Here is a 57671-nt window from a genome sequence, read left to right on the forward strand (position 1 = left end):
TGTCGGTGTTCGACCTCACGCAGAACGCCGAGCAGGACAACAAGAACGAAGAGGCCAAGGAGTACCTGGCGCGCCTGGTGGCGGCCAACCATAACCAGTTGGGCCTGAAGGACCAGTTCGAACTGGCCTTCGAGATCACCAAGATCAACAGTCAGCCGGTGATCCACGCCGACATCGACGGCGCCGCCTCCAACGGCACCACCATGACCATCAAGGCGCTGACCAACATGTACCTGTTGCTGCACCTGATGGATGGCGACACAAGGCCGCTCCTACAGGGGCGCGCTCGACTCCAGCGTCATCGAGCGCAACATCAGCGCAGTTTCACTGTTGCGCCCACGGCCGGATCGGAATTGCCGTCACCGCATTCTGCGGGCTGCCTTCGACGATACGGTCGCTGTACACCAAATACACCAGCGTGTTGCGCTTCTTGTCGAGGAAGCGCACCACCTGCATGGTCTTGAACACCAGCGAGGTGCGCTCCTTGAACACCACCTCACCGTCCTTGAGCTCGGTCTTGAAGCTGATCGGCCCGACCTGACGACAGGCGATGGAAGCCTCGGCGCGGTCTTCGGCCAGGCCCAGCCCACCCTTCACCCCGCCGGTCTTGGCCCGCGACAAGTAGCAGGTCACACCCTCCACCTTGGGATCGTCGAAGGCCTCGACCACGATACGGTCATTCGGCCCAAGGAACTTGAACACCGTCGACACCTGACCGATTTCATCGGCCCCAGCCACCATCGGCAGCGCCAGCGCGGCCACGGCAATCATCCTTTTCAGCATGTGCGAACTCCTCAGACCAGTACCAAATTGTCGCGGTGCACCAGCTCCGGCTCGGCGCTGTAGCCCAGCAGACGCTCGATGGCATCGGACGGCTGACCGATGATCTTCTGCGCCTCCAGGGCGCTGTAGTTGGCCAGGCCGCGTGCCACTTCAAGACCGTCCGGGCCCACGCAGACCACCATTTCGCCGCGCCGGAAACTGCCCTGCACGGTCTTCACGCCGACCGGCAGCAGACTCTTGTGCGACTCGCGCAGGGCCTTGACGGCACCGGCATCGAGCATCAGCGTGCCACGGGTCTGCAGATGGCCGGCCAGCCATTGTTTGCGCGCCGCGAGCATGCCGCGCTCGGGCGACAGCAGCGTGCCCAGGCGCTCGCCGGCCTTGAGCCGATCGAGCACGCGCTCGATGCGCCCGCCGATGATGATGGTATGGGCACCGGAACGGGCTGCCAGGCGCGCGGCGCGCAGCTTGGTCTGCATGCCACCGCGACCGAGCGCGCCACCGGTGCCGCCGGCCACGGCATCGAGCGACGGGTCGTCGGCACGGGCTTCATGGATGAGCTGGGCTTCGGGGTTATTGCGCGGGTCGGCGTCGAACATGCCGTCGCGGTCGGTGAGGATCACCAGCAGGTCGGCCTCGACCAGATTGGCCACCAGCGCCGCCAGGGTGTCGTTGTCGCCAAAACGGATCTCGTCGGTGACCACGGTGTCGTTCTCGTTGATCACCGGCACCACACCCAGGTCGACCAGGGTGCGCAGGGTACTGCGGGCGTTGAGGTAGCGCTTGCGGTCGGACAGGTCGTCGTGGGTCAGGAGGATCTGTGCGGTGTGCTTGCCGTGCTCGCCGAAGCTCGACTCCCAGGCCTGCACCAGACGCATCTGGCCGATGGACGCGGCAGCCTGCAACTCGTTCATCGCGCTGGGTCGGGCAGTCCAGCCCAGTTGGCTCATGCCCGCGGCCACGGCCCCGGAGGACACCAGCACCAGTTCCACGCCCGCTTCGCGCAGCGCCACCATCTGCTCGACCCAGACCGCCATCGCACCACGATCCAGGCCCTTGCCGTCGGCGGTCAGCAGCGCACTGCCGATCTTCACGACCCAGCGCCGGGCGCCCGTCACCTTGCTTCGCATCTTCTCTTCCAACCCATGTCGAATCTGTAGATACCAAAACGCCGCTCATTCGAGCGGCGTACCGTGAGAGGGTGTTGAGGCCATCGCGGGACAAGCCCGCTCCCACAAGGATCGCAGCGGACCTGTGGGAGCGGGCTCGTCCCGCGATGGGCTCAACGCCCAAGCCTGATCACGGCACACTACTCGAAGAGCGGCGTTCAGTGTACTGCAACCGGTCAGTCGCGCACGTAAATGATTTCCGGGCCGTCTTCGTCGTCCTCGAAGTCGTCCCAGTCGTCATCGTCGCCGATGTCATGCACGCTCTTGACCCCGGTGCGGCGCAGGGTGCGGGCGTCATCCAGGGCTTGCAACTGGGCCCGGGCCTCGTCTTCGATGCGCTGGTCGAGCTCGTTGAGCTCGGCGGCATAGGCCGGATCGTTGGCCAGGCGGTCGGCGCGGTCTTCCAGGTAACGCATGAGGTCGTGGCTGAGCTGCTCGGTGCCCTGCTTGGCGATGGCCGAAATCACGTAGACCGGGCCTTCCCAGTTCAGGCGCTCGACCACTTCCTTGACCCGCGCGTCGCGGTCCTCGTCCATGATCATGTCGGCCTTGTTCAGCACCAGCCAGCGCTCGCGGTCGACCAACGCCGGGCTGAACTGCGCCAGTTCGTTGATGATCACTTCGGCGGCATCGGCCGGGCTGCTTTCATCCAGCGGCGCCAGGTCGACCAGGTGCAGCAGCACGCGGGTACGCGCCAGGTGCTTGAGGAAGCGGATACCCAGGCCGGCGCCTTCGGAAGCCCCTTCGATCAGGCCGGGGATGTCGGCGATGACGAAGCTCTTCCAGCGGTCGACGCTGACCACGCCCAGGTTCGGCACCAGGGTGGTGAACGGGTAGTCGGCGACCTTCGGCTTGGCGGCCGAGACCGAGCGGATGAAGGTGCTCTTGCCCGCATTGGGCAGACCCAACAAGCCGACATCGGCCAGCACCTTCATTTCCATCTTCAGGTCACGCTGCTCGCCCGGCTTGCCTGGCGTGGTCTGGCGCGGCGCACGGTTGGTGCTGGACTTGAAGCGGGTGTTGCCCAGGCCGTGCCAGCCGCCCTGGGCGACCATCAGCTTCTGGCCGGGGGTGATCAGGTCACCGATGATCTCCTGGGTGGAGGCGTCGATCACCGTGGTGCCGACCGGCACGCGCAGGTACAGGTCCTCGCCCTTCTTGCCGGTGCAGTCGGTGCTGCCGCCATTCTGCCCGCGCTGGGCTTCGTGGTGGCGGGTGTAGCGGTAGTCGACCAGGGTATTGAGGTTCTCGTCGGCCACCATGAACACCGAGCCGCCGTCGCCACCGTCACCGCCGTTGGGACCACCGTTCTCGATGAATTTTTCGCGGCGGAAGCTCATGCAACCGTTACCGCCGTCACCGGCTTTTACCCGGATCGATACTTCGTCAACAAACTTCATTCAAAACCGCCTCTCGCCGAACGACGAGTTGAAAACCAGAAAACCTTGAGGCTCTTGCAAAAATGAGCGCGGCGGCCCCGTACGAACCAGAAACCAACGCCGGCAGCCCAGACAAACAGCTTTGCAAGAGGCTCACCACAAACGAAAAAGCCCCGTCGCATGACGGGGCTTCTGGAGCGACGTCGCGATCAGGCGGCGACGATGCTCACATAGCGGCGGTTGAACTCGCCTTTCTTCTCGAACTTGATCACGCCGTCGATCTTGGCGAACAAGGTGTGGTCCTTGCCCATGCCAACGCCGTAGCCAGCGTGGAATTCGGTACCGCGCTGACGGACGATGATGTTGCCCGGCTTGATGACCTGGCCGCCATACATCTTCACGCCAAGGCGTTTCGATTCTGAGTCGCGACCGTTACGAGTACTACCACCAGCTTTTTTGTGTGCCATGGTTCAATTCTCCAATAAATTCAGGGGATCGTGGCAATTAAGCCTGGATACCGGTGATTTTGATTTCGGTGAACCACTGGCGGTGGCCCATGCGCTTCATGTGGTGCTTACGACGGCGGAACTTGATGATGCGAACCTTGTCGTGGCGGCCTTGCGAAACGACTTCGGCCACTACTTTAGCGCCAGCAACGACTGGAGCACCGATGGTGACGGCGTCACCGTTGGCAACCAGCAGAACGCGATCGAAGGTCACGGATTCGCCAGTGGCGACTTCCAGTTTCTCGATCTTGAGGAATTCACCTTCAGCGACTTTGTACTGCTTGCCGCCGGTAACGATTACTGCGTAGGACATTTTGAATCTCCGATAATCCTGCTCACCCAGCGCTTTATATGATGAGTATTGGCTGGCATGGCTGCACGAGGCTGGAACGGCCCGGTGCAATTGCGTAAGGCAGGTGCTGCCCAGGAAGTTAGGGTGCGCGATTGTACGCAACCGGTCGAAGCCTTGCAAGTGCCGGCCCTGCGGCGCAGGCGGCGCGCCTTGACACACCGGGACCCGCGACCTAGCATGCCGCGCAACCTCAATGGAGCAGCCGATGCAACCCCAATCCTTCTACCGCGCGGTGGCTGACGATTTCAGTGCCGTCGACGAGATCATCAAGAAGCAGCTGACCTCGCGCGTGCCGCTGGTATCGAAGATCGGCGACTATATCACATCGGCCGGTGGCAAGCGCCTGCGCCCGCTGCTGGTACTGCTGTGCGGCAAGGCCCTGGGCCGCGAAGGCGACGACCTGCGCCTGCTGGCCGCGACCATCGAGTTCCTGCACACCGCCACGCTGCTGCACGACGACGTGGTGGACATGTCCGGCATGCGCCGCGGCCGCTCCACCGCCAATGCCCTGTGGGGCAATGCGCCCAGCGTGCTGGTGGGCGACTTCCTCTATTCGCGTTCGTTCGAGATGATGGTCGAACTGGGCTCGATGTCGGTCATGCAGATCCTCTCCAAGGCCACCCGGGTGATCGCCGAGGGTGAAGTGCTGCAACTGTCGCGGGTACGTGACGCCAGCACCAGTGAAGAGGTGTACATGGACGTCATCCGCGGCAAGACCGCCATGCTCTTCGAGGCCTCCACCCACAGCGCCGCGGCGCTGGCCGGTGCCAGCGAGCAGCAGCGTGAAGCCCTGCGTACCTTCGGCGACCACCTGGGCGTGGCCTTCCAACTGGTCGACGACCTGCTCGACTACAAGGGCGACTCCGAGACCCTGGGCAAGAACGTCGGCGACGACCTGGCCGAAGGCAAGCCCACCTTGCCACTGATCTACACCATGCGCGAAGGCACTGCCGAGCAGGCCGCATTGGTGCGCCAGGCCATCCAGAAAGGCGGCCTGGAAGACCTCGAGCAGATCCGCCTGGCCGTCGAAGCCTCCGGCGCGCTGGACTACACCGCGAACCTGGCCCGAGACTACGTCGCCCGCGCCATCGCCTGCCTGGAAGTGCTGCCGGCGAGTGACTATCGCGATGCGCTGGTGGAGCTCAGCGAGTTTGCGGTCGCGCGTACGCACTGACCGATAGACCCCATCGTGCTTATCGCGGGGCAAGCCCGCTCCCAGGATCGTCGTCATCCTGTGGGAGCGCGCCTGCCCCGCGCTTGCGTTGGCCCAGAGAAAATACCTCTGCGCGGCAAAACCTTATACAATGTGCGCCTTTGATCCCCCTATCTACCAAGGAACCGAAGTGAGCACTTTGCCGCCCTGCCCCGCCTGCAACTCCGAATACACCTACGAGGATGGCACCCAGCTGATCTGCCCCGAATGCGCCCACGAATGGTCGGCCAGCGGCGAAGCCGAGGTGGCCAGCGACGACGTGGTGAAGAAGGACTCGGTCGGCAACGTCCTGCAGGACGGTGACACCGTTACCGTGATCAAGGACCTCAAGGTCAAAGGCTCGTCGCTGGTGGTCAAGGTCGGCACCAAGGTCAAGAACATCCGCCTGTGCGATGGCGATCACGACATCGACTGCAAGATCGACGGTATCGGTGCCATGAAGCTCAAGTCCGAGTTCGTGCGCAAGGTCTGACCTGCCGCCGCCGGACTGCCCACGGGCGGTCCGGCCGGGTCCTGCAACGGGGTCCGCTGCACCATTTGGCAGAATTCGGCTAATAGACACTTGCTATTCTGATAATAAGAATTATTCTCATTGGAAATCGCTCTCCAAGGAGAATTGCCGTGACCTACCTGATCGACGCCTGGCTCGACCGTCCCCATCCCTACCTGCGCATCCTGCACCGCGAGACCGGCGAAGTCTGCGCCGTGCTCGAAGAAGAAGCGCTCGACGAACTGCGCGACCAGGGCGACCTGGATCTCACTGGGCTGAATTCGAGTGAACCGGGGGTGCTGAAAGAGGTGGTGCGCAACCTGTTCCTGTTCTGCTATGCACGGGCGTTGCGCCCTGGCGGAACCGATTGGAATTGAGTGTGGCAGGGCCGACGACATCCCAGGGTGAACCCGCCGCCTGCCGGCACGGGCTTACCCTGGGATGAATACGCCGTGGTCTTACAGAACGTCGAGCAGCTCGACGTCGAACACCAGTGTGCTGTGCGGCGGGATGCTGCCCACGCCTTGGGCGCCATAGGCCAGTTCGCTCGGCACGTACAGGCGCCATTTGCTGCCGGCATTCATCAGTTGCAGCGCCTCGGTCCAACCGGCGATCACGCCACCGACCGGGAATTCGGCTGGCTGGCCGCGCTCGTAGGAGCTGTCGAACACGGTGCCGTCGATCAAGGTGCCGTGGTAGTGAGTGCGCACGTTGTCTTCACGGCTCGGTTTGGCGCCGCTGCCGGCGGTCAGCACTTCGAACTGCAGACCCGAGGCCAGGGTGGTGACTCCGTCGCGCTTGGCGTTGTCGGCCAGGAACTGCTTGCCAACGGCAGCAGCGGCTTCGGCCTTGGCCGCCGCTTCGGCCTGCATCACTTCGCGGATGACCTTGAAGCTGGCAGACAGGTCCGCCTCGCTGACACGGCTGTCGGCGCCATTGAAGGCGTCGGTCAGGCCCGCCAGGATCGCTTCCAGGCTCACGCCCGGCGGCGGGTTGTCACGCAGTTGGCCACCCAGCTGACGGCCGATGCCGTAGCTGACGCGGGTTTCGTCGGTGGACAGATTCAGTTCGGACATTGCTCGCTCCACTTGAGGGCGCCTGACATCCGCGCCCTTCGTCAAAAGGGCGAGCAGCCTAACATTGGGCAGCGGGAGGCTGCCAGCGGCAAGCTACAAGCTGCAAGCTGCAAGCTGCAAGCTGCAAGCGAGAGCCCATCACCTATCCGCTCTTTCTTGCCGCTTGAAGCTCGAAGCTTGCCGCTCAATGCTTGGTGAGCTTGTCCAGGTAGCCCATGACGAACGCAGACACCACGAAGGTCATGTGGATGATCACGTACCACATCAGGTAATCGGTGGAGATGTTCTGCGCGTCCATGAACACCCGCAGCAGGTGGATCGAGGAGATGGCGACGATGGAGGCGGCGACTTTCATCTTCAGCGACGAAGAGTCCATCTTGCCCAGCCAGTTGAGCTTCTCCTTGTTGTCGTCGATATCCAGTTGCGAGACGAAGTTCTCGTAGCCGGAGATCATCACCATCACCAGCAAGCCGCCGACCAGCGACATGTCGATCAACGACAGAATCACCAGGATCAGGTCGGCTTCGCTGAGTGAGAAAACGCTGGGCAGGACGTGGATCACTTCCTGGAAGAACTTCAGCGCCAGGGCCAGCAGGCCCAGGGACAGACCGAAGTAGATCGGCGCGAGCAGCCAGCGTGAGGCATACATCGCATTTTCGAGAATACGTTCCATGGAGGCTAGGGACTCGTGAATGACGCACATAGGGCGCGCGAGTATAGCCAGCCACCTGTGACAGCAAAAGCCCGCAGCGTTGCCTCAGCGACGTTCAGTTGTCCGGACGGAAGCGGTAGTCACCCAGGTTGCGGCAGCGGTCACCATTGATCTGACGCAACTGTGCCTGCAGATGCAGACACCAGATCTGTGGGTCATCGCTGAGCTGGTAGCCGTGCAGGGTGAGGCTGTCGACCACGGCGTTCATCACCGATTCGGCCACCTGCGGACCGTGGAACGGGCCTTGGGCCTTGATGGCCGATGGCTGCTCACCGGCCATGCCGGCGGCGAACAGCAAGGTCCACAGGCCATTGTCGCCGGCCAGCGGACGAATGCTGCACTCGATACGGGTCACCAGGCCGAGGCACTGGCGGGTAAGGCTGAGGTTGCGCATGGCAGCGTCCCCTCCTTCAAAGCCCTGTTCAGCCTGCAACCGGCAGGCTGTTTTCATCCTGAACCCTGAAAGCGTCCTTAGTTCCAGCCTAGACGCCTACAGGTCGAGTTGGAAAACCGGCGCCGAACGGTAGCCACTGGCCGCCAGCGCCGGTTTGTTGACTCAGGCGGGCTTGGCCTGGGCCACCATCTCCTCCAGCCGTTCCTTCTCGGCGTCCTTGATGTCTTCCTCGCTGATCATCTCGGCGATGACCCGCAGGCGCTCCACCACACGCGCATTGACGCTGCCTTCGGGGAACTCGCCGTTTTCGTCCGGCGTGCCGGCTTCTTCGCCCACCAGCAAGCTCAGCGCCTCGTCGGCCTGGCTGACGGCGTACACATGGAAGCGCCCCGCCTCCACCGCCTGCAGCACCCGCTCGTCGAGCATCAGCGTGGCGACGTTGGCGCGCGGAATGATTACCCCCTGCTCGCCGGTCAGGCCGCGTGCCTCGCACAGCCGGAAGAAGCCTTCGATCTTCTCGTTGACCCCACCGACCGCCTGCACTTCGCCGAACTGGTTGATCGAACCGGTAATGGCGAAGCATTGCTTGAGCGGCGTGCGCGACAGCGCCGAGATCAGCGTACAGGCCTCGCCCAGCGAGGCACTGTCGCCATCGACGTAACCGTACGACTGCTCCAGGGCGATGCTCGCCGAAATGGCCAGGGGGAATTCCTGGGCGTAGCGGCTGCCCATGTAACCGGTGAGGATCATCACGCCCTTGGAGTGGATCGGCTGACCGAGGTTGACTTCGCGCTCGATGTCGACGATGCCGCTGCCACCGGGATAGACCGTGGCCGAGATCCGCGCCGGCATGCCGAACGCCGAGTCGCCCACCTCCAAGACGGTCAGGCCGTTGCACTTGCCGATGGCTGCGCCTTCGCTGTCGATCAGGATGATGCCGGCGAGCATGTCGTCGAGGACTCGCTGCGACACCCGACCGGTGCGCGTGGCCTTGGCCTTGAGCGCCCGCTCGATGTGCCCGGCGTCGGTCATCTCGTCACCGGCCAATTGGCGAATGAAGTCGGCCTCGCTGACCAACTGGAACAGGTCGCCGATGCGCGCCGACAGCCGCGCCTGGTTCTCTGCCAGGCGTGCGCTGAAGGTGGCCAGGCGCGCCACCGCATCGCTGGTCAGCGGCGCCATGCCTTCCTCGTTGGTGCGCGTGCGCAGCAACTGGGCGAACTGCTCCAGGTTCTCGTCGACCATCGGCATGTCTTCGTCGAAGTCGACCAGGACGCGGAACATCTCCTGGAAATCTGGATCGTGGTCCTGCAGGGCGTAATAGAGCTGGCGTGAGCCGATGATCACCAGCTTGACGTTGAGCGGGATCATCTGCGGCGTGAGGGTGACGGTGGCGATACGCCCCAATTCGCCGAGCGGCGACTCCATCTTCAGCTTGCGCGATTGCAACGCGCGCTTGAGGGCATCCCAGACGAAGGGCTCGCCGAGCATTTTCTCGGCTTCGAGAATCAGGAAGCCGCCGTTGGCCCGGTGCAGAGCCCCAGAGCGCAGTTGCCGGTAGGAGGTGGAAAGCGCGCCCTGGTCGGTGCTGTATTCGATGCGCCCGAACAGGTTGTCGTAGGTCGGATGCGGCTCGAACACCACCGGCGCGCCGCCGTCCAGCGGATGACCGACCACCAGGCTCGGCGCGTATTGCTCTTCGAGCATCTTGCGCGCCACGGCGTCGGTCTTGGCATCGTCGACCAGTTGCTCGACCACGGTGCGCAGCAGGTTCAACTGCATCGATTGCAGGTAGGCGCACACCGCCGCGTTCTCGGCGTACTTCTCCGACAACGGCGCCAGCAGCGGTTGCAGGGCCAGGGTGATGGTTTCTTCGTTGAGCTCGCGCAGTTGATTGTTCGACTCGCGCTTCCACTGCGGCAGGCTGGACAGCTCCTCGTTGAGGCGCTCCTCCAGCGCGGCGATGTCCTCGTGGAACTGTTCGCGCACCTCTTCGGGCAACTGGGCGAACTCGGCTTCATCCAGCGCCTTGCCGTCGGCCATGGGGGTGAACGCCACGTTGCTGGCGTCGCGGTACAGCGCCACGCCCTTTTCCAACGACGCCCGCTCGATCACATCCAGGGCGCGGTCATAGCGTTGGTTGAAGGCGCGGTCGATGGCGCCTTTCTTCTGCTGGTAGGCCGGGTGTTCGAACACCGCCGGGAAGGTCGCCAGCAGGTTGCCGATCAGGCCATTCATGTCGGCGATGAACTCGCTGGCGCTGGCTGACGGCAACTCCAGGGCACGCGGCTCGCGCAGGTCGTCGAAGTTGTTGACGTAGACCCAGTCCGACGGCGTCTTCTGGCGCTTGCCTTCGGCCTTCAGGTAGCGTTTGACGAACGAGAAGCGGCCGGTGCCGGGCTCACCCATCACGAAGACGTTGTAACCAGGCCGCGGCATGGCCACGCCGAACTGCAGGGCCTCGACGGCACGTTCCTGGCCCAGTACTCCGCGAAACGGCTCCAGATCGTCGGTGTGGGTGAAGGCGAACTGCTCGGGCGTGAAACGCCGGGTCAGGGCTTCGGGCGCCAGACGCAGGCGCGCGGCAACGGGATCGGGCATCGGGTTTCCTTACTTCGGCGGGGCGGATGAAGGCATTCTGGGGCTGTGGGCGCGCGCCTGGCAAGGCTCGCCTAGACTTTATGTCGCAGCGCAAAAAGCGCGTGCAATAGAATTTTTCGCAATCGCTGACGCAACTAATGGTTAGCGCCTAAACTCCAAACTGCGCGGGTGGGTATCATGCTTTCCCGCCTGGCAATGAACTGCCAGACAACCCTGATCATTGATACGTATCGAAAAAGAGAATAACGCTATGAAACGGATTCTTCTGGGTACCTTGTTCGCCGCGGTTTCGATCAACGCCATGGCAGAAGCGCCAGGCGGCCCGAACTGCGGTTGGGGCAACCTGCTGTTCGAAGGCCAGCGCGGCACGCCGGCGCACTTCCTGGCTTCCACCACCAACGGCACCTCCGGTAACGCCACCTTCGGCATGACCTCCGGCACCAACGGCTGCTCCACCAAGGCTGCGCTGACCTACGGCGGCAAATCCTGGCTGGCCATGAACGGCACCATGAACGAGCTGTCCGAAGACATGGCGCAAGGCCAGGGCGAAGCCCTGACCACCTACGCCGTGGTCATGGGCGTGAAACCAGAAGACCGCGCGCGCTTCGCCTCGGTCACTCACGACCACTTCCAGCAGATCTTCAGCAGCGCCAACGTCACTGCCGAAGACGTTCACAGCAACACCATCGCTGTTCTGAAAAACGACCCGCAACTGGCCAAGTACGCCACCGAGGCGTAAGTTCGGCCCATCCCGCCCCACACGGGGCGGGATTCGTTCGCCTTCCTTTGGCACCTTTCAGAAGTAGTTGCCCCACATGCTCAAACGCCTCGCCTACCTGACGCTATGCGCCTGCGCGCCCGCCTATGCGACCCCTTCGCTGGACGAAGCCCGCGTGCAACGCCTGGCCGCCGATCGCTACTGGATCGCCCTGGGCCATTACGAGACCGCCAAGCTCGGCGGTTGGCGCAGTTATGTGGACGATGACAAATTCTTTCTCGCCGCCGATGGCGCCCATCACCCGGACCGCGAGCTGCGGGCCACGGTCGATGCGCTGTACGCGCCGGCGAGCCTGGGCGACAAGCACGCCCAATGCGTTTTCCCGGCGCGCACCCGCTGGCTGCGCGAGCAACTGCAGCTCACCGACCTGCCCACGCCGGACTGCCAGGAATACCAGCGCTGGTACGCCGACGTGGCGCCGCACAGCGCGGTGCTGATCTTCCCGGCGGCGTACTTGAACAGCCCGTCCTCGATGTTCGGCCACACCCTGCTGCGCATCGACAAGGCCGACACCCGCAGCAACGACACCACGCTGCTCAGCTACGCGATCAACTTCGGCGCCTACATCGAAGGCAGCGACAACAGCATCCTCTACGCCTGGAAAGGCCTGATGGGCGGCTACCCCGGACTGTTCGCGATGATGCCGTACCAGGAAAAACTCTCCGAGTACCGCAGCCTGGAGAACCGCGACCTGTGGGAGTACCAGCTGGACCTGACGCCGGAAGAGACCGGGCGCATGGTCGAGCACGTGTGGGAACTCAAGCAGGTGCAGTTCGACTATTTCTTCTTCGACGAGAACTGCTCCTACCGGTTGCTGGAGCTGCTGCAAGTGGCGCGCCCCGGCCTGGACCTGACCTCGCAGTTCCCGCTCACCGCCATCCCCACCGACACGGTCAAGGCGGTCAAGCAGTCCGGCCTGGTCTCGGACGTGCGCTACCGGCCTTCGCGCGAGCGCGAATTGCTGGCCCGCGCCGAGCCGCTCGACCACGACGAGAAACAGCAAGTGCTGGCGGTCAGCGCCGACACCGCGCAGTTGCAAAGCCCGGCCTTCACCGCCCTGCCCCGCGAGCGCCAGGCCTTGGTGCAGGACGCCGCCTATCGCCTGGAGCGTTACCGCGCTACCGGCCAGGAACGCGACCCCGAGCAAGCCAAGCGCAGCTTCGAGCTGCTGCGGGCGATCAACCGCAACCCGCCACCACCGCTGGACATCCAGCGCCCCGGCCTGCCCGAAGACGGTCACCAGTCGCGCACCTGGCAACTGGGCGTCGGCACCCGCGAGGACCGTGCCTTCGCCGAGTACGGCCTGCGCATGGCCTACCACGACCTCAACGACAACGCCTATGGCTTCCCGCTGGGTGCGCAGATCGAGATCCTCCAGCTCAAGCTGCGTCAATACGAACACAATGAATGGCAGGTCCAGCGACTGGACCTGGCCACCATCCGCTCGCTGACGCCACGCAACGAGCTGCTCAAGCCCTGGTCCTGGCAGGTTGCAGGCGGCTTGGAACGGGTACCGGGCAAACACGACGACGAGGTGCTGGTCAGCCACGTCAACGGCGGTGGCGGTGGGACCTGGCAACTGGCCGATGGGCTGCTCGGCTTTGCCCTGGGCACGGTCCGCGTCGAGCACAACAACGACTTCGCCGAATTCGTCTCGCCAGCGGCCGGCTTCAATGGCGGTCTGTTGTGGCGCAACGGCTTGGGCAACATGACCCTGGAAGCCAAAGGTGACTACTTCACCAATGGCGAAGTGCGTCGCAGCCTGAGCCTGAACCAACAGTGGGAAATTTCCCAGAACCTGGGCCTGCGGCTCAGCGCCAAGCGCGAGTTCAGCCACCTGGCCAGCGCACAGAACGAAGTGATGCTGGAGTTGAAGTGGTACCAGTACTGAGCCTGTCCGCAAGACTGCCGGCCTCGCGAATGAACACGCCACCTCGGTAGGCACCGCGTAAAGATCGCAATCCGGTTACGGCATTTTGACATCGCCGCGACAATTCCCGGCCTAGACTCTCCTTATCTCCCGGAGGTCCAGTGTCCATGTCGCGGTATGGCTTCGCTCTGTGCTTCACCCTGCTGCTGGTTGGCTGCCAGTCCACCCACGAACAGATGCTCCATCAAGGCTATCCGCCCGCCTACGCCGACGGTTTTCAAGACGGCTGCGGCAGCGGTCGCCAGGCGGCGGGGTTGATGGTCGGCGATTTTCGCAAGGACGTGCCGCGCTACCTGCACGAACGTCAGTATGAAACCGGCTGGGACGATGGCTTTCGCCAGTGCAACGCAATGCAGAACAGTGAAGACCTTCGCCAGTACCGCGAACGTTACTGGGATGAGCGTGACCGCGATTGGCAAAAGGAAAAAGACCGTGACGCTGCGCGCGCTTATCGCCACAACTGAGTCGGCCACAGGCATCCGCTGAAACCCCGCCTCCCCCACCATGGTCTGCTGATAAAGGAGGCCATTCATGAGTCGAGCATTCGTCAACGAGGACCAGGCCGCCGCCCAGGCGAGCCAGCCGGTGGAACGCCGGGTCAGCGACCAACCCAACTACGTCACCGCCAGCGGACTGGCACAACTGCAGCAACGCGTCGCTGATCTTGAGGCCCTGCGCAGCCGCCTGAAGGCCGAAGGCGAACGCGCCGACAAACAGCAGTTGGCCGACACCGAGCGCGACCTGCGCTACTTCCGTGCGCGGGTACAAAGCGCCCAAGTGGTGCCGCGTGCCCATTCCGAGGAGAAGGTGCAGATCGGCAGCCGCGTGCGGTTCGTCGACGAGCAGGATGAAGAGCATGCCGTGCAGTTGGTCGGCGAAGACCAGGCCGATGCGGCACACGGCCTGGTCAACTGGGGCTCGCCATTGGGTCGTGCGTTGCTGGGGGCCAAGCCGGGGGATGAGGTGCTGTGGCGCCGGCCTAGGGGCGATGTGAACATCGCAATCCTGGCCGTTGAGATCGGTGGCTGACTGACCGACACGTCATCAACGTGTCTCGCTGCCTCGCCATCTCTTAGGCCTGGCTCGGAATGGCCCATGTGCGCAGAAGCTCCAGGCGCCTTGACGCTGCCGACGCTGCGTGCAAAACCGCCTGGAGCGCGATTGCGACCGTTGCCAGAAGGTATTCGCCTTGCCTGAGCTTCGTGTCAAGGCTGTTCAGACAGGCCTAGCATTTCTATCAGTTGTTGGATAGGCGAAGCCGCCTCTAAGTTAAGTGGCCATGTTGGCACAACATGCAGAGGGACTTGACCATGTCAACCACGAAGCCCAATTCAGCACCTGCTACCCCGCTCGAAGAAGTCATCATCGATGACTCCGAAGGCAAGGACTCAGTCAACAGTGACCTGGCGACCTTCGCCCAGCACGTCAAGAAGACCTACCCGGCCGACACCAATGATCCACAGCGACCCTTCATCCAAGGCGCGCTGATTGGCGTCGGTAACGCAGACCTCGGCATCAACGACGAAGTGGTAGAGCAGTACAACGACAGCGTACTGGTCATCGTGCCGCCGTACAAAGGTATGACGGCGGGCGAGCTGGTAGTCGTCTTTTGGAATGATGTCATCGTCAGCCTCAAGCTGATCGACAAAAACGATGTGGGTCACTACCTGACGTTACGCGTTGACGGCGCAGATATTCCAAAAGGGAGTCGCACGCTGTCCTACCATGTTCAAGATGACGGCAAGATTCGCTTGACCTCGCCAAGCAGCAAGACGTTGTTCCGAATTGGACAGCCGGGTGTCGATGGCGCCAAGGGTGTCGACGAAGAACTCAGCGCGCCCATCGTCACCCTGCCTGCATCGAAAGTGATCGGTGCGGCCGACGCGAAAGCCAAAATCAAGGTGACCGTTCCTCCCTACCTGAGTATGAATGTATCGGACGTGATCACGCTGTACTGGGGCGATGAAACGATCGACCATGTCGTCACGGCGGCAGAGGTGGGCAAGCCGGTGGTCATCATGGTCGATGAAGCCGTCATCAAGAAAGCAGGGGACAGCAAGCAACTGCCCGTTTACTACTTCGTCACCGACGTAGTGGGCAATGAATCTGAATGGTCGAAAGATGCCTTCGTGCATGTGCAGCTGCAACCCGCTCCACTGACCGCCCCCGTGGTGGTCGGGGCTGACGGCAAGGTCAATACCACCGGCAAGATCGACCTGACCACGTTGGGCAGCGACCATGTGCTGATCCGGATTACAGGCCAGTTCAAGGCCAAGGACCTGATCACGCTCAACTGGAACGGAACCACCGGTACAGGACAGGTCATTCCCGTAACCTACGGGCCTGAGGAAGTAACCAAAGACAGCACTCAGCTGGAGTTCAAGGCGCCGTTCGAAGCGCTGGCAGCGCTATCCGGCGGTAGCACGCGCCTGACCTATACACTGAAACGAAACGGCACCGAGACCACCTCCGAGGCAGCGTTCATTGATATCGAGGGTGAAGCGGTCGGCCTCCCCCCGCCTGTGCTTAACAAAGACAAGAACGAGGATTACTGGATCGGTGCCGACCACACGGTTTTGCACGTACGCATACCGGTCGAAGCCGGACTCAAGGAAGAGGACGAAGTGACGGTACGCTGGATCGGCGTCACCTCGGACAACAAACCCTTGGTCCTGAGCAGCAAGATGATCAGGGTGAGCAAGAGCCGGGTGGGCAAAGTGCTGTCCGTGCAGTTACGGGGTTCGGTGTTCCTCAAGCCTCTGGACGGCGGTTGGGTGGACGTTTTCTACCAGATCAAACGAGGGGAGAAAATCATCGAGTCCGATTCGGCCAGGTATGACATCGGATACCTGTCAGAAACACTGCCCGCACCGTTCACCGAGCAAGCCCTGCCCAGTAACGTGCTGGATCCCGAATTGCCAGAGTATGAATACGACCTGGAGATCTTCATTCCCAAAACAGCGACTCAACCGACGCCCTGCACGGTAACGCTGTATTGGGAAACGTCCGAGGGCGGTTACTTCGAAGACGAACAGCGCTTGCAAGCCGGCGACGAAGTCAGCCCCTTCCAAGTGCCTGCAGAGTACTTGAACGTGAAGGGCGACATCCCAGTCAAGGTGACGGTCTACTATATCGTCAGTTGGGAGAATGACGATAAACCGGACCAGGCCTCGCAAGACTTCGTCTTCAATATGGCCACCCAAGCCATGCTGCAAAAACTCAGCGGCCCACTGACAGTTCCGGCGTTTCCCAACGGCTCGATTGACCTGAGCAAAATTACGCACACCGGCTTGGTCATCGAAGTGCCGCATTATCACAATATGGCGGTCGGTGACGTCATCAGCATCAAATTCGGCAACACCATCCTCAAAAGCCAACAGGTCACCACACTGGGTAAACAGTCCATCACTCTCACGCTTGCAGACGTGGCGAAACTGAATACACAGGAGGTGGTGCTGAGCTACCATGTCGAGCGTCACCCTTCGGGCGATACGTTTACCTCACAACCCTCCTCGTTCACGATGAAGGGGAGCCTGATCCTGTCGGCGCATTATGAAAATTTCAACTACTACTCTTCTCAGTTCAGCTTCAGACGGAACGCTCCAGTCAACTACTATCTCTGCACCGTAGAACTGCTAAGTGGCAGTGCCTCCCAGCCATTTAATTGGAATCCCAGTTGGTTTCCTACGACGGGCGCCCTCATATATGCACACCAACATAGTCAGGTGTTATTCCGGCTAAAAGTACGGGCACGTTCGATAGCGTTTGATATCGCGGACGCGTCGAGAGTCCCAAGCCGAGTGGAGTTTTTCGATGACAACGGTCGGCTGATTGGCTCGATAACTACCCCAGCGTTCACCAACTATCCATCTGCCGGCTATACGATCTATAGCACGCGAGTGTCTTACATCACGCCTGGCGAGCTGATCAGTTCGTTCAAGTTCATTGATGGCGGTGGAGATACGTTCATCGATAACCTGGTCTTGAACTACGTCTGATCGGCATCTCGCCTGCGAGGTGTACGGCCCGCGAGGCGCCGTACACCTGGGTTCAACAGGGGCTAAGCCTCACACCACCCCTTGCGCCAACATCGCATCGGCCACCTTGACGAAGCCTGCAATGTTGGCCCCCTTCACATAATTGACCGAACCATCCGCCTCTTGCCCGTAATGCACGCACGCATGGTGAATCGACTGCATGATCGCGTGCAGCTTGCTGTCCACCTCGCCCGCGGTCCACAGCAGGCGCATGGCGTTCTGCGACATCTCCAGCCCCGACACCGCCACGCCGCCGGCATTGGACGCCTTGCCCGGTGCGAACAGCGTTCCGGCCTCGATGAACAGGTCCACCGCCGCCAGCGTGGTCGGCATGTTGGCGCCTTCGGCCACGCACAGGCAGCCATTGCTCAGCAGCGCGCGGGCGTCCTCCAGGTCCAATTCGTTCTGCGTGGCGCACGGCAAAGCGATATCGCACGGCAGGCTCCAGGGCGTCTGGCCCTTGCGGAACTCAAGGCCAAAGTGCTCGGCCAGCTCGCTGATGCGACCGCGCTTGACGTTCTTGAGCGCCAGCAGCGCATTCCACTGCTCGTCGTTCAAACCCGCTTCGCAGAACAGCGTGCCTTCGGAGTCGGACAGGGAAATGACTTTGCCGCCCAGGTCCATCACCTTGCGCGCGGCGTACTGGGCGACGTTGCCCGAGCCGGAAATCGCCACCCGGCGACCGTCGATGCGCAGGCCTTGGCGCTTGAGCATCTCTTCGGCGAAGTACACGCAGCCGTAGCCGGTGGCTTCGGGGCGGATCAGGCTGCCGCCGTAGGTCATGCCCTTGCCGGTCAGCACCGAGGTGAACTGGTTGGCCAGGCGCTTGTACTGGCCGAACAGGAAGCCGATTTCGCGGGCGCCGACGCCGATGTCACCGGCCGGTACGTCCAGGTCGGCACCGATGTGCCGGTACAGCTCGCTCATGAAGGCCTGGCAGAAGCGCATCACTTCGGCGTCGCTCTTGCCCTTGGGATCGAAATCAGAGCCGCCCTTGCCGCCGCCCATGGGCAACGAGGTCAGGGAGTTCTTGAACACCTGCTCGAAGGCCAGGAACTTGAGCACGCCCAGGTTCACCGACGGGTGGAAGCGCAGGCCGCCCTTGTACGGGCCGATGGCGCTGCTCATCTGGATGCGATAACCCCGGTTGACCTGCACCTTGCCTTGGTCGTCGACCCACGACACGCGAAACAGCACCGCGCGCTCCGGCTCGACCATGCGCTCGAGAATGCCGGCCTGCAGGTAATGGGGGTTGGCTTCGAGGAACGGCCAGAGGCTGCGTAGCACCTCTTCGACGGCCTGGTGGAACTCTGGCTGGGCAGGGTCACGCTGCTTGAGGCGTGCGAGGAAATGGTCGACGGATTCGATCATGGTAGACATCTCACCAAGAGGATTGGACTTATTGATTTTTCCGGACTCTAGCAAGAAGCCATCGCACTGTAACAGGGCGAAATGTCGTTTTTTTGAATTTTTTTGGTGCGATTATATAAATGTATACAAATGCTACAGCGCTCTTGAGGACACAGCAGGCCAGCTCTGCAACGGCCATTTTCGGCTGTGGCACACCGCTGCAACGCCAACTCGCCTAACAGCCAGGCACAAAAATGGGGCCTCTTAGGGCCCCATCGTTGTGCATCCGACGCTGAGTTACTGCGCCAGCTTCTTGTGCCGTACGCGGTGCGGCTGGGCAGCGGCGTCGCCCAGGCGCTTCTTGCGATCGGCTTCGTACTCGGTGTAGTTGCCCTCGAAGAACACCACGTTCGAGTCGTCCTCGTAGGCCAGGATGTGAGTCGCCACACGGTCCAGGAACCACCGGTCGTGGGAAATCACGATGGCCGCGCCTGGGAAGTCCAGCAGCGCTTCCTCCAGCGAACGCAGGGTTTCGACGTCCAGGTCGTTGGACGGTTCGTCGAGCAGCAGGACGTTGCCGCCCTCCTTCAGGGTCAACGCCAGGTGCAGACGACCACGCTCACCGCCGGACAGGTCCTTGACGAACTTCTGCTGGTCGCCGCCCTTGAAGTTGAAGCGACCGACATAGGTACGCGACGGAATCTCGTAGCTGCCGATACGGATCTGGTCGGAGCCGTCGGAGATCTGCTGGAACACGGTCTTGGCACCGTCCAGGTCCTCGCGGCTCTGGTCGACGCAGGCCAGTTGCACGGTTTCGCCGATCTCGATGCTGCCCGAGTCCGGCTGCTCCTTGCCCATGATCATGCGGAACAGGGTGGATTTACCGGCACCGTTCCCGCCGATCACGCCGACGATGGCGCCCTTGGGCATGGCGAACGACAGGTTGTCGATCAGTACGCGATCGCCGTAGCCCTTGCTGACGTTCTTGAACTCGATGACCTTGTCGCCCAGGCGCGGACCGGCCGGGATGTAGATCTCGTTGGTTTCGCTGCGCTTCTGGAATTCCTGCGACTGCATTTCCTCGAAACGCTGCAGACGGGCCTTGGACTTGGACTGGCGGGCCTTGGCGCCTTTGCGCACCCACTCCAGTTCTTCCTTCATGGCCTTCTCGTGGGCGCTCTGTTGCTTGGATTCCTGCTCCAGGCGCGAAGACTTGGCTTCCAGCCAGCCGGAATAGTTGCCCTCGTACGGAATGCCGGCGCCACGGTCGAGCTCGAGGATCCAGCCCGCGACGTTGTCGAGGAAGTAGCGGTCGTGGGTGATGGCCACCACGGTGCCGGGGAAGTCGTGCAGGAAGCGCTCGAGCCAGGCCACCGAGTCGGCGTCCAGGTGGTTGGTCGGTTCGTCCAGCAGCAGCATGTCAGGGGCCGACAGCAGCAGGCGGCACAGGGCCACACGGCGCTTCTCGCCACCGGACAGGTGCTCGATGCGCGCGTCCCAGGCCGGCAGGCGCAGGGCGTCGGCGGCCACGTCCAACTGGCGCTCCAGGTTATGGCCGTCGGCCGCTTGCAGGATGGCTTCGAGCTTGGCCTGCTCGGCGGCCAGCTTGTCGAAGTCGGCGTCCGGATCGGCGTAGGCCGCGTAGACTTCGTCCAGGCGCGCCTGGGCGTCCTTGATCACGCTGACCGCTTCCTCGACCACTTCACGCACCGTCTTGCTCGGGTCCAACTGCGGCTCCTGGGGCAGGTAGCCGACGTTGATGTCGGGCATCGGACGGGCTTCGCCGTCGAATTCCTTGTCCACGCCCGCCATGATCCGCAGCAGGGTCGACTTACCGGCGCCGTTCAGGCCCAGCACGCCGATCTTGGCCCCGGGGAAGAACGACAGGGAGATGTTCTTGAGGATTTCCCGCTTCGGCGGCACGACCTTGCTCAGCCGATGCATGGTGTAGACGTATTGAGCCATTCCAGGCACCTCGATGATGATGAGTGAATCCCGTTGAGCCGCGCCAGGACGCGTTGACGGCATGGGAGAGAACACGTGCCGCGCGCCTGGGCGCGCCAATGGAGGCCTACTGGCCCCGCTGCGCTCGGATGTCCTGGCGCTCGCAGCCAAGCCGGGCATTATGTCCGCCCCGCTGTGCCAACTCAACCGCGGCACCTGCACTGGGGCAAGGCGGCGCGGTGGCGTGAATCCAGCGCACGGCTGAACAGAGTGCCGCTGGCTACGTCACGTCCATGCCAGGAACCCTCGAACGCCCGACCTCAGACGTGCCGCTGCCTACCCTTGCCACGCGGCAGCCGCGACTGCCCTTGCTGCTCGGCCAAGCGTGCGGCCCATTCGGCCTTGGCGCTGAACCCTCCCGCACGGGCCGGCGTCTGCACGGTCTTGCCAGCCGGTTTGCTGGCGGGCTTGGTCACTGCCTTGGGCGCTGGCGTGCCTTGAGCCGCGACGGCTGCAGCCACCGCCACCGGCTCGACCGCGGCCTTGGCCGACTTGCGCAGCTCGGCCAGCGATGGGCTCTTGCGCACCGCCGTCGCAGCCTCGGGCTTGGCTAACGAGCGCTGACAGGATTTGCACGACACCTGTTCGGCCACGGCCGTGCTGGCCAGCGTCTGGCTGCTGCGCCCGCAGGCGGAATCGAGACCATTGGTGGAATAGTGGATAACCAAACCGAGCTTCTCCGATGCATTGACTATGAAACGGCCGGCATTCTCGCACAGCTTGCCCACCGTGCAGAACGTCACACCGTCCGGCGAATGGCGGTTTAGGGGCTGGCACTTAGCCATAATCCAAGGCATGCTAGCCGCTTTCGTGCGACCGGCCTATAGTGCGCCACGGCGGCCTGCCGCGTGCATGCCTGCCCCTGCCTACGCCAGCCCAATCGCAGGACCAACGCTTGACCCACTTCATTCGACCGCCTATTGAGTCACCGGCGTCGCCCGCCTCGTTGCGTGGCTCGCTCAAGGGTGCGCTCGCCCTGCTGGCCCTGGTGCTGCTCGGCCTGCTGGCCTGGCAACTGTTCTCGCAGTTCCGCCAGACCCAGATCGACGTGCGCGAGCAGAGCGTGGCAGCGGGCGAAGAGTTGGCCAATCACCTGACCTTGAGCATGGCTCTTGAGGCGCAACAGGCGATCAACCTGGTTCAGCCCTACGGCAATCCACCGTCGCCTGAAGCCCTGCCGGCGCTGCTGCAGTCCTTGCGCGAGCAACTGCCCAGCTTGCGCGACCTCGCCTGGCTGGACCGTGACGGGGCGATGCGCAGCGACAGCCTGAGCGCCAGCCCGGACCGCGAGGACATCGAGCGCCTGCTGCGCCAGAGTCAGGGCGCCGGCTTCTTCTATGACAATGCCACCGACCAGAGCCTGATCTACCTGCTGTTGCGCCAGTCCAGCGAGCCGACCTCTGGCTACTGGCTGCTGCGCCTGTCCAACGACTACTACCAGGTGCTGACTCGCCGATTCAATGGCGCACGGCATCCGCTGTGGCTATTGGAGAACAGCCGCGATGGCAGTGTGCTCGACACCAGCGCGAGCGCGCGTGGCGATCTGTCGGCCCTGCACAGCATCCTGCTGACCTTCATCGACAACAGCACCTGGCAACTGCGCGGGCTCTACGACCCCAACGCCGTGCGCAACAAGCTGCTGCCGCCGCTGCTGGGCAAGAGCCTGCTGGTGCTGTTCTGCGCGCTGCTGCCGGGCCTGGCGCTGATCAACATGCGCCGTCGCCACCGCGCCTTGCAGGAAGACCGTCGCCGCTATCAGGACATCTTCGACAGTACCGGCGTGGCCCTGTGCGTGCTCGACCTCTCCAGCCTGCCCGCTCAACTCGACCGTCACCACACGCGCAATCACACCGCGCTCAAGCACAGCCTGGCGCTGGAGCCGACCCTGCGGCGCAACCTGTTGCAGGAACTGAAAATCACCGAGATCAACCAGGTCGCCCGTCAGTTGCTCAACGTGTCCAGCAGCGAAGGGGCCTGGCAACGGCTGATCGAGGGCAGCGGCGAAGGCCGTGACAGCATCGGCATGCAGTTGCTCGACGCCCTGATCGAGCAGCGTGCCCAGTTCGAGATGGAAGTGCGCCTGCCCGCGCCCCAAGGCGGCGACCTGCACCTGTGGCTGATGGCCCGCCTGCCGCAGCAGCGCCGCGACTATCAGGCGGTGATCCTGAGCATCAGCGACATCACCAGCCGCAAGCAGGTGGAGCTGTCGCTGCTGGAGCGCGAAAGCTTCTGGTCGGACGTGGTGCGCACCGTGCCCGACCAGTTGTATGTGCAGGACGTGCACAGCCGGCGCATGATCTTCAGCAACCGTCACCTCGGCCAGACCCTGGGCTACGACCGCGCGGAACTGGCGCAGATGGGCGATCACTTCTGGGAGGTGCTGCTGCACCCCGAGGACGCCGACCAATACCAGCGCCTGCGCCAGTTGCGCCGAGACACCGGCCATAGCCAACTGCTGCACTGTCAGTTGCGTTTCCGTCACCGCGACGGCAACTGGCGCTGCTACGAGATCCGCGAACAGGCGCTGACCCGCGACAATGCAGGCCAAGTCACGCGGATCATCGGCGTGGGCAAGGACGTCACCGTACAGATCGAGGCCAGCCAGTCGCTGCGCGACAGCGAGCAGCGCTACCGCATGCTCGCCGAGAGCATCAGCGACGTGATCTTCTCCACCGACAGCGCGCTGCAACTGAACTACATCAGCCCGTCGGTGCACAGCGTGCTCGGCTACTCGGTGGACTACATCTTCGAGAACGGCTGGCCGACGGTGGTGGCCAACCCAGCCCAGCTCAGCGGTATCCATGCGCTGATGGAGCGGCTCACCCAGGCGCTGGGCAACCGCGAGCAACTGCAGGCCCTGCGCAGCCAATTGCCGACCCAGGTGTTTCTGTTCGACTGCCTGCGCGCCGATGGCCGCAAGATTCCCATCGAGCTGCGCCTGGTGCTGGTGTGGGACGACCAGGAGCATTTCGAAGGCCTGCTCGGCGTGGGCCGCGACATCAGCCAGCAGCGCCGCGCCGAAAAAGACCTGCGCATGGCCGCGACGGTGTTCGAGCACTCCACGTCGGCGATCCTGATCACCGACCCGGCCGGGTTCATCGTCCAGGTCAACGAGGCCTTCAGCCGGGTCAGCGGCTATGCGCCGGACGAGGTGCTCGACCAGCGCCCGAACATGCTCACCGTCGAAGGCCAACAGGACGCCCACCTGGGCTATGTGCTCAAGCAACTCAACCAGCGCGGCACCTGGGAAGGCGAAGTGTGGCTCAAGCGCCGCAGCGGCGAGCATTACCCGGCGTGGGTCGGCATTACCGCAGTGCTGGACGAAGAACGCGACCTGGCCAGCTACGTGTGCTTCTTCACCGACATCAGCGAGCGCAAGGCCAGCGAACAGCGCATCCACCGCCTGGCCTACTACGACGCCCTCACCCACCTGCCCAACCGCACGCTGTTCCAGGACCGTCTGCACACCGCGTTGCAACAGGCCGAACGGCACAAGTCGTGGGTGGTGTTGATGTTCCTCGACCTGGACCGCTTCAAGCCGATCAACGACTCCCTCGGCCACGCCGCCGGCGACCGCATGCTCAAGGACATGGCCGAGCGCCTGCTGGCCTGCGTCGACGAAGACGACACCGTGGCGCGCATGGGCGGCGACGAATTCACCCTGCTGCTGCAACCGCGCAGCAGCCGCGAGATGGCCCTGAACCGGGCGATCCATGTGGCCGAGAACATCCTCGGCAGCCTGGTGCGGCCGTTCGTGCTGGAGAGCCGCGAATTCTTCGTCACCGCCAGCATCGGCATCGCTCTGAGTCCGCAGGACGGCAACGAGCTGAGCCAGTTGATGAAGAACGCCGACACGGCCATGTACCACGCCAAAGAGCGCGGCAAGAACAACTTCCAGTTCTACCAGGCCGACATGAACGCCAGCGCCCTGGAGCGCCTGGAGCTGGAGAGCGACCTGCGCCACGCGCTGGAGCAGAACGAGTTCATCCTCTACTACCAACCGCAGTTCAGCGGCGACGGCAAGCGCCTGACCGGCGCCGAGGCGCTGCTGCGCTGGCGTCATCCGCGTCGCGGCCTGGTGCCGCCGGGCGATTTCATCCCGGTGATCGAGGAGCTGGGGCTGGTGGTGGATGTCGGCGACTGGGTGCTGCGTGAGGCCTGCCGCCAGCTCAAGGCCTGGCACAAGGCCAAAGTGCGGGTACCGAAGGTGTCGGTGAACATCTCCGCACGGCAGTTCTCCGACGGCCAGTTGGGCACGCAGATCGCCAGCATTCTCGAGGCCACCGGCCTGCCGCCGGCCTGCCTGGAGCTGGAACTGACCGAGAGCATCCTGATGCGCGAGGTCAACGAAGCCATGCACATCCTCGACAGCCTGAAGAAGCTGGGCCTGAGCATCGCGGTGGACGACTTCGGTACCGGCTATTCGTCGCTCAACTACCTCAAGCAGTTCCCCATCGATGTGCTGAAGATCGACCGTACCTTCGTCGACGGCCTGCCCGAGGGCGAGCAGGACGCGCAGATCGCCCGGGCGATCATCGCCATGGCCCACAGCCTCAACCTGGCGGTGATCGCCGAGGGCGTGGAGACCCACGAGCAGTTGGAGTTCCTGCGCGAGCACGATTGCGACGAAGTGCAGGGCTACCTGTTCGGTCGGCCAATGCCGGCGAACCAGTTCGAAGCCCAGTTCAGCAACGAAACGCTGTTCATGTTCCAGTAGCTCGAGCTGCCGCCCCGTCACGCCCTGCTTGCTCTGGGTAGGCACGCGCTGGGTTCTGCAAAAGGCTGCCCAGGATCCTGAACGCCTTTGCGCCGCGACATGACGCCACTTCATGTGCCAGCCTCCGGAGCAATGGGTTAGAATGCCACCCCACTTCAGCCCCGATCCTTGAGGACCGCCATGTTCAGCCGTGATTTGACCATTGCCAAGTACGACGCCGAGCTCTTCGAAGCCATGCAGCAAGAAGCCCTGCGCCAGGAAGAGCACATCGAGCTGATCGCTTCGGAAAACTACACCAGCCCAGCGGTCATGGAAGCCCAGGGTTCGGTTCTGACCAACAAGTACGCCGAAGGCTATCCAGGCAAGCGTTACTACGGCGGCTGCGAGTACGTCGACGTGGTCGAACAGCTGGCCATCGACCGCGCCAAGCAACTGTTCGGCGCCGACTACGCCAACGTTCAGCCGCACGCCGGTTCCCAGGCCAACGCGGCGGTCTACCTGGCCCTGCTGTCGGCCGGCGACACCATCCTGGGCATGAGCCTGGCCCACGGCGGCCACCTGACCCACGGCGCCAGCGTGTCGTCCTCGGGCAAGCTGTACAACGCCATCCAGTACGGCATCGACGGTAACGGCCTGATCGACTACGACGAAGTGGAGCGTCTGGCGCTCGAGCACAAGCCGAAGATGATCGTCGCCGGTTTCTCCGCCTACTCCCAGGTGCTGGACTTCCCACGCTTCCGCGCCATCGCCGACAAGGTCGGGGCCTACCTGTTCGTCGACATGGCCCACGTTGCCGGTCTGGTCGCAGCAGGCGTCTACCCCAACCCTGTGCCGTTCGCCGACGTGGTCACCACCACCACCCACAAGACCCTGCGCGGTCCGCGCGGTGGCCTGATCCTGGCGCGCAAGAACGAAGAGATCGAGAAGAAGCTCAACTCCGCCGTGTTCCCAGGCGCCCAGGGTGGCCCGCTGGAGCACGTCATCGCGGCCAAGGCGATCTGCTTCAAGGAAGCGCTGCAGCCTGAATTCAAGGCCTACCAGCAGCAAGTGGTGAAGAACGCCCAGGCCATGGCCAGCGTGTTCATCGAGCGCGGTTTCGACGTGGTGTCCGGCGGTACCGAGAACCACCTGTTCCTGCTGTCGCTGATCAAGCAGGAGATCTCCGGCAAGGACGCGGACGCCGCCCTGGGCAAAGCGTTCATCACCGTGAACAAGAACTCGGTGCCGAACGACCCACGCTCGCCTTTCGTCACCTCCGGCCTGCGCTTCGGTACTCCGGCCGTCACCACCCGTGGCTTCAAGGAATCCGAGTGCCGCGAACTGGCCGGCTGGATCTGCGACATCCTCGCCGACCTGAACAACGAGGCAGTGATCGACGCCGTGCGGGAAAAGGTCAAGGCCATCTGCAAGAAGCTGCCGGTCTACGGCAACTGATCGCAGGCAACATCTGAGGGTCGCGGCTGCGACCCTTAGCTGACACGAAGCCGCTGCCGTCCACGCAGCGGCTTCGTCGCATCCGGGCAATGCCCGCCCCTTCCTCCCTGCATCCGCCTGCCTGAGCATCCCGATCGAATGGCCGCTGCACCAGCGTCCAATGATCGAAGGCAATCCCCATGCTCAGCCACCGCCAACAATCCTTCCTCGCCACCCTGCACCTGCAGGATCGCCCCATTAATACGCTCGATGCACTGCTCGGCAAACCTGCGTGGGTCAATTGGTTCGGCAACGCCTCGACCTTGCCGCAACTGGTCAGCACCGTGCGCAACGACTCCTCGATGCTCAGTTGCCAGCCGGGCGTCGGCCACGACGCGGTGCTGCTGTACTTCCGCCACAGTCCGGGCGGCTACCGCCTCTACTCGCGCACTCCCGGCGAGCACTTCGGCAAGGGCGTGCGCTTGTACGGGCATGGCCATCTGGGCCTGGGGTCGGTGACTCAGCACGAGCCCTGCCTGCTGACGCTGCAAACGCCTCAAGGCGGTGCGGTGATGCTGGACCGATGGGTCGGGCCTCGGCACCCGGTGGTGCTGAGCACTGAGCAAGGCCACGTCCATCCGCGACGACGGCCCAGCTCCGCGTTCGAATACCTCAGCGGCCAAGGCCTCACGCCGCTCACCTGGACCTTGACCCTCATCGAGCGTGAGGTGCCGTGGCTCGATAGCCCGCAAGAGGTATGAGCGAGTGGTCAACGGAACCCCTTCCGACTTCGCCGCGCACGCCCCGCTTCGTACCGTTCAGCTCCCTTCCTAGGAGAGCAAGCGCATGTCCAAGCAGCGTTCATTCATCGCCACCCTGTCATTCAATGGGCAGCCCCTCAACGGCTTTGCCGAATCGACCCGTGGGCCGGTTGTCCTGGAGACACCCGGCACCCTTCCAGCCACGACGGTCGATGGCGGCCAGGCACTGGGCTATCTGGACGGCAGCGAAAGCGACTTCGCCCACGGCCAGGAAATGGGCCTGATCACCTTCGAAAAGGCCCCGCAGCCCGCGCCGCTGCGGCTGTACTTTCGCGACAGCGAACGTGGGTACCGGATTTACGTACGCGGCGGCGCCTTGCATGGCCAGGGTGTGTTCGTCGCCCAGTCCGGGCTGGTGGAGATCAACCCCGTCGAGCGACACGATCCGACCTGCTGGCAGATCGACGAACTGAACGGCGGTGCGCCCCTGGACGTGCTCCAGCAGGCCGGCGATACGCTGCGCGTGACGATGACCAGCGAAGCCGGCCACAGCCTCTATACGCAGTTGCTGTACCCGGTCGGCGGCTTCCTGGCGTGCCTGCCGCAGGCAGAGCCCTCTTGCTTCGGTCTGACGATCCTCGAGCGCGAGGTCGACTGGCTCAGCGCTAGCTGAAAGCACCAGACAACCAAGCTTCGCGGCTCCGGAGCTTTCAGCGGCCGAGCGCTGCGAAGCCTTCGCGGATCTTCTCCTGGGGCAGCTCGTCGCCGATGAACACCATCACGCTTTCCCGCGCCTCGCCGTCCTGCCACGGGGCATCCCAATCGAAACCGTAGAGCTTGAGCACGCCCTGGAACACCAGGCGGCGATCTTCGCCGGCGATGTTCAGCACCCCCTTGTAGCGCAGCAACTGCTTGCCGTGCGCTTCGAGCAACCCATTCATGAAGTCGCTGAGCTGGTCGATGTCCAGCGCCGTGTCGCTGCGCAGCACCAGGGTGGAGATACGGTCCGGGGTGGCGGGCTTCAACACGGGGCGTAGTGTCGGCTTGAGGCTGGCGCCCAGGTCCGGGTTGAGGTTGAAACCGCGCACATCGAGCAACTCGGCCAGGTCGATGCGACCGTGCTCGACCACCCGCAACTGCGCGCGGCCGTTGATGCGCGCCAGCCGCTCACGCAGCGCCTCCACCGCCGCCGGTTCGACCAGGTCGGTCTTGCTCAGCAGCAAGCGGTCGGCAAAGCCCACCTGGGCCTGGGCGATGGCCTGGGTCAGGTGGAACTCGGCGTGCTTGGCATCGACCAGGGTGATGATGCCGTCGAGGATGTAGCGATCGCGCAGTTCTTCATCGATGAAGAAGGTCTGGGCCACCGGCGCCGGATCGGCCAGGCCGGTGCACTCGATCACCAGACGGTCGAAGGCGATTTCGCCCGCGTCCAGGCGCTCGAGCAGCAGGTACAGCGCACGGGTCAGGTCGCCGTGGATGCTGCAGCACACGCAGCCGTTGGCCAGGGTCATCACCTGTACCGGTTCGTCGCCCAGCAGCTGGCTGTCGATGCCCGCGTCGCTGAACTCGTTCTCGATCACGGCGATCTTCAGCCCGTGCTCGGCCTTGAGCATGTGCTTGAGCAGGGTGGTCTTGCCAGCACCGAGAAAGCCGGTGAGCACGGTGACGGGAATGGGGGTATGCACGCGTTTGCCTCCTTGAAGCCGAAAAAGACTGTGGGAGCCTGCTTGCGCGGGCTCCCACAGGGTCAGGCAGGGTAGTGACTCAACAGCACTTGGGCCCGGACTTGCCGCCGTAGCGGGCTTCCTGGCGCTCGCGGAAGAACGCCTCGTAGCTCATCACCGGCTGGTCCGGATGGGTCTTTTGCATGTGCTCGACATAGTTGTCGTAGTCGGGCATGCCGACCATCAGCCGAGCGGCTTGCCCCAGGTACTTACCCAGTCGTCCCAGGTCGTTGAACATCGCAGCGGTCCTCTCAAGCGTCAGGCAGAGCCTGGAACGGGGTTTCCTTGTCGCTGCGCTCCTTGCGACCCAGGGCGGCGATGCCGACCTTGATGGCGAAGAACAGCACGCTGAACACCACCACCAGGAACAGGATGGTGAGGCCGGCGTTGGTGTAGGCGTTGAAGATCACATGCTGCATCTGCCCGATGTCCTTGGCCGGGGCCAGCACCTGGCCGGCGTCCAGCGCGGTGCTGTATTTCTTGGCCAGGGCCAGGAAGCCGACGGCCGGGTTCGGGTCGAACAGCTTGATCAGACCCGCGGTGGTGGTGCAGATCAGCAACCACAGCGCCGGCAGCAGGGTGACCCAGATGTAGCGCTCGCGCTTCATCTTGATCAGCACCACGGTGCCGAGCATCAAGGCGATACCTGCCAGCATCTGGTTGGAGATGCCGAACAGCGGCCACAGCGTGTTGATGCCGCCCAGCGGATCGATGACGCCCTGGTACAGCAGGTAGCCCCACAGCGCCACGCAGCCGGCGGTGCCGATCAGGTTGGCGGTCCACGACTCGGTGCGCTTGAGCGCCGGCACGAAGCTGCCCAGCAGGTCCTGCAGCATGAAGCGTCCGGCGCGGGTGCCGGCGTCCACGGCAGTCAGGATGAACAGCGCTTCGAACAGGATCGCGAAGTGATACCAGAAGGCCATGGTGTTTTCACCCGGCAGTACCTGGTGCAGGATCTGCGCGATCCCCACCGCCAATGTCGGCGCGCCCCCGGCACGGGCCAGTATGGTGTGCTCGCCGATGTCACGGGCGGTCGCCTCGAGCTGTTCGGGGGTGATGGTGAAGCCCCAACTGCTGACCGTCTGCGCCACCGCCACCACGTCGCCACCGACCACGGCCGCCGGGCTGTTCATGGCGAAGTACACGCCCGGTTCGATGACCGACGCCGCGACCATGGCCATGATCGCCACGAACGACTCCATGAGCATGCCGCCGTAGCCGATGTAGCGGGCGTTGGTTTCGTTGTCCAGCAGCTTGGGCGTGGTGCCCGAGCTGATCAGGGCATGGAAGCCGGACACCGCGCCGCAGGCGATGGTGATGAACAGGAACGGGAACAGGGTGCCCTTCCACACCGGGCCGGTGCCGTCGGTGAACTGGGTCAGGGCCGGCATTTTCAGCTCGGGCGCAATGATCAGGATGCCGATGGCCAGGCCGATGATGGTGCCGATCTTGAGGAAGGTCGACAGGTAGTCACGCGGCGCCAGCACCAGCCACACCGGCAGCACGGCAGCGACGAAACCGTAGCCGACCAGCATCCAGGTGATCTGCACGCCGGTGAAGGTGAACGCCGGACCCCAGGTCGGATCCGCCGCGATCACACCGCCCAGCCAGATGGAGGTGAGCAGCAGGACCACGCCGATCAGCGAGATCTCGCCAATGCGCCCCGGGCGGATATAGCGCATGTAGATGCCCATGAACATGGCGATCGGGATGGTCGCCATCACCGTGAACATGCCCCATGGGCTTTCGGCCAGGGCCTTGACCACGATCAGCGCCAACACCGCGAGGATGATGATCATGATCAGGAAGCAGCCGAACAACGCGATGGTGCCGGGGATGCGGCCCATCTCCTCGCGCACCATGTCGCCCAGCGAGCGGCCGTTGCGGCGGGTGGACAGGAACAGCACCATGAAGTCCTGCACCGCACCGGCCAGGACCACGCCGGCGATCAGCCACAGGGTGCCCGGCAGATACCCCATCTGCGCGGCCAGGACCGGGCCGACCAGCGGACCGGCGCCAGCGATGGCGGCGAAGTGGTGACCGAAGAGGATGTGCTTGTTGGTCGGGACGTAGTCCAGGCCGTCGTTGTTGAGGACCGCCGGGGTGGCCCGACGCGGATCGAGTTGCATCACCTTGGTGGCGATGAACAGGCTGTAGTAACGGTAGGCGACCAGGTAGATGGCCACTGCCGCGACCACGATCCACAAGGCATTGATCGCTTCACCGCGACGCAGGGCGACCACACCCAGCGCGCAGGCTCCTATGATTGCCAGCGCCAGCCACGGAATGTGGCGGAGCAGGCTATTATTGTTGTTCATGGTTGGCTTCCAGCTGGTGAATTGGAATGAGACCGCCTTTCGAGTCTAGAGCCAGTCATTGCGCATTGCCATACTTGCTTTGGTCTAGAGCCTCTGCGAGCCGATTACGCCCTTCTACTCTCCCCCAGGCCGAACGCCGAGGACTGTCCCATGAGCGACCATGATGAGCGTCGACGTTTCCAGCGCATTGCCTTCGATGCCCCCACCGAGTTGCGCCAGGGCAAGCGCCGTTGGCCGGTGACCCTGCTCGACCTCTCCCTCAAAGGCCTGCTGGTGGAGCGACCCGAAGCCTGGGAAGCGGACTTGAGCCAGGATTTCGAAGCCATCATCCACCTGGACAAGGCCACCGAGGTGAGGATGCAGGTCGAACTTCGCCACGAAGAGCCTGAGCGACTCGGTTTCATCTGCCTGTACATCGACCTGGAATCCATGTCCCACCTGCACCGACTTGTGGAATTGAACCTGGCCGACAGCACCGAAATGATGCGCGAGCTGCGTGAACTGATCGAATATTGAAATCTGTTAGCTCGCTAAGCATCTAGCCGCGCCGCAAATCCTGCCCAACCAGACAGCTTTCAATGGGGTGTCTGGTTTTTTGTACACACCCCTCTGGCACCGTCTCCCTCACCTGGAACGCATTCTGCATTGGCGTTAGGCACCCCTTCCTGGCGCTCCTGGGGGCGGCTTGATCAAAATATTGTATACAATTCATGTGGCAATGATTTGTAAGAGCTGTCTACAGTAGCGGCACAACAATAAACAGAGAGCCTGCTCCCATGACCACGTCTCCCAGCACGTCTCCCGCCCGGCGCCCCGAGGACGAAAACCTCGGCGTCGGGGCCAACCTGGCCTACGGCCTGCAGCACGTCCTGACCATGTACGGCGGCATCGTCGCCGTACCGCTGATCCTTGGCCAGGCGGCGGGACTGGCGCCGGCGGAGATCGGCCTGCTGATCGCCGCCTCGCTGTTCGCCGGTGGCCTGGCGACCTTGCTGCAAACCCTCGGCCTGCCATTCTTCGGCTGCCAGTTGCCGCTGGTGCAAGGGGTGTCGTTCGCCGGCGTGGCGACCATGGGCGCGATCCTCGGCAGCCAGAATGGCGGCGGCATGCCGGCCGTGCTCGGCGCGGTGATGGCCGCCTCGCTGATCGGCCTGCTGATCACCCCCGTGTTCTCGCGCATCACCCGCTTCTTTCCGCCGCTGGTGACCGGCATCGTCATCACCACCATCGGCCTGACCCTGATGCCGGTGGCCGCGCGCTGGGTGATGGGCGGCAACAGCGCCGCCGCCGACTTCGGCAGCATGGCCAACGTCGGGCTGGCGGCTCTGACCTTCGCCATCGTGCTGCTGTTGAGCAAGCTGGGCAGCGCCAGCATTTCACGCCTGTCGATCCTCCTGGCAATGGTCGCCGGCACCTTGATCGCCTGGGCGCTGGGCATGGCCGACTTCAGCAAAGTGGGCGACGGCCCGCTGCTGGCCTTCCCCACGCCCTTCCACTTCGGCCTGCCGACCTTCCATATCGCCGCGATCCTGTCGATGTGCATCGTGATCATGGTGACCTTGGTGGAAACCTCGGCGGACATCCTCGCCGTGGGCGAGATCATCGACACCAAGGTCGACTCCCGGCGCCTGGGCGACGGCCTGCGCGCGGACATGGCCTCGAGCATCCTGGCGCCGATCTTCGGCTCCTTCACCCAGAGCGCGTTCGCCCAGAACGTCGGCCTGGTGGCGGTGACCGGGGTGAAGAGCCGCTACGTGGTGGCCACCGGCGGGCTGATCCTGGTGGTGCTCGGCCTGCTGCCGATCATGGGCCGGGTGATCGCCGCCGTGCCCACGCCCGTGCTGGGCGGCGCCGGCATCGTGCTGTTCGGCACGGTGGCGGCCAGCGGCATCCGCACCCTGTCCAAGGTGAGCTACACCAACAACGTCAACCTGATCATCGTCGCCGCCTCGCTGGGCTTCGGCATGATCCCCCTCGCCGCGCCGACCTTCTACCACCAGTTCCCCGGCTGGTTCGAGACCATCTTCCACTCTGGCATCAGTTCGGCGGCGATCATGGCCATCGTGCTCAACCTGATCTTCAACCACCTCAAGACCGGCAACTCGGACCAGCAGTCGGTGTTCGCCGCCGGCTACGAGCGCACCATCCAGTACTCGGACATCTCGCAGTTGCGTGACGGCGACTACTTCAAGGACGGCAAGCTGTTCGATGCCGAGGGCCACGAAGTGCCGGTGAAGAACGAGGCCGAGCCGGGCGCCCGAGGCCGACGGCGCAAGGTGGTGGCGGAGCATTGAAGCCGCCCGTTGGTCGACGGGCAGTTGCCCTCGCCCGCAGGATCACTCGAACAACGCATCCAGCGCCTGCTCCAGTCGCGTCACTGCGATAACCTGCAGTCCAGCCGGCGCTTCCTTGGGCGCATTGCCCTTGGGCACGATGGCGCGCTTGAAGCCGTGTTTGGCCGCTTCCTTGAGACGCTCCTGGCCGCTGGGCACCGGGCGCACCTCGCCGGACAGACCGATTTCACCGAACACCAGCAGGCCGTGGGCCAGCGGGCGGTTGCGCAGGCTGGACATCACCGCTGCCAGCAGCGCCAGGTCAGAGGCGGTCTCCAGCACCTTGACCCCGCCGACCACGTTGAGGAACACGTCCTGGTCGTGGGTGGGAATGCCGCCGTGGCGGTGCAGCACCGCCAGCAACATGGCCAGGCGGTTCTGGTCCAGGCCCAGGGTGACCCGGCGCGGGTTGGCCAAGTGGCTGTCGTCGACCAGCGCCTGCACCTCCACCAGCATCGGTCGGGTGCCCTCCCAAGTCGCCATCACCACGCTGCCGGGCACTTCCTCCTGGGTCCGGTTGAGGAAGATCGCCGAGGGGTTGGAGACTTCCTTGAGGCCACGATCGGTCATGCCGAACACACCCAGTTCGTTGACCGCGCCGAAGCGGTTCTTCACCGCCCGCAGCAAACGCAGGCGGCCGTCCGATTCGCCTTCGAAATACAGCACGGTATCGACCATGTGCTCGAGCACGCGCGGCCCGGCCAGCGAGCCTTCCTTGGTGACGTGGCCGACCAGGAAGATCGCCGTGCCGCTCTGTTTGGCGTAGCGCACCAGCAGCGCCGTGCTCTCGCGCACCTGGGCCACGCCGCCGGGCGCCGATTGCAGTTGCTCGGTGAAGATGGTCTGGATCGAGTCGATGACCATCACCCGCGGCTTTTCCTGGCGAGCGGTGGCGATGATGGTTTCGATGCAGGTCTCGGTCATCACCTTGAGCTGGTCCTGGGGCAAACCCAGGCGCCGCGAGCGCATGGCCACCTGTTGCTGCGACTCCTCGCCAGTGACGTACAGCGCCGGCATGTGGGTGGCGATGTTGCACAGGGTTTGCAGCAGGATGGTGGACTTGCCGATGCCCGGATCACCGCCGATCAGCACCACCGAGCCGTCGACCAGGCCGCCGCCGAGCACGCGGTCCAGTTCCGTGCTGCTGGTGGTGAAGCGCGGGATTTCCTCGACGCTGACTTCGGCCAGGGTCTTGATCTGCGCCTGCTGCCCGGTCCAGCCGGCGCGCCCGGCCGGGACCGCTGCAGCGCCGCTCTCGATCATGGTTTCGACCAGGGTATTCCAGGCGCCGCATTCACCGCACTGGCCGGCCCATTTGGGAAAGGTCGCGCCGCACTCGGTGCAGCCATACAAGCGCTTGGCCTTGGCCATCGGGTCAGTCTCCTGGGCAAAGACCGCCATGATAGCCGAACGCGCGCGTGCCTCGGCGGCGAAGGCCAGCGACAAAACTATTCAGGCTGATGGCAGTCTGTACCCCACGCAGTACAAGAATCGATTCCGTGGCTTACACTGCGTTTACTCATCACTTGTTACAAAGGAAGAACACATGGGCGTGCTCAACGAATTCAAGGCCTTCGCGGTCAAGGGAAATGTCGTCGATATGGCGGTGGGTATCATCATCGGCGCGGCCTTCGGCAAGATCGTCTCGTCGTTCGTGGGCGATGTGATCATGCCGCCATTGGGCCTGCTGATCGGCGGCGTAGATTTCAGCGACCTGGCCATCACCCTCAAAGCCGCCCAAGGCGATGTGCCGGCGGTGGTACTGGCCTACGGTAAATTCATCCAGACGGTGATCGACTTCATCATCGTCGCCTTCGCCATCTTCATGGGCGTCAAAGCGATCAACCGCCTCAAGCGCGAAGAGGCCAAGGCCCCCAGCGTGCCCCCGGCCCCGACCCCGCAGGAAACCCTGCTCACCGAAATCCGCGACCTCCTCAAGAACGGCAACGGCAGCGGCAAGCTGTAAGCGGCAAGCGGGAGCGCACCGCACCGCTCCTACTTGCCGCTTGTAGCTTGCAGCTTGCAACTACCTGCCGCTTGCCGCTCCCTCACCAGTACGTCTCGACCGCAACTTGGCCGGGGCGTTTGCTGAGGCTCAGTTGCAGGTCGCGGGCTTTGAGGACTTTGCGAGTCTCGTCGATCATCTCCGGGTTGCCGCAGAGCATGATGCGCGAGTGCTCGGGTGACAGCTCCAGGCCCGCGGCGCGCTCCAGCTCGCCGGTTTCGATCAGCGTGGTGATGCGCGCGTTCAGCGCGCCGGGGTGGGATTCGCGGGTGACCACCGGGATGAACTGCAGCTTGCCGGCGAACTCGGTCAGGTATTCACGCTGCTCGAGGCCCGCGATCAGGTCCAGGTAGGCCAGCTCCTTGGCTTCGCGCACCGAATACACCAGTTTGATGGCGTCGAAGCGCTCCCAGGCCTCGAAGTCCTGGAGGATCGACACGAACGGCGCGATGCCGGTGCCGGTGGCCAGCAGCCACAGGTCGCGGCCGTCGACGAAGCGGTCCAGGGTCAGGTAGCCGTAGGCCTGGCGCTCGATCAGCAGGCTGTCGCCCTTCTGCAAGCGGCTCAGCTCGCTGGTGAATTCGCCATCCGGCACCACGATCGAGAAGAAGTCCAGAAACTCGTCGTGCGGGGCGCTGACCATCGAGTACGCACGCCACACCACGCTGCCATCGGCCTTGGTCACCCCCAGACGCGCGAACTGGCCCGAGCGGAAACGAAAGCCCGGATCGCGTGTGACCCGCAGACTGAACAGGTTCGGCGTCAGTGGCTGCACATCGAGCAAGGTCTGGGAGGTGTATTTGTCGGCGCTGGCGGTCATGGGGGGCTCCTGGAATGATTGCGCCCAGTGTCTCGCAAACCGCCGCGAAGAAACACCGCGCGGCTGTAGGCGTATAGCTTATGAGCAAGAAATTACCCTGCACTTCGTCGCTATAGCCAAAAATTCCCAGCGGTTTTTACAGCTTTTTCTACACTCAAGTGGGTGAGTCCAATCCTGGATCCAACTGGAGCAGCGTCATGCCGCACTGGAAGCAAGAAAAGCTGCAGACCCTGCTCGGGGAGCGGCACCCCGAAAGAATGTTCGACCAGGCCATCTTGCTAGCGCAAGAGATGGGCATGATGTACCTCGGGCTGGTGTTGCACCTGCACATTCCGGCACGTCACCCGCAGACCATCCTGTACAACAATTTTCCCGAAGCGTGGAACGAGCGCTTTCGCGCCGACCGCGATTTCATCCTCCAGGACCCGGCCATCAACCGCAGCCGCATCAGCGCCGTTCCGGTGCTGTGGGAGGATGCGCTGTACGAGGAGGTGCCCGATTTTCGTGAGGCCGCGTGTACCCATGGCCTGCGTCATGGCTGGACGCAGTCGCTCTACGACCGCTACAACCACGAGAGCCAATTGAGCGTGGCACGCAGTCAGCGCCGTATTTCCGCCCACGAACTGCTCAGCAAAAGCGCACAGCTTTTGTGGTTGCACAATGTGCTGCACGAGCTGATCTGCGAGCACCACCGCCGAGCGGAAAGCCCGTCCCATGAGCTGACAGAGCGCGAACTCGAAGTCACCAAATGGACAGCCGACGGCAAGACCGCTTCAGACATCGCCTGCATCCTCTCCCTCTCCCCCAGCACCGTGAACTTCCATATCCGCAGCGTCATCACCAAACTCGGCGTCACCAACAAGACCGCTGCCGTTGCGGTCGCCGCGGCTCGCGGTTTGATCTGGAAGTGACTGCCGCTGCCTGGCAAAGCCTGTAGAATCGAGCGCTTTCCAGCACGCAGAGACCTCTGCGCGCGCAGCCGTTTCGAGCCCGTTTCCCATGCCTCTGCTCACCAGCCCCTTCGCCGAACTCGACCTGATCCGCCAGCCGGAGCAGAACAACGACCCGCTACAGGCCTTCGACGCCGCCGACGAATACCTGCTCTCGCACCTGGCCACCCAGGCGCCCGCCGCCGACGCACGGGTGCTGATTCTCAACGACAGTTTCGGCGCCCTGGCCGCGAGCCTGGCTGGGCAAGTGCAAGTGATCAGCAGCGGCGACTCGCACTTGGCTCACCTGGCGCTGGAGAAGAACCTGGCGCGCAACGGCAAGCCCTTCGACTGCGTGCCATTCGTGCCGGCCAGCGCCGCTTGGCAGGGGCCGTTCGACCGCGTGCTGGTGCGCGTGCCGAAGACCCTGGCCTTGCTCGAAGAACAGTTGATTCGCTTGCAGGGCCATCTGGCGCCGGGCGCCGAAGTGATCGCCGGCGCCATGATCAAGCACCTGCCGCGCGCGGCGGGCGATTTGCTGGAGCGCTACATCGGCCCGGTGCAGGCGTCGCTGGCGCAGAAGAAAGCGCGTCTGCTGACCGCCACGTTCGCCGAACGCCCACAGGCCGCGTCGCCCTATCCCACGCGCTACCGCCTGGACAGCCCGGCGCTGGAACTGCTCAACCACGCCAACGTGTTCTGCCGCGAAGGCCTGGACATCGGCACCCGCGCCTTCCTGCCCCACCTGCCGCGCGACTTGGGCCAGGCACGTATCGCCGACCTGGGGTGCGGCAACGGCGTGCTGGGCATCGCCAGCGCACTGCTCAACCCACAAGCGCAGCACACCTTGGTAGATGAGTCGTACATGGCCGTGCAGTCGGCGCGGGAGAACTGGCAGGCGGCATTGGGCGAACGGCTGGCGGATATCCGTGCGGATGACGGGCTGGCGGGGCAGGACAAGCAATCGCTGGACGTGGTGCTGTGCAATCCACCGTTCCACCAGCAGCAGGTGGTCGGCGATTTCCTCGCCTGGCGCATGTTCCAGCAGGCGCGCGAAGCGCTGGTGGTGGGCGGCGCGCTGTACATCGTCGGCAACCGCCACCTGGGTTATCACAGCAAACTGGCGCGGCTGTTCCGTGGTGTTGAACAAGTGGCCGCGACGCCCAAGTTCGTGGTGCTCAAAGCGCGCAAGTAATGCCTGGACATGTGTGGAGGTGGCCTTGCGTTGCGAAAAGGGCCGCAAAGCGGCCCCGGCGATCTCAAGCGAACACTGGCGCGTCCCCGCTCAATGGGTGGTCAACCCCGCCGCATTCATGAACAGGCGCATGCCATAGGCCACCACGCCCAGCGCCGCGACGCTCAGTGCCCAGATCAGCACCAACCAGCCCAGGCGCTGCCAGAGTGGCTTCTTCTCTTCGACCGTCATCACCCTGCCCTCCTCAGTGATACCCGTCATCGTGGCGCACCTTGCCGCGGAACACGTAGTAGCTCCAGAAGGTGTACCCCAGGATCAGCGGCAGGATGAACAGCGTGCCCACCAGCATGAAGCCTTGGCTCTGCGGCGGCGCAGCGGCCTCCCAGATGGATATCGATGGAGGAATGATGTTCGGCCACAGGCTGATGCCCAGCCCGCTGTAGCCCAGGAAGATCAGCACCAGCGTCAGCAGGAACGGCAGGTAGTTGGCATGCCGCGCCACCGCCTTGAGCAAGCCGTAGAAGGTCACCAGCACCAGCACAGGCACCGGCATGAACCAGATCAGGTTGGGCATGCTGAACCAGCGCTCGGCGATCTGCCCGTAGGCCAGCGGCGTCCACAGGCTGACGATGCCGATCACCACCAGCAGCACCAGCGCCAACGGCCGGGCCAGGTCGTGCATCTGCTTCTGCAGCGGGCCTTCGGTCTTCATGATCAGCCAGGTGCAGCCCAGCAGCGTGTAGGCCACGATCAACCCCACCCCACTGAACAGGCTGAACGGCGTCAGCCAGTCCAGCGTGCCACCGGCGTAGTGCCGATCGACCACCTTGAAGCCTTCGATGAAGGCGCCCAGCGCCACGCCCTGGAAGAACGTCGCCACCAGCGAACCGCCGATGAACGCCTTGTCCCACAGGTGACGCTTGTCGTCGGTGGCCTTGAAGCGGAACTCGAAGGCCACGCCCCGGAAGATCAACCCCACCAGCATCAGCATCAGCGGCAGGTACAGCGCCTCCAGCACCACCGAATAGGCCAGCGGAAACGCCCCGAACAACCCCGCGCCGCCCAGCACCAGCCAAGTCTCGTTGCCGTCCCAGACCGGGGCGACGGTGTTCATCATCACATCGCGGTCACGCTCGCCCTTGACGAAGGGGAAGAGCATGCCGATACCCAGGTCAAAACCATCCATGACCACGTACATCATCACCCCGAAGATGATGATCACGGCCCACATCAGTGGCAGATCGATACCCATGGCTCAGTTCCCCTCGTTCAGGCTGGCGTGCTGCGGCGTACCGCGATCATCGGCGGCGGACAACGGCCGCGCCGGCGTGCGTTGCTGCCCCGGACCACCCGGCGGCTGACTGTCGCCCTCGCCGCTGGCCGGGCCCTTGCGCACCAGGCGCATCATGTAGCCCAGGCCGGTGCCGAACAGCGCGAAGTACACCACCACGAACATCACCAAGGTGAAGCCAAGTTGCAGGGTGCTGTGGTTGGACACCCCATCGGCGGTGCGCATCAGCCCGTACACCACCCACGGCTGACGCCCCACCTCAGTGGTGAACCAGCCGGCCAGAATGGCGATCAGCCCGGACGGCCCCATCCACAGCGTCAGGTACAGGAACGGCCGCGAGCTGTACAAGGTGCCGCGCTTGCGCAGCCACAGGCTCCACAGACCGACCAGGATCATCAGCATGCCCAGCCCGACCATGACCCGGAACGACCAGAACACGATGGTCGAATTGGGCCGGTCCTCAGGCGCGAACTCCTTCATGGCCGGCACTTGCTGGTCCAGACTGTGGGTCAGGATCAAGCTGCCCAGCGCCGGAATCTCGATCTTGAACCGCGTGGTCTCGGCCTGCATGTCCGGCAGTCCGAACAGGATCAGCGGCGTCGGCTCGCCCGGCGTGTTCTCCCAGTGCCCTTCGATGGCCGCGATCTTCACCGGCTGGTGCTTGAGCGTGTTCAGGCCATGGAAGTCGCCGATCACCGCCTGAATGGGCGCGACGATCAACGCCATCCACATGGCCATCGACAGCATCTTGCGCACCGCCGGGTTGTCCCGCCCGCGCAGCAGGTGCCAGGCCCCCGACGCACCGACGAAGAACGCCGTGGCCACGAACGCGGCCGTGGCCATGTGCATCAGGCGGTAGGGGAACGACGGGTTGAAGATGACCAGGAACCAGTCCATCGGCACCACGCGACCGTCGATGATCTCGTGGCCCTGGGGCGTCTGCATCCAGCTGTTGGAGGCGAGGATCCAGAAGGTCGACACCAACGTGCCGATCGCCACCATCACCGTGGCGAAGAAGTGCAGCCCCCGGCCCACGCGGTTCCAGCCGAACAGCATGACGCCCAGGAAACCGGCTTCCAGGAAGAAGGCGGTGAGCACTTCGTAAGTGAGCAGTGGACCCGTGATCGACCCGGCGAAGTCGGAGAACCCACTCCAGTTGGTGCCGAACTGATAGGCCATGACCAGCCCGGAGACCACGCCCATGCCGAAGTTGACGGCGAAGATCTTCGACCAGAACTGGTAGAGGTCACGGTAGACGCGGTTGTCGGTCTTCAGCCAGAGGCCTTCGAGCACCGCAAGATAGCTCGCCAGACCAATGGTGATGGCCGGGAACAGAATGTGGAAGGAGACGGTAAACGCAAACTGGATTCGGGCGAGCTCCAAGGCTTCCAAACCGAACATGATGCTTCCTCTTCAGGTAATCAGGCGTTCGGGCTCGTGACCCGCACGCTCACTGCCCCTACAGATGATCGAGTGCGCTGTTGTCGGATTGTTCTGTTCGATCGCAGGGAACCTGGCCGGTCGGCCGTATCGTTGCATCTGGAACGATTGATCCAGATCAACGACTGAAGCCAAGCATAGACCCGAACGCCAGCACAGGCTGTGTGGTTGTTTGCCGCGTGACCGGTTGCCTCACCCTCTTTACCTTCGCAACATTTCGTGCGCAAACCTCCGGCAACGCCAATGGAACCCTTGGCCAAAGGCCACAGTCCACTTTTCAGGCCCACTTTCCCGCGGCCTTCACGAGGAGACACCCATGAAAGGTACTGCGCTTTCCGCCATATTCGCGGCTGCCACCCTGCTGGCCTCGCCGGTGTTCGCTGCCGATGACCTGTGTGCGATCAACCTGCAGAAGATCAACGACGAAATGGCCACCACCGGCGCCACCTCCGAAGGCCTGGTCGATACCCTCAACAAGCACATCGACGAAGCCAAGGCCGCTCAGGCCAAGGGCGACAACAAGGAATGCATCACCATCACCAACAAGGTGCTGGAGCGTCTGAACAAGACTGAAAAAGGCAGCAGCGGCGCCTGATTCAGGGCCGTGGAAAGGGCGGCGGCACTCGCTGTCGACGCCGCCCCTGTAAAAGCGTATACTGCGCGGCACGTGTCGCGAGATACGTCAGCTAGAGCTGAGTGTGGGGCCGATTAGGATTCGACGCCGGTCGCGAAACTCTAGGTGCATGCCGAGTTGGTAACAGAACTCGTAAATCCACTGTTGCAACTTTCTATAGTTGCCAATGACGAAAACTACGAGGGCTACGCTCTCGCTGCGTAAGCAGCTGAGCCCGCTCTCCTGGTAGCTTCGGCTCCAGCAATCACCAGGGGATGCCTGTAAACCCGAAGTGATTGTCATACAGAACAGGATCGTCGTGTAGCACGTTGGGGGCAAAGCGACTAAAACTTACCCAACTCGTCCAAAGCACCCTGCCACTCGGGCGGCTGCGGATTAACTCAGTTGAGATGGCTAAGCATGTAGTACCGACAGCGGAGTACTGGCGGACGGGGGTTCAAATCCCCCCGGCTCCACCAAATCCGAAACAGAAGAAGACGCCTTTGGGCGTCTTTTTTTTGCGCGGGATTCAGTGCCTCAACGGCAGCACGCCATCACCTTTCCCCCTCCTCCCTCATCGCCTCCAGCTTGGCGAACTGCTCGCTGGCCAGCCGGCTGATGATTCGGACCGCCTGATGAATGCCCGCAGTGTTGCGGACGCTCAGTTGCGGGTTGTGCTCGCACTCCAGCACCTCGTCATGCTGGACCAGCGCCTCGCCTAATAGCTCGAGCGTCCAGACGTAGCTTTGGAGGGTAGACAAATGCTCACGGTCAGTCATGGGACACCTCCTGCTTGGCGCATTCGGCAAGGGCTTGGCTGTCGATCGGGTAGAAAGCTGGGGATGAGGTGGCCGCAGGGGTTGGCCGGCGGAGAGCGGATGCGGGGATCCTGCTCAGAATGCGAATTAGCATGCATGAGACTCCAAGTTTGAGGTTGGAGCTACCACGATCCTTCCTACGGGATTGGGTGGCAGCTGTGCGTGGGGTAGGAATACCGGGAAACTTGGAACCCGGCCAGGCCGAAGCCTGCCCACACACAGCCGCCATGACATCACAGCAGACGCAAAAAAGGCGCCAGCCGATGTGATGGGGCGCCTTGTGCGAGCGCCAAGTTTACCAGCAGGTTCCTACACCTGGTCGCAGATTTTGCTGCGACTTGGGGAATGTAGCCTTAGGGCGGACTTTTTCGCAACCGCTAGCGGGGAAGGAAATTTCCTTAAAGTGGGTAGTTTGTAATCTCACCTATTGACATAGAGAGCAGTCCCTTCATGCGTGGATGCAGGGCACGTTGCCATTACAATGATGCCCACAGCCACAGACCATGAGATTTTTGAACATCGGAACCCAAGCCATGGATGCATCTTCGCCAAAATCCCAAGCCAATCCAGCCTGGACCCGCGACGAGCTGATTCTCGCCCTAGACCTCTACCTTAAGCATCGTGATTCGTTGCCCTCCAAGCATCATCCCGAGGTCAAAGCCCTGTCACAATTGCTCGGTCAAATCGGCGAAGCGCTTGGTTTAAACAACGGCGGCAGCTTCCGTAACGAGAATGGCGTTTACATGAAGCTCGGTAATTTCCGCCGCTGGGACCCCGAGTACATCAAGGACGGGAAAACCGGACTAGCGAAAGGCAACAAAGACGAGCGTTTGGTTTGGGACGAGTACGCCAACGCCCCTGTCGAACTCGCTGCAGTGGTGGTAGCCATTCGCGGCATCGTCGAGAGCTCGAATCCTGAAACCCATGCGCTAGCTGGCGACGATGAACTCGGCATCGCAGAAGCGGCAGAAGGCAAAGTGCTCACCCGCCTACATCGGGTTCGAGAGCGCAGCCGTGCCTTGGTCGAGGCTAAGAAAAAAGACGCATTGCAGAAACGGGGTTGCCTGCAATGCGAAGCGTGTGATTTCGACTTCGCCCAGGCATACGGCCCAGCAGGCGACGGCATCATCGATGTCCACCATACCAAGCCCGTCCATACCCTAAAGCCTGGCGAAAGAACCAAGCTCTCCGAGCTAGCGCTGCTCTGCGCTAACTGCCATCGGGTCATTCACTCCAAACGAAAATGGCTGAGCGTGGAACAAGTTCGGGCGCTTAGAACAAAGGCATAAGCCCGCGAAACACAGCTCACGATATGGTAGCCGTTGTAAATATCGTGCTCGATCTTTACAACGGTTCCGGCTAGAATACCTCCTGCTAGGAGGGCCTATCCCATGATTGATGCTGTTGACCTTTTCTGTGGCGCTGGTGGCCTTACTGCAGGCATGCGCAACACCGGCGTCACCGTGCATGCTGGATATGACATCGAAGGGCAATGCGCGTACGCCTACCAAGAGAACAACCAGGCCATCTTCGTCACCAAAGACGTTAAGGATGTGACAGCCGAAGAGCTGCTGGCCTGGTATCGCCCAGACCGATACAGGCTACTGGCCGGTTGCGCCCCCTGTCAGCCGTTTTCGACCTACAACCAGGGTAAAGACACCCGCAGCGATCGGAAGTGGCCGCTCCTCTATCACTTCAGCCGGCTCATCGAAGAAACCGAACCTCATTTGGTAACCATGGAAAACGTCCCTGACGTCACCAAGCATGAGGTTTACCGCGACTTCGTACAGAGCCTGAGGGATCAAAACTACGAGATATGGGATGGCCGCGTAGCCTGCGTCGACTATGGTCTGCCGCAACAGCGCCGTCGACATGTACTGCTCGCCTCAAGGCTAGGAATGCCCATAAGCATCATCCCCCCCACGCATCTGAACGCTCCAGTCACTGTCGAAGACGTAATCGGCACACTCCCTAGCCTAGCGGCCGGAGAATGTGACCCGAACGACCCACTTCACCGGGCAGCGACACTTACTCCAATCAACATGCGGCGCATCATTCATTCCAAGCCAGGCGGAACCTGGAAAGATTGGCCCCCAGAGCTGGTCGCTGAATGCCATCGCAAGGAGAGTGGTAAGACGTACCCGAGCGTCTACGGGCGCATGCGTGCAGACCGCCCCAGCCCGACGATGACTACCCTCTGCTACGGCTTCGGGAACGGTCGCTTCGGCCATCCAAAACAGGCCCGCGCTCTATCACTGCGCGAAGCCGCTATCCTGCAGTCATTCCCTAGGAACTATGTGTTCATGGAGCCAGAGCGGATCACGTTCAAAGCGGTCGGCCGCATGATCGGCAACGCCGTTCCAGTGCGGCTGGGAGAGGTGATCGGAGAAAGCCTAGTGCAGCACGTCAGGGCCTACGAGGCGACTCGCCAAGCGGAAGATCGACTTCAAGCCTGAGGCGCGCCTCCAGCTTCTCTCTGCTCTTCGTTTCACACTCCCAGATCACCAACACACGCCAGCCCAGCTCTCGCAGCTGGGCCTCTTTTTTTGCATCCCGCTCGACATTGGCCTTGAACTTCGGAAGCCAATACTCCTGTCTGCTCTTCGGCGTGCTCGCATAGCGGCAACCAGGATGTCGATGCCAGAAACACCCATGCACGAAGACCACGGTCCGAAATCGCGGAAGGACTATGTCCGGCGAACCCGGGAGATCTCGGCGATGCAAACGGAACCTAAACCCCAGAGCATGCAACGCTTGGCGAACGACGATCTCCGGCCCAGTATGGGCACGCTTGACCGCACGCATGATATCGCTACGCGACATTATCCCTCCTCCGACACTCAATCGTCGGTATTAACGATCACCCCCACCATCGCCAAGGCTTCCAGATGTCGATGAAGCTGCTCTGGCAGTGGATCACCCGAGATCAAGACTCCAGCCTCCATGTTCTGGTCCATCGCGTATCCGGTCAGGTTGGCACTGGTGATGAAGCAATACGCTCCATCCGCCACCGCGACCTTCGCATGCACGCTGCCATTGACGAACGCAGCACCTTTATCTTTCCAGACGTAGAAAAGCGCATCGGGGACGATCTTCCTCAGGTTACCGATAGGGTCGACACTGACCTTGCCACCCAAAGCGCTCGAGAGCTCCATCAGAAACTCGATTTTCACGCCACGCTCTGCTGCTGACTTCAGCGCCCTGGCGATCGACTCAATGTCGTACGCGACGTAACTGGTGATGAACAACCGGTGCTGAGCGGCATCAATCACCTGTATCAAAGCCTGCTCGGTTCGCCGAGCAGGAACGAGTTCGGTCGTCGGCCCAGTCCACACCAGCTCGACCCTCTGTCGACTCTCCGCATGACGAAACGCATGCGCAGCGGCCAGAAGTATTGCGGCCAGCGTCTCGCCACTAATGGTCGACGCCTTCCAGGCTCCGACCAGCGCCTTGAGCGCGTTATCAGCCTTCGCGGACAGTGACCCCGCTCTCAGATCGCCTGCCTTCGTGACTTGCATTCCTCTGACCTTCGCAGCCAAGGCGGCTACGCGGTCATTGGAGACGATGGAAACCAACTCGGACACCGCTGCCAGTAGCTCTCGCATCTCAAATGTCCGGGAAGAATGCCACTTTGGCATTCTCGAAAGTCGGCACGACCATCGCCCGGTCGAGATAACGGTTGCCACGCTCGCACGATGTCTCCGCGACGAAGGAACACGCATGGCACGCCGCTGCATGCAAACTACGGTCTTTCCGGGGATCATGCTCCGCGCACAGGGGATCGGAGGAGCAAATGCGCGCACGCCGCAAAGCTTGAACCATTAGACGCTCTAGGTTCTCGGGCTTGCCCAGTTCGACCAATCCACCCAAGGTACCATCGGAGTCCGCAGCAGCCGTGTAGATGATGAAGCCGGACTGGCTGCCATCCTCATTCACTTCGGCATAGATCCGCTCTCTGATGCTGGCCGCGTTGTATCCGCACTCCAACGCCAACTCTCGGATCAGGAGATGCGCCAGAGTGTGCAGCATCACGTAACGAGCACCTGGATAACCGTCTTCCGGAGGACAGAGATGGCGGGAGTTTCTCCAACCTTTGTGCCCTCCACGCATCCTTACATCGACAGCCTGAACATCGGTATTCTGCTCCCATTCCGATATCGACTGCTCATCGAATTGAATGAAGATGCCTTCACCATGCACTTGGTTAGCGGGAACCCATTCGGGCTTCGCACGCGACAGTGGCGCCTGGATCGGTACAGCCCCACTGCCGGCCGAGTCGTCAGGCGCCTCGACTCGCGTGAAGCCGAGCAAAGCATTCACCTCGCGCAGACGCTTCAACAGCAATACCCTGGCGATCTTGCCTTGGAAACCCTGAGGAACAGCCACTGCCTCAGACAAGAAATGCGGATAGTCATTCACTGGCACCGGGTCGATCAGCACCCGCCACTCGGGACCCTTTATGTCAGCTTCGGTGACACTCTCGCCATCTCCAGAACGATGAGCCTGGATGCCTGCCCAAATGGCTTCTGCGGAATACTGATCGATTCCAGGCAATGAGCTGGTCTTCTTCAACAGCTTGATGGTCAGGGGAACCTCATCGAGCGACTCCAGATCGCTGAAGAAGCTCCAACCATCCTCCAACAACTGCGCCAGACCATCCTTTGCTTGAGGTATCGCCAACGCAGACAAGGAGACTGGAAACCAGCTGTTGGTCGCCCCCAACAGCACGGCCCGTGGCTCGGCATCGCAATCCGGCTCGAACTGATCCAAATGAGGATGCCGTCCACGACAGCCCGGTAGGTTCTCCTTACCGAGCTGTCCGAAGGCATGAGCCATGTTGCGCGCCGCACCGCAAGCGTCGCATTTGACCCATAAGTTCTCGGTCTGAAGGGATGCGCCACTTTCGAAGAAACGCAGCGTGCCTTTGCAATCTTTGGGGCCACTGTGGACGAACCACTGCCAAGGAAAATCATCCAGATGCCCATTCTTGCAAGCCAAAAGGAAACGTGCTGGAACGGCATCGGCGTCCTTCGCAGGCTGATCGCCCTTCGAACCGCGACAGCCCTGATGCACGAAACGAGTCGCCTCCGGGCGGCGATACCCTTCCTTCAACTCGAACAACCCGCTGTCGTAAGGCGAGAGCAGCCCGCATTTCACACAGCGCAACCAACGGGGGAACGGCTTTACCGGCACACCGACATTAGCCTCCGCAGAGCTCGTGTCATTCGACTCGCTCTTGCTGATAGGCGGCATTCGTAGTGATTCGACCTGAGGACCAAGCGCTTTCTGCACCGCGGCGAGCAGGCGATTTTCAATCACCAGGTTGCATCGATCCCTCTCCCAGATGTCGATACCCAAAGTCACGACCGACAGATTCGGCAAATCGATGAGAGCACCTGGACCATAGGTCCATAACAGTTGGCTGGGCCTTACCGAGCCAACGGGAGTCTTTTCGTGCGCCATCTTCATTCATCCTTATCAGCCGCCGCGGGGCGAGGCTTCCATTGAATATCATCTTTGATCTTCGCTGAGTTCATGATCAAGCGAACGCCAGGTTCGACCTCGCGCATCGACATGGGCACCGTCCAGTTATCCCAAGTATGCGTGCCAGGTGCCTTGATTAAGGCATAGGTCAGATCCCTCTCAGGCCCACGCTTCTCGTACGCCAAGATACGATTGCCCTGCATCACCTCATTCACCCACTGATCCGCCCGCTGCTTGAGCATGCCGCTAGCGAGCTTCTTCGCAGGGGCCTCCGCGATGTTGTCGGCACGCGTTTCGAGCACCTTCATCGCATCCAGCATTTCCACCTGATTAGGTTGCTTGAGACTCTGCGCCCCCTCGTTCGGAGCGAAACGATCACTTTTGGCACGGATGAGCGACAGCATCGCCCCGGTCAGACCTCGGTCCATCGCACGCGGCGAGAACGGAGTGACCGATTGCGCCTCGACGTGTTTGTAGAACGTCGCGTGGTAATGCTCGAAGGTCTCGTAATGCGAAAGATCGCGTGGGCGCGCCCATGTCAGTACGGTACAGACCAACCCAGGGAATAGTCGGCCGACACGACTGGTTGCCTGAATGTATTCCGCCGTTCCCTTCGGCTGACCGTTGACGGCCATAATGCCCAACCGATTGACGTCGACGCCGACCGACAGCATGTTGGTCGCCAAAACGATGTCGATGGCTCGTGCATCGCCCTCCTCCCACTTGGTCACGTACCTACCTAGCTCAGGATCCCATTCGGACTTGAACATCACTTCGAGCTGATCGAGATACTTGGGGATGTCCTGGTTGGAAACCCGGGAAGTCAGTTCACGGATATTCATGACGCTGCGCTGGGCCAGGCCAGGCCGCTGCACCATGCTCATTTGGACACGGTACGCACGGGTCTGCACATCGTCCTCGGCTAGACGCTTCATGCCTCCCAGCTCTCGCAATGAGTTGAAGTAGCCCACCATGGTCATGTAAGGATCGGCAGCTTTGCCGAATCGATCGAATAGTGCTTGAGCGGCGGTCAGCGCTGCCGTGTAGACACGGATCAACATCGCCGGCCGTGAGCTGCCCGGAGAGCAGATTCCCAGATAACGCCGTCCTGGCTTTTGCTCGATGGGCCGCTGCACCGAGAAGAAGTTGTCCTCGACGTCTAAGCCATGGGGCGGGAAAACCGATACCTGACGCATGAAGACGTTGTTGACCTGCTGCTGCGCCTTACGAACGGTAGCGGTGGAGGCGATCACCTTCGGCCGGATAGCATCGCCATCGAACTGCCACGTGCACAGCTCATCGACCGTGCTCTCGTAGAGCCCTACCATGGTTCCCAAGGGACCGCTGATCAGGTGGAACTCATCCTGGATAATCAGATCCGGAGGCCGCACCTGAGAAATAGCCTTGACCGAAGCAACAGCCCTACCCGCAAGAGCCCTATGGCCGGTATTGCAATCCGAGCCAGGCCAAAGCAATCCATGGCGGGAACACTCCTTCGATACCCGGCCGAAGAGGTTCCGTACCTGCCCACGCCACGCCATCATGGCGAACTTGTCCACCGTGGCGATCATCATCGACGGCGGGCGGTGGTACATCTCCTCATCCACGACCATCACCGGCAAACCAGGGTGTACCTGCTTGCTCGAACGACCACGAGAGAAGTCACAGGTGCTCAGCTTGTCGCCGCAATAGATCGTCGTACGCCCTGATATCTTGTCGACCTCAATATCCCTCTTCGGGTCAATCTCGGTTCCGCACCAAGGGCAACCTGTCAGCTGCGCCGGCGAAGCCATTCCGGTGGGATTTCGCCCTGGGGTACGAATGGCCTCGATGAACTTATGGCTATCCTCGGTAGTCCCAGGCGTCACCTTGTTACCGACCCAAAGACCGATTGTGAAAGCGCTCTCACCAAGGGACTTATCACCTGCCGATAATGCTTCCCGACGAATATGTTCCATCGCACAGATCAACGCGGTAGCCCGCTGGAACTGCTGCAAAGTCAGCAACCGCAGGGTGTAGCGCATGATCACCCCCAGCCCGCGAGACGAATCGTAGCCCCCCAAATTTCCTTGTAAGCGGCGGATTGCCATTGTGAATGCAGCCACCCCCAGGTAGGCCTCAGTCTTACCACCACCAGTTGGGAACCAGAGCAAATCTGCATAAGCCTGCAGAGGCTGAGTGCGATCCGTATGCTTAGGATCGGTAAGCCCAGGAACGGACAGCAGCAGGAAAGCCAACTGGAAGGGACGCCAAGAGCGGTTCTTCGGTACATCGAACTCCGCTAGCTCGACAGTGCGCCCGCGACGGCGCTGCAAGGCGAACGCGCTATGCACCCGCTGGATCGCCATCGCTCGGTTAGCGAAACGGAAAGCCGCCAAGGCCTTGTCATCCGCAGCCAATAACTCCACACCCTCACGCAGACGAATCAGGATCGACTCACAGTGGCTCAGCGCCTCATCGGCTTGCTGCGCATAGCCAGCCACATCCCTATCAGTGCGTGCACGCTGATCCTTGATCCATGCGGCATAGTCCTCGGTAAGTATTCCGAGTGCAGCGACAAGTTGGTCTTTCTCCAGTTCTGCCAGTCCCTTCATATCCAGCAGACCTTCGTCGACCAATCTGCGCATCGCTGGCCGATCCTGCGGATACAAACCCGGTGTTTCGGTGACCGGCACTTCGTATTGCGGCATCACCGCAGTGCGCAGCTCTATCGCCTTTGCCACATCTGGACCAGACACTGCATGCACTGCAACACCGTGCCCTACTGCGAACTCGACCCGATCGCGATAGATCATCTCCAGCGCCAAGCGCTCGCGTAAATCGTCATCGTCCGCAGCGCCAGCATCGGCTTCCAATGCTGGGCGGCGGCGGAATATATCTTTCAGCGAATTTTTGTCATTGGCTCGTACGAGGATTTCCGGCTGGAACACCCAAGCGGTATCGCGATTCTCATCAGGCTCCGTTTGGCCATTCACCAGAAACAGAGTGATCAATCGTTCACCCTTCTCGTTGGGTGAACGCACCGTACCCTGGATGATCACATCTTGGCATGCAGAATCAGGGGTGACCGGAGAAATCACTCCATCCTTCAGCGCCAACTGGAAGGTTCCACCAGAAGGCTTACGCCGCCAGACTTTAGCTTTGAGAACTTGCTCGGTGGTCTTGATCACTCGACCTTCGGCGTCACGTACTGCCTTCTTGACCACCTTGGCATGAGCCGGGTCATCGGATTCGAAGCGCTCATAGCGCCCCCAACTCACCACCACCTCAAGACTTTCCGCATCGCCATCGACGCAAAAAGTGAAGCCCAAACTCGACGGTGCGAGCGATTGATTCGAGGCTGTATCCACTTCCTCTTCTGCCTCGGAATCCCCACCACCAGATTTCGGAGGTGAATCGACTTTACTCGACTGTGCCTTCGGTTCCAGATCCGCTGGCTCATCGTCCTCATTCTTTTCCGGCGGAGCCACATCTTCGCCGCGCTTGGAGTTCTCCATCGGCGCAAGCTTGCCGACGAGGTATCGGTCGCGAACGCTCATATCGACGATGAGCTCTTCCGGCCCACCGGCAGGCCCTAGAAGGTCGTCCATGATCGCGAACTGCAAAAGCTCGCGAACGTAAGCCTCGTTCTCGATCAGCGGAATATCGGCGAGAGTGATACCCAGCACACGGGGAATAGCCTCTGCGAAATCTGTCCAGGTCGCTCGTACGACGCTGCCAGCGGTCGGAGGCAGCAAACCGGTGCTACCAATCCCCACCCCAGGCGCTATCGTCTGGGCCTTATCGAAATACAGGGAAGTGCCTTCCGTGTCGACTCGGATACGCAAGACATGACCGATACGCACAACGCCGCCAGCTGGGTTCAAAACTAGCACCCAGGCCCCCTCGCGCAACGCGGGATGATTTCCTCTTAGATAGACGACCTCGTCGGCCAAGCGAATATCACGCCTCAAGCCACGATCGACGACTATCCAAGCCTCTGGGGTGCTGTTCTGCACCATCTCTTCCAAGCTCATTCTTCTAAATCCTATTAACGATATCTTCCAGCTTGTCGAGCGACTTACTCTGGGCGATATAGGCCGAATACCCTTCCTGCGCTCCACGAATCAGGGTGTCGTAATGAACGATGCGACTATCTGCCGAGATCGATGTCATCGACAACTTTAGTCGATCCGGGTTGGATGCCTCTTCGACTACGGTCTTCCCGAGCACGAAGATCACCTCGATATTAGGACTGGTCTGATTCTGCTCACGCAATATCAGGTCATCGACCGACATGCCGATGCCATCATCTTCGATCTTGATCCACTCATTGTTCGGAGCCACTCGAATCTGCACGCTCAATGCATCCGCGTCCCATGCATTGGCCACCGCTTCGGTCAGGACGGCGGCTATGTTGCTGTAAAGGTTGATACCGAGATGTTCGAGGACGTTGAGGTCTACAGTCATCTCAAACGTCGGTGTGACTTCATTCGTCATTTGCCCTCACCTCTCATTACCAACCCTCCGTGTCACATTTCAGCGTTGTAGATAAACCTTGATTCCATCCATCTCGCTTAATTATTTCTGTTCAAAAAAAGCTGCCTTGAATGACGTCTTCAGATTTTTTTGAATTTTTAACCAACTCTCCTACGACACCCTTGGACGAAGCAAACTTCAACTCAGAGCGTTCCTTGTTCAACATTACCAAACGATAAAGCAATTCTTCCCGTGCGGCTTCACTTATCGTAAAGCGTATATTCTTCCCTTCTGGCAGGTATGCAACTTCATGAAACCCTTGTTCCAAATCACAAACATCAAAATCATAGCCACCCAAGACTGCCATATTAATCTCGACCTGAAGGCCCCTCAGCTCTCTCATGGCTTCACTTATAACAGCTGGATCATGGAAATCATTATAAAATTTCGTCATCCCGACATTATTTGCAACCATGTACTTCGACCGAAACTCGAAGAACTTTTCACCAAGAGCGCACAAGTGTCGATTACCATCATCCAGCGCTCCTACTGGGAAAGGGAATGTCTCGAATATGTCTCCGTGAGTATAACGCAAATCCTGCTTCATTCTAGAGCCATGCTCCCAAGCCCAAACAGAGTGAATATCCGAAGATAAACAAGCAAACAAACCATAGCTTTCACTGGCGATCACGCATAACGTATTTGCATATATGTAAATATTATCGACAAATGTAAAGCATGGATACTTCGTAGCACCAGTTGCAAAAACCATCACTCGTTTAGGAGAAACATGGCTGGCACTCCAATCCGTCGGATGCTCATCAAAGCATGCCCCATAGCCAAGCCAGTGATACAACTCAGACCTGTACCACAAATGCCTCCAGAAAGTATCTACCGCCCCCCCCATGCTTTTCATTTCGGATCGTTCCAGGACGACCAACCTCTCAAGCAGTGAGAATAACTCAGGAGAAAAATTCTCTGCCTTTTCCTTAGACCAATCCCAGAAATTTATTACCCACCTATCAGAATCGTGCGTTGGACTCCTATTCACGTCCTGACCGCTTAAATAGGGAAAAAGAATTAAACCAAGCTGATTATTTTCTTTAATCTTCTTTAACGCATAATCCTTCTCCACAATAAAGCCATTACCAAGAAGAACACTTCCCTGATGCACACAACCTCTATTCTCCGAGATTTTGACCGGTTCCAAATTGTCTCGACTTGTCAAATATGGCGATATATACGCCACCTTTTCACCATTCAGAACTCTTTCGCCCAACCATTCCCCTTTTACCAAGTGAACTCTGCTCGTGACGACATTGGCAGACCCTGGCCAAACCTCTGAGCTTGTTGCCGCACAAATCAAAAACCCACGATTCTTTAGCTGTTCAAGTCCAACCTCCCTCGTACCTCCTTCAGCGATAGAGTTACTCGCTATCAATCCCATTACACCTAAGGGCTTTAGGACTAGCGCAGAACGAAGAAAGAAAAACGCAACTAAATCAGCCGACCCCTTCACCCCTTCACCCACTATCGCAACAAGGTATTTAAGATACTTACGCCCCATTGCTGCGGCAATTTTTTTTCCACCAAGGAAGGGTGGATTCCCAACTATAGCGTCAAACCCCGGCTCAGCAGAATCGAAAACCTCTGGAAACTCCAGCGGCCAATGAAATGGCTTATGCTTTATTTCTTTTCCAGAGACATCTTCTTTCAATGTTTTCCCTGCGCGCCCTTGAATTTCTTGTAGGGCTTTAGTGTCCCCTTCGATTGCTTGCCCAGCTTGAATAGACAAAGAGCTTATGCACTTTTCTAATGCACTGGATTTACCCTCGACCACCAAAACCTCACCAATAAAAGCATCTGCGATACGCTGCGGGATTTCGATTTTTGAATGCGCAGTTGCATTAAGGCGAGTCACAATCTCTACGTCACGCATGTCACGAATTGGCAGTTCACGTAGTGTTTTCCGTCCGCTTATCGCTGCAAGGACAGCCTTTTCGATGTTCTTGCCAAACAAACGCTGCTGCCCTTTACCGCCAAGCGTCATCGAAAGTTCAGTGAGCTGCTCCAGTCGGTGAATGCCCAACAAGCTATCGCCGCAGCGCAGGTTGTGATCAAGGAAACCGAACGGCCTGCTCTTTGCCATCGTGACCAGCCAGATGGAGAGCTTAGCTAGTTCCACCGCCAGAGGATTAAGGTCCACGCCGTAGAGGCAACGTTCAGCGATAAGACGGCGAGCGATCACGGTGCGCGTCTCAGCGTCCAAGGGTAACGGCTCCTTGGCATCCAGCGCATCCAAAACTTCGCCGTCCACGCTCACTGCCTTTCCGCTGCCTTCAACTTTCGACCATGCCTCGACCAATCGATCGGCCAGCCAACGACATACCTGAACTAGGAAGGCACCCGAGCCCATGGCCGGATCGCAGACTTTCAGATCCAGCATTTCTGCGGGTGACTTCAGCACCCATTGTTTACGCGAAGTTCCTTCTGCCGGCCCTGTGAAGACGATAGGGGTCAGCGTCTCCTCGACGATGGCTTCGGTGAGCGATTTCGGCGTGTAGTGCGTTCCCGTCTCGCGCCGATCGCTGCCCATGGTGACGATAAATGCCCCCTCAGGGTAAATCAGCGGGTAACCCCAAGGATCGGTACGCAGCAGGTTGAGGAATGGCAGTGCACGATCACGCAGGCCTTCGTCGCCAGCGCAAGCGGTGAGCAGGCGGTTGGCCTGGAGAGCCTCGACCGAGCGTTCGAGATCCTTGCGGATCGCTCCTCCGCCACGCTTGATCGCATCGGCACCGGAGAGCGCCTCGGCCAACACTTCGCCCCCCCGCTGGTGCATAGCTTCGAGCTCCTCCAGAGTATAGAGGGTCTTCTTTGCCCCTTTGCCACCGGCAAGCTCCACTGTCACCCGCTCGGTTAGTCCTACAGTCCGATCCAGCAAGCCTTCGTAGACGTAACCGATCTGCTCAACATCCAGCGCTCGGTAGGAAAGCGTACGCCCCTCGTACTGCTGGATCGCCTCCAGCAGGAGCAGAACGGTACGGTTATCTATCGGTAGTGGTCGCGCGGAGTCGATCTTCCAATCTGAGCCCTTGGAGCGCCCCTCAAGGAACGGGAAACGATTCGGGTCGAACAGGGAACCACCTAGTGCCGGAAGGCGCAGCATTTCATGCTCAATGCCGCCGTACACCGCGCGAAATGTCGCTAGTAACCTTGACCAGGCATCGTTGCGCCGCTCCAGCACCTCCCAGGCGTCCTGGCGCAGTTGCATACGCAAAGTGGAAATGGCGTAGCTGCTTTCGTAGGCCTCCTCGCCCATCAGCAAGAGCCCCCGCTCCTCGGCCGAAAGCAGGAACACCAGACGCATCATGATGGTCAGGCCCGCTTCGTAGAGTTCGGTCGGCTCGACGCCTTGCAGCAACGCCCCTGACCGCTCACGGTCTTCCTTACCCAGAGCCTGGATCAACACCTCGACCGCCCGGCGGACTTGCTCACCCAGGGCATCGGTGACCTCCTCCTGATGCTGGAGAGACTCGTCCAGCATTGAGGGCAAGGTCTCATCGTCTGGACCGAAGAAGCGCCGGACACCCAATAGGGTGAGAAAGGCCTGCAGCGTCAGCCGCTCCTGCCCCCAGAGACGTGCATACCAACTTGCGAAGGTCGATACAGCGCCAACGAGAGCATCGACTAGCATCCAGCGCTCACCATCGGTGACCAAACCAAGGCGACAGCCGCTGGCCCGGCAGAGCCGCTCCATGCGCTCGGCTGGACTAGCGGACCAGCCATCCAATTTCAGTGCTGCCTGGAGATCCGTGCCCGCAGAATAGGTTTGCACGAGCAGCTGACTTTTGCCGCCTGAGACCAACGCATAGTCAGGCTCCAAGGTGACACCATGTTCCGGCAGAGTGACGCGCAGCTCAAAAGGAATGCGCTCACCTCGTAGTAGAAGCTCACCGCTATCGTTCTCGTCGTATTCCAGGCCGCGGGCAAGCACCTCGTGAATCCAGGCGCGATGCAGTTCGGTGAATCTGGGATCGTCGTTGTCACGCGCCTCGCACCATTCGTCATAAGCTTGCCGCAGGTACTGTCGAATGCGAGGTTCGACAGCAGGTAGACCAGTGGAGAAGATTCGTTTCAGTACCGGCGTGGCGAGGAAAGGACCGGAGACCTCAATCAGCGACAACCATTCATCGTGAATATCGAGTGGGTTCATACGCGGCCTCCCTGGGCTAGCGATACAGGTACGATGAAAATGACGGCTACCGGGAAGGTGCGATCCTGCGGTTCGGCATAACGAGCTTCGATGGCACCGGCCTCCTCTTCCCGCTCCGCAGGAATCCGCGCGAGACGTGCTTGCAGGGCGGAGTTGTCACGACGAACCTGGGTGCGCTCATCTTCACTGAACAAAGAAAACTGCTCAGGCAACTCGTCCTTACCCAGCTCCCTGCGAATGGCGCTATCCAGCTCATCCAGCACGGCGAAAATGTCTTCTTTTTCTTTGTTCTTGCGGGTTTCCAGGGTGTTGCCCAAATATTCGAGACGATTGCGTGAACGTGCTCCGAGGGATTGCTGGAT

Annotated in this window: 48 protein-coding genes, 1 other RNA gene and 1 pseudogene (1 of these 50 running past the window's edge); 22 read left to right on the plus strand and 28 right to left on the minus strand. The window is 61.5% G+C overall.

Annotated elements, in window-relative coordinates; genetic code table 11:
• Positions 1 to 254, plus strand: a pseudogene (locus Q7C30_RS05035) (hypothetical protein); the annotation flags it as partial.
• 70 nt (positions 255 to 324) lie between these two features.
• Here Q7C30_RS05035 and Q7C30_RS05040 read toward each other — a convergent pair.
• The 5 genes from Q7C30_RS05040 to rplU form a co-directional block, all read right to left on the minus strand.
• The gene (locus Q7C30_RS05040) at positions 325 to 783 is read right to left on the minus strand and encodes a CreA family protein (RefSeq protein WP_317870887.1); all 459 of its coding nucleotides are present in this window, start codon (positions 781 to 783) and stop codon (positions 325 to 327) included.
• Between the two features lie 11 nt (positions 784 to 794).
• Complete coding sequence (gene proB / locus Q7C30_RS05045) at positions 795 to 1913, minus strand: glutamate 5-kinase (protein ID WP_317870888.1); 1119 nt, start codon at positions 1911 to 1913, stop codon at positions 795 to 797.
• Positions 1914 to 2128: 215 nt separating this feature from the next.
• Positions 2129 to 3352: an Obg family GTPase CgtA gene (gene cgtA / locus Q7C30_RS05050; RefSeq protein WP_039580292.1), complete on the minus strand. Its 1224-nt coding sequence runs from the start codon at positions 3350 to 3352 to the stop codon at positions 2129 to 2131.
• A gap of 188 nt (positions 3353 to 3540) precedes the next feature.
• Complete coding sequence (rpmA, locus tag Q7C30_RS05055; RefSeq protein ID WP_029614211.1) at positions 3541 to 3798, minus strand: 50S ribosomal protein L27; 258 nt, start codon at positions 3796 to 3798, stop codon at positions 3541 to 3543.
• A gap of 37 nt (positions 3799 to 3835) precedes the next feature.
• Positions 3836 to 4150: a 50S ribosomal protein L21 gene (gene rplU, locus Q7C30_RS05060; protein ID WP_029614212.1), complete on the minus strand. Its 315-nt coding sequence runs from the start codon at positions 4148 to 4150 to the stop codon at positions 3836 to 3838.
• A gap of 244 nt (positions 4151 to 4394) precedes the next feature.
• Here rplU and Q7C30_RS05065 point away from each other — a divergent pair, with 244 nt between their 5' ends.
• The 3 genes from Q7C30_RS05065 to Q7C30_RS05075 all read left to right on the plus strand — a co-directional run bounded on the left by Q7C30_RS05065 (position 4395) and on the right by Q7C30_RS05075 (position 6269).
• Positions 4395 to 5363: a polyprenyl synthetase family protein gene (locus tag Q7C30_RS05065; protein WP_039580294.1), complete on the plus strand. Its 969-nt coding sequence runs from the start codon at positions 4395 to 4397 to the stop codon at positions 5361 to 5363.
• Between the two features lie 169 nt (positions 5364 to 5532).
• Positions 5533 to 5874 carry a zinc ribbon domain-containing protein YjdM gene (locus tag Q7C30_RS05070; RefSeq protein WP_029614213.1) on the plus strand — a complete coding sequence of 114 codons (342 nt, stop codon included), beginning with the start codon at positions 5533 to 5535 and terminating at the stop codon, positions 5872 to 5874.
• A gap of 149 nt (positions 5875 to 6023) precedes the next feature.
• Positions 6024 to 6269, plus strand: a complete 246-nt coding sequence (locus Q7C30_RS05075) for a hypothetical protein (protein ID WP_029614214.1) — start codon at positions 6024 to 6026, stop codon at positions 6267 to 6269.
• A gap of 81 nt (positions 6270 to 6350) precedes the next feature.
• Here the strand turns inward: Q7C30_RS05075 and Q7C30_RS05080 are convergent, their stop codons facing one another.
• From Q7C30_RS05080 to Q7C30_RS05095, 4 genes are all read right to left on the minus strand, one after another.
• A complete protein-coding gene (locus Q7C30_RS05080; protein ID WP_039580298.1) occupies positions 6351 to 6968 on the minus strand; it encodes an FKBP-type peptidyl-prolyl cis-trans isomerase in 618 nt (205 codons plus the stop codon).
• A 184-nt stretch (positions 6969 to 7152) separates the two neighbouring features.
• Entirely contained in the window at positions 7153 to 7641 is a 489-nt protein-coding gene (locus Q7C30_RS05085; RefSeq protein WP_317870889.1) for a TIGR00645 family protein, read from the minus strand.
• A 94-nt stretch (positions 7642 to 7735) separates the two neighbouring features.
• On the minus strand, positions 7736 to 8074 hold the full coding sequence (locus Q7C30_RS05090; RefSeq protein WP_029614217.1) for a hypothetical protein: 339 nt from the start codon (positions 8072 to 8074) through the stop codon (positions 7736 to 7738).
• Positions 8075 to 8236: 162 nt separating this feature from the next.
• Entirely contained in the window at positions 8237 to 10675 is a 2439-nt protein-coding gene (locus Q7C30_RS05095) for an AAA family ATPase (RefSeq protein ID WP_317870890.1), read from the minus strand.
• 250 nt (positions 10676 to 10925) lie between these two features.
• Here Q7C30_RS05095 and Q7C30_RS05100 point away from each other — a divergent pair, with 250 nt between their 5' ends.
• From Q7C30_RS05100 to Q7C30_RS05120, 5 genes are all read left to right on the plus strand, one after another.
• A complete protein-coding gene (locus Q7C30_RS05100; RefSeq protein ID WP_039580305.1) occupies positions 10926 to 11414 on the plus strand; it encodes a DUF3015 domain-containing protein in 489 nt (162 codons plus the stop codon).
• 76 nt (positions 11415 to 11490) lie between these two features.
• Positions 11491 to 13344, plus strand: coding sequence for a DUF4105 domain-containing protein (locus Q7C30_RS05105; protein ID WP_317870891.1), 1854 nt, complete (start codon positions 11491 to 11493; stop codon positions 13342 to 13344).
• Between the two features lie 146 nt (positions 13345 to 13490).
• Positions 13491 to 13847 (plus strand): hypothetical protein, encoded by a 357-nt coding sequence (locus Q7C30_RS05110; protein ID WP_317870987.1) that lies wholly within the window; start codon positions 13491 to 13493, stop codon positions 13845 to 13847.
• A 67-nt stretch (positions 13848 to 13914) separates the two neighbouring features.
• Positions 13915 to 14412, plus strand: coding sequence for a GreA/GreB family elongation factor (locus Q7C30_RS05115; protein WP_317870892.1), 498 nt, complete (start codon positions 13915 to 13917; stop codon positions 14410 to 14412).
• A gap of 281 nt (positions 14413 to 14693) precedes the next feature.
• Complete coding sequence (locus Q7C30_RS05120) at positions 14694 to 17381, plus strand: hypothetical protein (protein WP_317870893.1); 2688 nt, start codon at positions 14694 to 14696, stop codon at positions 17379 to 17381.
• 69 nt (positions 17382 to 17450) lie between these two features.
• On the opposite strand, the gene gdhA is transcribed toward Q7C30_RS05120, so the two are convergent.
• The 3 genes from gdhA to Q7C30_RS05135 form a co-directional block, all read right to left on the minus strand.
• Positions 17451 to 18791 (minus strand): NADP-specific glutamate dehydrogenase, encoded by a 1341-nt coding sequence (gene gdhA, locus Q7C30_RS05125; protein WP_317870894.1) that lies wholly within the window; start codon positions 18789 to 18791, stop codon positions 17451 to 17453.
• Between the two features lie 276 nt (positions 18792 to 19067).
• Positions 19068 to 20735 (minus strand): energy-dependent translational throttle protein EttA, encoded by a 1668-nt coding sequence (ettA, locus tag Q7C30_RS05130; RefSeq protein ID WP_039580317.1) that lies wholly within the window; start codon positions 20733 to 20735, stop codon positions 19068 to 19070.
• A 299-nt stretch (positions 20736 to 21034) separates the two neighbouring features.
• Positions 21035 to 21442 (minus strand): hypothetical protein, encoded by a 408-nt coding sequence (locus Q7C30_RS05135; protein ID WP_317870988.1) that lies wholly within the window; start codon positions 21440 to 21442, stop codon positions 21035 to 21037.
• A 227-nt stretch (positions 21443 to 21669) separates the two neighbouring features.
• Between Q7C30_RS05135 and Q7C30_RS05140 the strand changes: the two genes are divergently transcribed.
• The 4 genes from Q7C30_RS05140 to Q7C30_RS05155 all read left to right on the plus strand — a co-directional run bounded on the left by Q7C30_RS05140 (position 21670) and on the right by Q7C30_RS05155 (position 28338).
• A complete protein-coding gene (locus Q7C30_RS05140) occupies positions 21670 to 25491 on the plus strand; it encodes an EAL domain-containing protein (protein ID WP_317870895.1) in 3822 nt (1273 codons plus the stop codon).
• A gap of 180 nt (positions 25492 to 25671) precedes the next feature.
• The gene (gene glyA, locus Q7C30_RS05145) at positions 25672 to 26925 is read left to right on the plus strand and encodes a serine hydroxymethyltransferase (protein WP_317870896.1); all 1254 of its coding nucleotides are present in this window, start codon (positions 25672 to 25674) and stop codon (positions 26923 to 26925) included.
• 179 nt (positions 26926 to 27104) lie between these two features.
• Positions 27105 to 27665 (plus strand): hypothetical protein, encoded by a 561-nt coding sequence (locus Q7C30_RS05150; RefSeq protein ID WP_317870897.1) that lies wholly within the window; start codon positions 27105 to 27107, stop codon positions 27663 to 27665.
• Between the two features lie 85 nt (positions 27666 to 27750).
• Positions 27751 to 28338, plus strand: coding sequence for a hypothetical protein (locus Q7C30_RS05155; RefSeq protein WP_317870898.1), 588 nt, complete (start codon positions 27751 to 27753; stop codon positions 28336 to 28338).
• Positions 28339 to 28375: 37 nt separating this feature from the next.
• Here Q7C30_RS05155 and yjiA read toward each other — a convergent pair whose 3' ends face one another.
• From yjiA to Q7C30_RS05170, 3 genes are all read right to left on the minus strand, one after another.
• Positions 28376 to 29350: a GTPase gene (gene yjiA, locus Q7C30_RS05160; RefSeq protein ID WP_039580323.1), complete on the minus strand. Its 975-nt coding sequence runs from the start codon at positions 29348 to 29350 to the stop codon at positions 28376 to 28378.
• 79 nt (positions 29351 to 29429) lie between these two features.
• Entirely contained in the window at positions 29430 to 29627 is a 198-nt protein-coding gene (locus tag Q7C30_RS05165) for a YbdD/YjiX family protein (protein ID WP_029614786.1), read from the minus strand.
• Between the two features lie 13 nt (positions 29628 to 29640).
• Positions 29641 to 31707 (minus strand): carbon starvation CstA family protein, encoded by a 2067-nt coding sequence (locus tag Q7C30_RS05170; RefSeq protein WP_317870899.1) that lies wholly within the window; start codon positions 31705 to 31707, stop codon positions 29641 to 29643.
• Positions 31708 to 31857: 150 nt separating this feature from the next.
• On the opposite strand from Q7C30_RS05170, the gene Q7C30_RS05175 reads away from it, so the two are divergent.
• A complete protein-coding gene (locus tag Q7C30_RS05175; protein WP_317870900.1) occupies positions 31858 to 32223 on the plus strand; it encodes a PilZ domain-containing protein in 366 nt (121 codons plus the stop codon).
• A gap of 260 nt (positions 32224 to 32483) precedes the next feature.
• On the plus strand, positions 32484 to 34001 hold the full coding sequence (locus tag Q7C30_RS05180; protein ID WP_317870901.1) for a nucleobase:cation symporter-2 family protein: 1518 nt from the start codon (positions 32484 to 32486) through the stop codon (positions 33999 to 34001).
• A 42-nt stretch (positions 34002 to 34043) separates the two neighbouring features.
• On the opposite strand, the gene radA is transcribed toward Q7C30_RS05180, so the two are convergent.
• Complete coding sequence (radA, locus tag Q7C30_RS05185) at positions 34044 to 35411, minus strand: DNA repair protein RadA (protein WP_317870902.1); 1368 nt, start codon at positions 35409 to 35411, stop codon at positions 34044 to 34046.
• 175 nt (positions 35412 to 35586) lie between these two features.
• Between radA and mscL the strand changes: the two genes are divergently transcribed.
• Positions 35587 to 36006, plus strand: coding sequence for a large-conductance mechanosensitive channel protein MscL (gene mscL / locus Q7C30_RS05190; RefSeq protein WP_029614775.1), 420 nt, complete (start codon positions 35587 to 35589; stop codon positions 36004 to 36006).
• Between the two features lie 82 nt (positions 36007 to 36088).
• Here the strand turns inward: mscL and Q7C30_RS05195 are convergent, their stop codons facing one another.
• On the minus strand, positions 36089 to 36865 hold the full coding sequence (locus Q7C30_RS05195; protein ID WP_304485428.1) for a ferredoxin--NADP reductase: 777 nt from the start codon (positions 36863 to 36865) through the stop codon (positions 36089 to 36091).
• A 197-nt stretch (positions 36866 to 37062) separates the two neighbouring features.
• Here Q7C30_RS05195 and Q7C30_RS05200 point away from each other — a divergent pair, with 197 nt between their 5' ends.
• Together Q7C30_RS05200 and Q7C30_RS05205 are read left to right on the plus strand one after the other, a co-directional pair.
• Positions 37063 to 37776, plus strand: coding sequence for an autoinducer binding domain-containing protein (locus Q7C30_RS05200; RefSeq protein WP_116889232.1), 714 nt, complete (start codon positions 37063 to 37065; stop codon positions 37774 to 37776).
• Positions 37777 to 37864: 88 nt separating this feature from the next.
• A complete protein-coding gene (locus Q7C30_RS05205) occupies positions 37865 to 38989 on the plus strand; it encodes a methyltransferase (RefSeq protein ID WP_116889234.1) in 1125 nt (374 codons plus the stop codon).
• A 90-nt stretch (positions 38990 to 39079) separates the two neighbouring features.
• Here the strand turns inward: Q7C30_RS05205 and Q7C30_RS05210 are convergent, their stop codons facing one another.
• From Q7C30_RS05210 to Q7C30_RS05220, 3 genes are read right to left on the minus strand one after another with little or no spacing between them, the layout of a single operon-like run.
• A complete protein-coding gene (locus Q7C30_RS05210; protein WP_037028932.1) occupies positions 39080 to 39220 on the minus strand; it encodes a DUF2474 domain-containing protein in 141 nt (46 codons plus the stop codon).
• A gap of 13 nt (positions 39221 to 39233) precedes the next feature.
• Positions 39234 to 40241 carry a cytochrome d ubiquinol oxidase subunit II gene (gene cydB, locus Q7C30_RS05215; protein WP_116889238.1) on the minus strand — a complete coding sequence of 336 codons (1008 nt, stop codon included), beginning with the start codon at positions 40239 to 40241 and terminating at the stop codon, positions 39234 to 39236.
• Positions 40242 to 40244: 3 nt separating this feature from the next.
• Complete coding sequence (locus tag Q7C30_RS05220; RefSeq protein WP_317870903.1) at positions 40245 to 41681, minus strand: cytochrome ubiquinol oxidase subunit I; 1437 nt, start codon at positions 41679 to 41681, stop codon at positions 40245 to 40247.
• A 355-nt stretch (positions 41682 to 42036) separates the two neighbouring features.
• Here Q7C30_RS05220 and Q7C30_RS05225 point away from each other — a divergent pair, with 355 nt between their 5' ends.
• Together Q7C30_RS05225 and ssrA are read left to right on the plus strand one after the other, a co-directional pair.
• Entirely contained in the window at positions 42037 to 42315 is a 279-nt protein-coding gene (locus Q7C30_RS05225) for a hypothetical protein (RefSeq protein WP_317870904.1), read from the plus strand.
• A 105-nt stretch (positions 42316 to 42420) separates the two neighbouring features.
• Positions 42421 to 42812: a transfer-messenger RNA gene (gene ssrA / locus Q7C30_RS05230) on the plus strand.
• A 75-nt stretch (positions 42813 to 42887) separates the two neighbouring features.
• Here the strand turns inward: ssrA and Q7C30_RS05235 are convergent.
• Positions 42888 to 43112, minus strand: a complete 225-nt coding sequence (locus Q7C30_RS05235) for a hypothetical protein (protein WP_317870905.1) — start codon at positions 43110 to 43112, stop codon at positions 42888 to 42890.
• Positions 43113 to 43684: 572 nt separating this feature from the next.
• On the opposite strand from Q7C30_RS05235, the gene Q7C30_RS05240 reads away from it, so the two are divergent.
• Together Q7C30_RS05240 and Q7C30_RS05245 are read left to right on the plus strand one after the other, a co-directional pair.
• On the plus strand, positions 43685 to 44440 hold the full coding sequence (locus Q7C30_RS05240) for an HNH endonuclease (RefSeq protein WP_317870906.1): 756 nt from the start codon (positions 43685 to 43687) through the stop codon (positions 44438 to 44440).
• Positions 44441 to 44542: 102 nt separating this feature from the next.
• Positions 44543 to 45607: a DNA cytosine methyltransferase gene (locus tag Q7C30_RS05245; RefSeq protein WP_317870907.1), complete on the plus strand. Its 1065-nt coding sequence runs from the start codon at positions 44543 to 44545 to the stop codon at positions 45605 to 45607.
• Here Q7C30_RS05245 and Q7C30_RS05250 read toward each other — a convergent pair.
• The 7 genes from Q7C30_RS05250 to drmD all read right to left on the minus strand — a co-directional run.
• Entirely contained in the window at positions 45558 to 45974 is a 417-nt protein-coding gene (locus Q7C30_RS05250; protein WP_317870908.1) for a very short patch repair endonuclease, read from the minus strand. The two genes, Q7C30_RS05245 and Q7C30_RS05250, sit on opposite strands and share 50 nt — an antisense overlap.
• Before the next feature lie 17 nt (positions 45975 to 45991).
• Positions 45992 to 46756, minus strand: a complete 765-nt coding sequence (gene drmC, locus Q7C30_RS05255) for a DISARM system phospholipase D-like protein DrmC (protein WP_317870909.1) — start codon at positions 46754 to 46756, stop codon at positions 45992 to 45994.
• 1 nt (position 46757) lies between these two features.
• Complete coding sequence (locus tag Q7C30_RS05260; RefSeq protein WP_317870910.1) at positions 46758 to 48614, minus strand: DUF1998 domain-containing protein; 1857 nt, start codon at positions 48612 to 48614, stop codon at positions 46758 to 46760.
• 2 nt (positions 48615 to 48616) lie between these two features.
• Complete coding sequence (drmA, locus tag Q7C30_RS05265) at positions 48617 to 52651, minus strand: DISARM system helicase DrmA (RefSeq protein ID WP_317870911.1); 4035 nt, start codon at positions 52649 to 52651, stop codon at positions 48617 to 48619.
• A gap of 4 nt (positions 52652 to 52655) precedes the next feature.
• A complete protein-coding gene (locus tag Q7C30_RS05270; RefSeq protein ID WP_060493986.1) occupies positions 52656 to 53114 on the minus strand; it encodes an ATP-binding protein in 459 nt (152 codons plus the stop codon).
• 91 nt (positions 53115 to 53205) lie between these two features.
• Positions 53206 to 57309 carry a type IIL restriction-modification enzyme MmeI gene (locus Q7C30_RS05275; protein ID WP_317870912.1) on the minus strand — a complete coding sequence of 1368 codons (4104 nt, stop codon included), beginning with the start codon at positions 57307 to 57309 and terminating at the stop codon, positions 53206 to 53208.
• On the minus strand, positions 57306 to 57671 hold the 3' end of the coding sequence (gene drmD, locus Q7C30_RS05280; protein WP_317870913.1) for a DISARM system SNF2-like helicase DrmD. It continues 2760 nt past the right edge of the window; 366 of the gene's 3126 nt are visible here — the last part of the coding sequence; its start codon lies beyond the right edge, outside the window; the stop codon is at positions 57306 to 57308. Before drmD ends, Q7C30_RS05275 begins: the two co-directional genes overlap by 4 nt.

The sequence above is a fragment of the Pseudomonas sp. RAC1 genome, assembly GCF_030658255.1.
GTDB lineage: Bacteria > Pseudomonadota > Gammaproteobacteria > Pseudomonadales > Pseudomonadaceae > Aquipseudomonas > Aquipseudomonas boreofloridensis.

What these genes read in the sequence shown, in the direction of transcription:
- ettA (WP_039580317.1), bottom strand. Translation starts at nt 20,735, where the DNA reads ATGGCTCAATACGTCTACACCATGCATCGGCTGAGCAAGGTCGTGCCG.
- rplU (WP_029614212.1), bottom strand. Translation starts at nt 4,150, where the DNA reads ATGTCCTACGCAGTAATCGTTACCGGCGGCAAGCAGTACAAAGTCGCT.
- Q7C30_RS05200 (WP_116889232.1), top strand. Translation starts at nt 37,063, where the DNA reads ATGCCGCACTGGAAGCAAGAAAAGCTGCAGACCCTGCTCGGGGAGCGG.
- rpmA (WP_029614211.1), bottom strand. Translation starts at nt 3,798, where the DNA reads ATGGCACACAAAAAAGCTGGTGGTAGTACTCGTAACGGTCGCGACTCA.
- Q7C30_RS05100 (WP_039580305.1), top strand. Translation starts at nt 10,926, where the DNA reads ATGAAACGGATTCTTCTGGGTACCTTGTTCGCCGCGGTTTCGATCAAC.
- Q7C30_RS05175 (WP_317870900.1), top strand. Translation starts at nt 31,858, where the DNA reads ATGAGCGACCATGATGAGCGTCGACGTTTCCAGCGCATTGCCTTCGAT.
- Q7C30_RS05170 (WP_317870899.1), bottom strand. Translation starts at nt 31,707, where the DNA reads ATGAACAACAATAATAGCCTGCTCCGCCACATTCCGTGGCTGGCGCTG.
- Q7C30_RS05235 (WP_317870905.1), bottom strand. Translation starts at nt 43,112, where the DNA reads ATGACTGACCGTGAGCATTTGTCTACCCTCCAAAGCTACGTCTGGACG.
- Q7C30_RS05165 (WP_029614786.1), bottom strand. Translation starts at nt 29,627, where the DNA reads ATGTTCAACGACCTGGGACGACTGGGTAAGTACCTGGGGCAAGCCGCT.
- Q7C30_RS05275 (WP_317870912.1), bottom strand. Translation starts at nt 57,309, where the DNA reads ATGAACCCACTCGATATTCACGATGAATGGTTGTCGCTGATTGAGGTC.
- Q7C30_RS05080 (WP_039580298.1), bottom strand. Translation starts at nt 6,968, where the DNA reads ATGTCCGAACTGAATCTGTCCACCGACGAAACCCGCGTCAGCTACGGC.
- cgtA (WP_039580292.1), bottom strand. Translation starts at nt 3,352, where the DNA reads ATGAAGTTTGTTGACGAAGTATCGATCCGGGTAAAAGCCGGTGACGGC.
- Q7C30_RS05225 (WP_317870904.1), top strand. Translation starts at nt 42,037, where the DNA reads ATGAAAGGTACTGCGCTTTCCGCCATATTCGCGGCTGCCACCCTGCTG.
- Q7C30_RS05120 (WP_317870893.1), top strand. Translation starts at nt 14,694, where the DNA reads ATGTCAACCACGAAGCCCAATTCAGCACCTGCTACCCCGCTCGAAGAA.
- gdhA (WP_317870894.1), bottom strand. Translation starts at nt 18,791, where the DNA reads ATGATCGAATCCGTCGACCATTTCCTCGCACGCCTCAAGCAGCGTGAC.
- Q7C30_RS05090 (WP_029614217.1), bottom strand. Translation starts at nt 8,074, where the DNA reads ATGCGCAACCTCAGCCTTACCCGCCAGTGCCTCGGCCTGGTGACCCGT.
- cydB (WP_116889238.1), bottom strand. Translation starts at nt 40,241, where the DNA reads ATGGGTATCGATCTGCCACTGATGTGGGCCGTGATCATCATCTTCGGG.
- Q7C30_RS05150 (WP_317870897.1), top strand. Translation starts at nt 27,105, where the DNA reads ATGCTCAGCCACCGCCAACAATCCTTCCTCGCCACCCTGCACCTGCAG.
- drmC (WP_317870909.1), bottom strand. Translation starts at nt 46,756, where the DNA reads ATGCGAGAGCTACTGGCAGCGGTGTCCGAGTTGGTTTCCATCGTCTCC.
- Q7C30_RS05085 (WP_317870889.1), bottom strand. Translation starts at nt 7,641, where the DNA reads ATGGAACGTATTCTCGAAAATGCGATGTATGCCTCACGCTGGCTGCTC.
- Q7C30_RS05260 (WP_317870910.1), bottom strand. Translation starts at nt 48,614, where the DNA reads ATGGCGCACGAAAAGACTCCCGTTGGCTCGGTAAGGCCCAGCCAACTG.
- glyA (WP_317870896.1), top strand. Translation starts at nt 25,672, where the DNA reads ATGTTCAGCCGTGATTTGACCATTGCCAAGTACGACGCCGAGCTCTTC.
- Q7C30_RS05040 (WP_317870887.1), bottom strand. Translation starts at nt 783, where the DNA reads ATGCTGAAAAGGATGATTGCCGTGGCCGCGCTGGCGCTGCCGATGGTG.
- proB (WP_317870888.1), bottom strand. Translation starts at nt 1,913, where the DNA reads ATGCGAAGCAAGGTGACGGGCGCCCGGCGCTGGGTCGTGAAGATCGGC.
- Q7C30_RS05105 (WP_317870891.1), top strand. Translation starts at nt 11,491, where the DNA reads ATGCTCAAACGCCTCGCCTACCTGACGCTATGCGCCTGCGCGCCCGCC.
- Q7C30_RS05220 (WP_317870903.1), bottom strand. Translation starts at nt 41,681, where the DNA reads ATGTTCGGTTTGGAAGCCTTGGAGCTCGCCCGAATCCAGTTTGCGTTT.
- Q7C30_RS05210 (WP_037028932.1), bottom strand. Translation starts at nt 39,220, where the DNA reads ATGACGGTCGAAGAGAAGAAGCCACTCTGGCAGCGCCTGGGCTGGTTG.
- Q7C30_RS05180 (WP_317870901.1), top strand. Translation starts at nt 32,484, where the DNA reads ATGACCACGTCTCCCAGCACGTCTCCCGCCCGGCGCCCCGAGGACGAA.
- radA (WP_317870902.1), bottom strand. Translation starts at nt 35,411, where the DNA reads ATGGCCAAGGCCAAGCGCTTGTATGGCTGCACCGAGTGCGGCGCGACC.
- Q7C30_RS05110 (WP_317870987.1), top strand. Translation starts at nt 13,491, where the DNA reads ATGTCGCGGTATGGCTTCGCTCTGTGCTTCACCCTGCTGCTGGTTGGC.
- Q7C30_RS05195 (WP_304485428.1), bottom strand. Translation starts at nt 36,865, where the DNA reads ATGACCGCCAGCGCCGACAAATACACCTCCCAGACCTTGCTCGATGTG.
- Q7C30_RS05155 (WP_317870898.1), top strand. Translation starts at nt 27,751, where the DNA reads ATGTCCAAGCAGCGTTCATTCATCGCCACCCTGTCATTCAATGGGCAG.
- drmA (WP_317870911.1), bottom strand. Translation starts at nt 52,651, where the DNA reads ATGAGCTTGGAAGAGATGGTGCAGAACAGCACCCCAGAGGCTTGGATA.
- Q7C30_RS05065 (WP_039580294.1), top strand. Translation starts at nt 4,395, where the DNA reads ATGCAACCCCAATCCTTCTACCGCGCGGTGGCTGACGATTTCAGTGCC.
- Q7C30_RS05270 (WP_060493986.1), bottom strand. Translation starts at nt 53,114, where the DNA reads ATGACGAATGAAGTCACACCGACGTTTGAGATGACTGTAGACCTCAAC.
- Q7C30_RS05095 (WP_317870890.1), bottom strand. Translation starts at nt 10,675, where the DNA reads ATGCCCGATCCCGTTGCCGCGCGCCTGCGTCTGGCGCCCGAAGCCCTG.
- Q7C30_RS05115 (WP_317870892.1), top strand. Translation starts at nt 13,915, where the DNA reads ATGAGTCGAGCATTCGTCAACGAGGACCAGGCCGCCGCCCAGGCGAGC.
- Q7C30_RS05250 (WP_317870908.1), bottom strand. Translation starts at nt 45,974, where the DNA reads ATGTCGCGTAGCGATATCATGCGTGCGGTCAAGCGTGCCCATACTGGG.
- Q7C30_RS05205 (WP_116889234.1), top strand. Translation starts at nt 37,865, where the DNA reads ATGCCTCTGCTCACCAGCCCCTTCGCCGAACTCGACCTGATCCGCCAG.
- Q7C30_RS05240 (WP_317870906.1), top strand. Translation starts at nt 43,685, where the DNA reads ATGGATGCATCTTCGCCAAAATCCCAAGCCAATCCAGCCTGGACCCGC.
- mscL (WP_029614775.1), top strand. Translation starts at nt 35,587, where the DNA reads ATGGGCGTGCTCAACGAATTCAAGGCCTTCGCGGTCAAGGGAAATGTC.
- Q7C30_RS05245 (WP_317870907.1), top strand. Translation starts at nt 44,543, where the DNA reads ATGATTGATGCTGTTGACCTTTTCTGTGGCGCTGGTGGCCTTACTGCA.